Origin of the sequence: Gillisia marina, from assembly GCF_000258765.1 — a bacterium.
In the GTDB taxonomy this organism is placed as follows: domain Bacteria; phylum Bacteroidota; class Bacteroidia; order Flavobacteriales; family Flavobacteriaceae; genus Gillisia; species Gillisia marina.
Genome location: NZ_AJLT01000012.1, coordinates 1 through 57,671 on the forward strand (window position 1 = coordinate 1; position 57,671 = coordinate 57,671).

Sequence of the window (57,671 nt, forward strand, 5' to 3'; positions counted from 1 at the left end):
TTTTTAAATTGGCCGGCAGTTTCTTCAGCTTTCTTTTCTAAAAGTTTTCTCGATGAAATATCTTCTACCTGAGTAATTATTAAATCTTCGATTCCATTTTCACCACGAATAATAGAAGTATTAACGTCACACCAAATAATCTCATTTACCGCATTAAAAAACCGTAGCTGTAGTTTATAACTATTGATCTCACCGCTCAATAATTTTTCTCGATGAATACTGGCAGTCTCCAGATCATCTTTGTGAGTTAGATCTTTAAATGTTAGTTTCGAAATCCTTTCAGCATCTGCTTCCGTAAATCCAAAAATATTATAAGATGCCTCGTTGGCCATTAAAATCTTATTCTCAGAGCTAACGAGAACAATTCCTATAGGAGAATTATAAAAAATCTGCTGAAATCTGTCCTTATTCCGCTGAAATTCAATTTCCCTCTTTTTCTTACTATCTATATCTTGAAATGCGCCATAGACACGCACACATTCATTGTCTCTCATCTCGGGCTTTCCAAAAGCTCTCACCCAAATTTCGTTTCCTTTCGCTGTAACAAGTTGCAATTCTGTATCGAAGGAAGCTCCTTTTTCTACAGCAGTTTGAAAAAGCTCATTAATGCGCTCTCTGCTTTCACCTTCTTTATAAAAATTAATACTAGACTCTAAGGTGGGTGTATAATCTGGAGCAACTTCATGAATATCTTTAGTAACACTTGTCCAAGATAAGGACTGATCTTTTAAATTAATTTCCCATCCACCGGTACGGGTAAGTTTATTTGCTTCTTCAAAAACTTCGTTCAGCTTGTTTAATGATTCATTTTCTTCTAATAACTGATGAAGATGTTCCTCTCCTTTAGTAACATCCGTATAAATAATTAAAATGCGGGGTGTAGAAACCGAAGGTGCATTTATAATTTTTGCTTTCCCCTCAAAAAAAAGCACCTTATTCGATTTACTTTTGAATTTAAAAAAGGCCTCGAAGTTTATCTTAGGATTTGCACTTTCTCTTAAAAGATTAAACTCCGTTAGCCCGTCTGAATCTTCTAAAACATCGCCTAATTGGCTAAAACTGCTTTTTTCTTGATTCGTATAGCCCAGAGATTTCCAAAAAGAATCACTAACCCATAAATTCTCGGGATCATCTATATGCCCGTACCAAATACCATTTACAGTATTTTCACTTATCCATTGAAAGATCTTGGGGTCGGTTTTAAATAATTCGTGAAATTCTTCTTTCAAATTGGTATCAGAAATCGGCATAAATGTACTCGTTAGGGGTTTAATGTGGAATTGATTGAGTTTCAATTTAACACCCCAAAGTAGGCATTAACTTTCAAGTATCAAATAAAAAATTTCCACATGGCAATTTTACCGATAAATTGTGAAAAATTGTATCTATTATCGAATTAATGAAATGTTGCGTAAATTGATTTAAGAGAACTTCCTATGAATACAAGAATACAATATAAAAGTGTTTCATAGAATTTAAATATCTTTGATCCTTACTAAAAAATTAAAAATTCCCTAAAATTTTTATGATCAAAATATCTAAAGCTGTTTCATTATTAACTCTAGGGCTTTTACAGCTATTATTCTTGACAGCCATTTTTTTTTGACCTTCCCAATAACATCGCAAGTGTATCTTTTTATTCTATTACAGGACTTTTAATACCAGTTGGAATCTATACGACTGTGAAATCTATAAATAATAGAACTCACAATAATCTGTTGTTAATTTTATTTACAATTTTTGGTTCTATCGTAACATATGTTTTAGTTACTGAACTTAATACAGGAGCTGTAATTGCTTCAGCGCTTGTAGGCACTTTAGCTTCATTTATACCTACTATTCTTAAATCTAAGAAAGCGTTTACTAAGGAAATTCCCAAGGCAATCTATTGTGTTCATTTGTGGGTATGACCGCTACCTATATTTCACAAGGATATTTATTTATTTTCTTAGCGGGAATTGCTACCGGAATAATTTACATATTGTCCAAAAATATATTTATAGGTGTGGGTGGGAAACTTGGCACGATGGCATTTGGAGGGGTTGTAATTGCTTTTTTCCTGCTAATTTATAGTATCTAAATAATGGACAATTTATTTATAATTTTAACCGGAATCATTGCAGTAATAGCAACATTTTATGTTAGCACAAGACTAAATCAAGGCGCGGTAAGAGCATCTGCTGGCCTATCACTTACAGTTGCCCTATTCACGCTCATTTTTCCTGACTTATTTTCTAACTATTTACTAGTACATATACCTATTGTATTCTTAGGAGCTTCCTTTGTAGGTATGGTTTCCAAAGAATTAATTTCAAATTATTGGGTATTAGGCTTGGCCGGGCTTCTATTTTCTATGTTATATTTAAACACAGGAAGTTATTTTGAAGGTTTCGGAGGTGCTTTAGGAACAACAGCATCAATTTCTGTAGTATTGATTTTAGGATTGAAAACGTTCACAAAACTCACTAGAATTGGCCTTAGTAGCATCCAAAATAAAAACTAAAAAATGAGTGTTCAAAAAGCATATAATTCTTGGGCAGAGAGCTACGACGAAATGCTAAATAAGACCAGGGATTTGGAAGAAAAGGTTATTAGAGAAACCTTAGATGGATATTATAAATCTGTTGTCGAATTAGGCTGCGGAACCGGTAAAAACACGGCATGGCTGCTTCAAAAATGTGAATCTTTAATTGCAATGGATTTTTCTGAAGCAATGTTACTTAAGGCTCAAGAAAAAATTGAATCTAAAAAAGTCAGTTTTAAACAACAGGATCTAAATATAGATTGGGGATTACCTGAAGATTCTGTAGACCTCGTTAGTTGCAGTTTAGTGCTGGAACATATTAAAGATCTCGATGCAGTTTTCGCAAAAGCTTCTAAAATTTTAAAAACCGACGGACAATTCTATATTTCTGAGCTTCATCCTTTTAAACAATATTCGGGTAGTAAGGCCAGATTTGATGATGGTAATGGCATTCAAGAATTGGAAGTATATGTTCATCATATCACCGACTACACTGAGGCTGCCGCTAAAAACGGATTTAAATTGGTACAACTAAAAGAGTGGTTTGATGATGATAACAAAGAAAACATTCCAAGGCTGGTCTCTTTTTTATTTCAGAAGTGAGCTCATTACTCATTGAATTATAAAACAAGATCTTTATTTTGTTAAAATTGCTACATTTGCTTTATAGAATTTCCTAATCAGAATAGCCAATCTGCACTTAATGCCTGAAGCACTTACCGTAATTGTACCTCTTTTCAACGAAGAAGAAAACCTGAATCGAGTAGAAAAAGAACTTTCAGAATATATAAAAGTGGCACATGTTGCTACTCAAGTACTTTTTGTGAATGACGGTTCTAGCGATAATAGCCAACAAATAATTGAAGAAATCTGTGCTTCTAATCCAAATTTCAAATTTATTAGTTTCGAAAAAAACTATGGATTAAGTGCGGCAATTAAAGCAGGGTTCGATCATGTTGTTACTTCCTTAACCGGGTATATAGATTCCGATCTTCAAACAGATCCTATGGATTTTAACCTTTTGCTAGATCATCTTGAGGGATTCGACCTTGTAACGGGCTATCGAAACAATAGAAAAGACTCCTTTGTAAAAAACATGTCATCCACTATCGCCAATGGCATTCGTAGAACTTTTACACATGATGGCATGGATGATACTGGGTGTCCTTTAAAAATTATTAGAACAGATTATGCCAAGCGTATCCCAATGTTTAGAGGCTTACATCGATTTTTACCTGCTATGATTTTGCTTCAACACGGTAAGATTAAACAAGTGCCAATAAAACATTTTCCTAGAATGGCCGGCACCGCCCATTTTGGAGTGTGGAATAGGTTATTTGGCCCCTTAATAGATTGCTTCGCCTATGTTTGGATGAAAAAAAAATATATCAATTATACCGTAGCTAAAAAAGGATGAATTCTTGGCTAATTTATAGTGTCGGCTTTTTAGCGCAGTTACTCTTCTCCGGGCGTTCCGTATTTCAATGGGTGCTATCAGAAAAAAGCAAAAAAGTATTAACCCCTTCCTTGTTTTGGAAAATGAGTTTGGTGGCATCCTTTTTAATGTTCTTGTATGGATATCTAAGAAGCGATTTTGCTATTATGCTGGGGCAAACACTTATCTATTTCATTTATATTCGGAATCTTCAATTACAAGGAGAGTGGTCTAAAATTCATAAAGTCTTACGTGTTTTTTTATGGATATTCCCCTTAATTATTGTGATCCTTGGTTTCAATAATAATATTTACGACGCGGAAAGGTTATTCAGAAATGATGCTATTCCAGCATGGCTTTTAATTTTAGGAATTGTCTCTCAAGTGGTTTTTACACTAAGGTTTATCTATCAATGGATTTATTCTGAAAAACAAAAAGAGTCTTTATTACCTTTAGGATTTTGGCTATTAAGCCTAATAGGTTCTACCTTGATAATTATTTACGGAATATTTAGACTAGATCCCGTTCTCCTAGCAGGGCATTTGTTTGGGGTGGTAATGTATGCAAGGAACATGATAATCTTACGGAAGGAGTTAAGAGTTGATAATTAGAACCACTTTTTATAGTCATTGCAGAATTCTAGATTAAGACAAACTCTAATAAATTTAGAAAGTTTGAATTCTCATTTCAACATATAAATAGAGCCACTATAACGAAAAAAAATCTCCATCAAATAACTCTTCGAGCTATGTAATGGAGACTTTTACCCATAATTCCCAAAAAGAAAATTGGGTTATTTATTATTGAAAGAGGCTATTCGGCGTTTCTTTCTACATATTTTATAATTTGAAGTGCGATATTTTTACCAGTAGCTTTCTCTATTCCTTCTAAACCGGGAGAAGAATTTACCTCAAGAATTAAAGGCCCTCTAGCCGATTGCAGCATATCTACTCCAGCTACTCCAAGCCCCATTACGCGGGCTGCTTTAAGCGCTGCATTTTCTTCTTCATCTGTTAGTTCAATAATTTCAGCGGAACCACCTCTATGTAAATTAGATCTAAATTCTCCTTCTTTTCCCTGTCTCTTCATTGCTCCTACGACTACTCCATCTACAACAAACGCTCTTAAATCGGCACCTTTTGCTTCTTTAATAAATTCCTGAACGATTACTCTTGCTTGTAGGCCATTAAAAGCTTCTAAGATAGATTCAGCAGAATTTCTATTATCTGCTAGCACAACACCTAAACCTTGAGTTCCTTCCAGCAATTTAATCACCAAAGGGGCGCCACCAACCTTATCTATCACACTACTCACATCTTTAGAATAATTACTAAATACTGTTTTAGGCAAACCTAGACTTGCTCTGGAAAGTATTTGTAAACTTCTTAACTTATCACGAGATCTTACCAAAGCCTGAGATTCTGTAGCTGTAAATACTTTCATCATCTCAAATTGTCTTACCACTGCCGTTCCAAAAAACGTAACAGAAGCTCCAATTCTAGGAATTACGCCGTCTATATCTGTAAGTTCTTTTCCTTTATAAATAACGCTAGGTTTTTTCTTTTCAATCACTAAATCACACTTTGTATGATTTACAACGATCATTTCATGTCCTTTCTTTTCCCCTACCTCAACGAGTCTTCTTGTGGAATATAAATTTGGGTTTGAAGACAGAATTACTAATTTCATGTAATAAATTTTTAATTGGTTTGGTTCGTAGGGAAGGGAATTACATTGAAATAAAGCTTCCTGCAGAAAGGATTTTTTTTTAATGACTATAAGGTACAGTGCAAATAAACCAAAACTGAAACTATTAAAGTTAAACTTTCGATAAAAAAAAAAGAGTTGCTTACAATAAAGCAACTCTAATAATTATCTAAAAAAAATCTTATCTAATTTCTTTTTGCAAAAACTTCGGTATAATTACTACTATATCTAATAGAGAATTTCTTAAAATTATCTAGAAAAGTAAGGGTTAAATTCTGATCTGCACTACTTCCGTTAGGCGTTAGCTTAAATTGGTTTTCCCCTAAATTTTCCCATGTCCCATTTACAATAACCGCAACAGAGCAATTTGTAGATCCCTCTCCCGCAAACGTGGTTTTTGTATAGGTTCTAGCATTTGTAAATGCATATGTTATTTGTTCACCACAGGTTACATTCTCTACTAAATCCCCATTTTGTATATAATAATCAAGATCCCAAGTACCAAACAGACTTGTAGTTTCAATTGGCGGCGTAGAATCATCGTCTCCGGAACAAGAGGTGAAAAACAAAATTGGTAGTACAAGAAGTATTAAAAATGCTTTTTTCATAGTAACTATATTTTTAAGTAGTGAATCTTCATAAAATGAAATGGCTAATTTATTCCAATCAAATGAATTAGCAAGACTTATTTTTATAAATTGAAATAATGTTTGCGTGTAATAATAGCTTCTTCAAAAGTCATTCCCTATTCTAATTTACTTTTTTTGGGATAACATTTTTTGATATTTTTGAAATTAATAAAAATTACCACATGTCCCATCAACATTTCAAGATCTATAAACCTTACGGATATCTTAGCCAGTTTGTTTATAATCAGAACACCCGAAAAAACAAAAAATTATTAGGGGAATTGGGAGCGTTTCCGGAGGGCACTATGTCTATAGGTCGATTAGATGAAGATTCTGAAGGTTTATTACTTCTTACCACCGATGGAAAAATGAGTGAAACGGTAAGAAGCTCAAAGGTCGAAAAAGAATATTATGTACAAGTAGATGGTTTAGTAACTCCCGAGGCTATTAAAAGCTTGCAACAAGGTGTCGAAATTGGAATTAATGGTAAAAAATATCTTACGAAGCCTTGTAAAGTTAAAAGTTTAGATCAAATCCCGCAGTTTCCTGAAAGAGCTAAAAAGATTAGAGATGAACGTCACGGGCCAACCAGTTGGGTCTCTGTTACTTTAACCGAAGGTAAATTTAGGCAAGTAAAAAAAATGACCGCTGCCGTAGGATTTCCAACCCTTAGATTAGTACGCTACAGAATTGCTAATGAATTTTTAGCCGAAATGATTCCCGGAGAAACGCATGAAGTTGAAGGTTTTGAGCTTTAAAAGCTATTTGATTTTTTAAAAAAAAAATTTTAATTGTTAACACAAGGCTAAATCTTAAATCTTGATTAATTAAAATGGTTTTAATTAGTATCTTCCCTCTATCTTATTTTTAAGCCTATTAATTGAATAAAAATCATGAAAAAAACATTTTTAAATTATAAAAAATCAATTGGGTTGGTTGCAATTGCAGCCATGGGAATAGCTCCTATGATGCAAATTCAAGCCCAAGAGAATCCAAAAAACAAAATGGAAACTAAAGCAGATAAAAAATCAGAAAATATCCTATTATCCAAATGGACCGGGCCCTACAATGGTGTCCCTGCATTCGATAAAATGGAACTTTCCCAACTGCAACCGGCCATAGAAATGGGTATGGAAATGCATTTAAAGGAAATTCAAAAAATAGCAAATAATACCGAACCCGCCACTTTTGAGAACACCATAGTTGCAATGGAAAGATCTGGTAAAGCCTTAGACAGAGCTTTTACTTATTATGGAATTTGGAGCAGTAATGTTTCTTCACCTGAATTTAGAGAAATCCAACAAAAATTATCTCCAAAAATTTCAGGGTATTCCTCGAAGATTTCGCAGAATAAAAAATTATTCGAGCGCATAAAAACGGTTTATGACAACTCTCAAAAAAATCCTTTAGATGAAGATCAGCAAAGGGTGGTGCAACTAATCTATGAGAATTTTGCCATGGAAGGTGCTAATTTAGATGAAAAATCTAAAAAACGATATGCAGAAATAAATAAGGAGCTATCTAAACTATATACCAATTTCTCTAACAATGTGCTGCACGACGAAGAAAGCTATGTAACCTATTTGGAAAAGAATCAATTAGGAGGATTACCGGATTCTTTTGTAAAGGCTGCTGCTAAAGCTGCTACAGACAGAGGAAAAGAAGGGAAATATGCCATTACCAACACTCGTTCTTCTATGGATCCATTCTTAACCTATTCTGATGAGCGAAAGCTTCGTGAGAAAGTTTGGGAAACGTATTATTCAAGAGGAGATAATAATGATGAATACGATAACAACGAGTTAATTTCTCAAATTTTAAAACTTCGAAATGAGCGTGTCCAATTAATGGGTTATAAAAATTTTGCTGAATGGCGTTTGCAGAATAGAATGGCGAAAAATCCTGAAAATGCGATGCAACTTATGAACGCTGTTTGGCCTGCTGCACTTGCAAGAGTGGAACAAGAAGTGGCAGATATGCAAGCAGTTGCAGAAATGGAAGATCTGGATATCACTATAAAGCCTTGGGATTATAGATATTATGCTGAGAAAGTTAGAAAGCAGAAATACGATCTAGACTCCGATGAGGTTAAACAATACCTGCAATTAGATAATCTTACACAGGCCTTATTTTTTACCGCCGGAGAATTATTCAATTTTAATTTTAAACCGGTGGCAGAAGGTAGTGTTCCGGTTTTCCACGAAGATGTGAAGGTTTGGGATGTAACCGATAAAACTTCTGGTGAGCATATTGGACTTTGGTATTTAGATCCCTACGCAAGGCCGGGAAAAAGATCTGGAGCATGGGCTACTACGTATAGGAGTTACACCACATTCGATGGAAAAGAGACCGTTTTAGCTTCTAACAATTCTAATTTTGTAAAACCAGCACCTGGAGAACCGGCCCTAATATCTTGGGATGATGCTACCACTTTTTTCCATGAGTTTGGACATGCCTTGCACTTCTTATCGGCTAATGTTAAATATCCAACATTAAATGGTGGAGTTCGGGATTATACAGAATTTCAATCCCAGCTACTAGAACGCTGGTTATCTACAGATAAAGTAATCGATCAATTTTTACTACATCACGAAACAGGAGAGCCAATTCCTGCCGAATTGGTGCAAAAAATTAAAAACGCTGCTACTTTTAATCAGGGGTTTGGAACTACAGAATTTTTAGCTTCCGCACTAATGGATATGAAATATCATACCATAGATCCTTCCAATATAAATCCGAAGAATTTTGAAAAGAAAGCTTTAAAGGAATTGAATATGCCTGAGGAAATTGTGATGCGTCACCGTTCTCCACATTTTGGTCATGTTTTTTCCGGGGAAGGTTATGCAACCGGATACTATGGATATTTGTGGGCAGATGTTTTAACAGCAGATGCCGCTGAAGCTTTTGCAGAATCTCCCGGAGGTTTTTACGATAAGGATATGGCTGCCAAATTGGTAAAATATTTATTTGCCCCTAGAAACGCTATGGATCCTGCGGAAGCTTATAGACTATTTAGAGGAAGAGATGCAAAGATAGATGCGCTAATGAGAGACAGAGGTTTTCCTGTACCCGAAACTACTGAAACCAAAGAAGATCTTAACGAAGATAAAATGGAAGATGTAAATGAAGAAATGAAAGAAGATCAAGGGGATGGAAATCAGAATTAAGTAAACTCAATTCTTTAAAAATAAAAAAGCCCAAACTCTTAGAGTTTGGGCTTTTTGTATATTACAAAATAGCTATAATTAGTTTACAGCAGTTTCATTCATCGTTTCTTCCACTTCTACAGTTTCTTCGTTCAAAGTATCTATAGTTTCCTCCATTGGTGTTTCAATAACTTCTACAGGAGTTTCAACTTCTGTTTCGATTACTTGAACTTCTTCAGTTTTTTCAGCTGAATCTTCTTTACAAGAGGTAAAACTTAACACTAATGCGATAGCTGCAATAGTAAAAAATGATTTTTTCATTTTGAAAATTATTAATTGATTTAGTGCGCCAAATGTAATCGATTTTAGAATACAAAAATCAAAATAATAATTATTTAAAAAATATTTTAGAACCTCTCAACTATATGAAATTCAGAATATTACAATAAAAATTTCCTGAAACACAACTTTCATAATAAACCTACCAGATCTAAAAGATGTCATTCTACTTTAAAAAACCTCAATTCAAAAGATGGGTTTCTTTGTGGTGTGCTAAAAGTTGCTTCAAGCTTTCTAAATAATCATATAATACTTCAGAATTTATTTTTGGATGTTCTTTAAAAGGTAGTGTTAGGGTGTCTTCATCTAAAAACTTATAGATCTCGGGATATTTTGTTTCAATTTCCAAGGTGATTAAAGTAATCTCGTCTAATAATCTGTTGAATCTTTCCATAACGTTAAGGTTTAAAAAGTTACATAATGCTCATGTGCCAACGTTTTAAATAAGGTAGTTGTTTAATTACTTCTTGAGCTTCCTCCAACGTGATCTCATTATGCATCTCTGCCATTTCTATAAGTTTCACTTCCAATTTGTGAAGCGATAAGGAATGATCTGTAAATTCCCCATTATCAAAACAGTGTACACAGTATTCATCATTTTTGGTATTATCTCTATTAATTCCCATAAGTTCTTTAGCAAATGGCAATCCGCAACTCTGACAAATTAAAGGCTCCATAACTTGATTTTTTATGATTAGTCATTAATTAAAATTTACAACCTTAAAACTCCTTTAATTTAATGAAATCTTACTTCATATAAAATGAAATCGCTTCTAAATATTCTTAAAATTTCATTTAACACCAAAGTTAAACGATACGACATAATCATTTAATTATCAATTAATTATCAATTAATTATCAATTAATTAAATTAGTGTAGATCTTTTTATTTCCTACGTGTTTTTTAAATTTTCCATCGTATATTTACAACTCAAAACAGAGTTTTTTGCGCATCTTTGAAATTTTAAAAAATTGTCTTCAGGATCTACAAATTTCTTGTTCCAGTGCGATTACTCTTCACCCTATTTATATTATAATTTGAATTTTAATTGTAATTAAAATTCCACCCTTCATCCACTTTTTCAAAACTCAGAAAAAAGATGAAAAACATTCTTGTTATAGATACCGATGTGATACTCTCCAAAAGTTTAAAAACTTTTTTGGAAGCACATTCCTATGAAGTATCTGTAGCTCCAAACTTACAGGCAGTAGATAAGCTTATTTCACAGAAAAAAGTAGATGTAATGATTTATAATAAGTCCAATCCTAAGTTAAATGGATCCGACTCTTTATCGAATCTTAGGTCAAGCCAGTCCGCCAATAATTTTCCTGTCATTTTAATCTCAGATAATGGAAAAAAGAAGGACAATCAATTAAAATATTTTGACCAATTAGAGACACCACTTAATTATCATAGATTATTAAGATCTATCGAACAAAGTTTAAAAAAAAAACCACTAAAAAAATCTGAGGGCACTAATGAAATTGATATCTCATGTTTAAGTGAATTAAAAGAACATATTTTTAAAACTGAAGAAAAATCTTTTGTCTCTAAGGGTGAGACAATCTACAAACAACATAAAAATGCCACTTGCATTTATTTGATAGAAGAGGGATTGATAAAGACCTTTAGAATGGATGAATATGGAAAAGAATTAATTACTGGACTCTACAAAGATCTAGATCTCTTCGGTTTTTATTCTTTTAAAAACATCTCTATGTATCCTGAGACTGCAAAAGCATTGAAAGATTCTACGATTTTTAAATTCCCAATAAAATCGTTTCAAAAGATCCTTGGAAAGAACAATGATATCGCCATGGAGTTTGCCCAAATACTTTCAGACCATGTTAGCAGCCTAAAAATGCATATGTTAGACTTGGCCTATGCTTCGGTTTTAAAAAAAACAACAAATACCCTCCTTCATTTTGCTGAAAACGTTCTAAAAAATCCAACAGATAGTATAAATCTCTCAAGAAGTGATCTTGCAAGCGTTGCCGGAATTTCTACTGAAAGTTTAATTAGAAGCCTAGCCCAACTTAAGCAGAACAATCTAATTGCTGTAAACGGAAGAAATATTAAAGTTTTAGATCTTAAAAAGTTACACTATATAAAATGAAAGATTTCAGAGAAAATTCTAATCTAAACTATGCTGAAAATTCTAAAAATGTTAAAGTTGAGAAAGTTGATATTTATCATTTTTTATAGCAACTACATCCTTTAATTTAGTCTTCAATATTACTAAAGACAATTTAGTAGTAGCTTATTTAAAATTAATTTGGGGTAATTGATTTTATAGCGGTTTAATCAAAGAGAAGATGTCAAAGGCGATATTAGATTGAATACACATATATTACTTCGGTAAGATCACTGGTATTCTTGAAACGTCTAAATAACGCACTTAATATCTTCTAGGAAAGCAGGAAATTTATTTTCCTGCTTTCGTCTTTTTAAGTCCTAAAGCATTTAAAATTAACATATTATAAATTTTTGATTATGATTTTTATCATTTTTTTTGTTGAAATAAAGCAATAATTTCGGTACAGAAAATTTCAATTATTAATTTTTTAAACTTCAAAATTATGTCATTAATTAAAACAAACAAACGCCGACGATTTCCAATGCTTAGCCAATCCCTAATGCCACAGGATCCATTTTTTTCTGAAATGATGAGTCCAAGAAGAAGTCTATTTAATCTTAATAGATTGATAAATGCCGATTTTGATGATGGTTTTGATTTATTCCCTTCTTTAAATGTGCGAAATTTAGAAAATGAATTTGAAGTAGAATTAGCTGCTCCAGGTCTTTCTAAAGAAGATTTTAAAGTAACTATTGATAATGGAATCTTAAATATTTCTGCAGAAATTGAAGATAAGCAGGAAGAAAGAGATGAAACTTATATGCGAAAAGAATTTAGTTATCACTCTTTTTCTCGTTCCCTTACGCTACCGGAAACAGTAGACGAAAATAAGGATGTAAAAGCGCAGTATAAAGACGGTGTACTAAAACTTAAATTACACAAAATAGATGAGGCAAAATCCAAACCAGCCAAAACTATAAAAATTGCCTAAGACTTGTTTATAGCATCTGTGGCAAACGATCCTACAAAAGTAGGATCGTTTTTTTTACTATATCGAATCAAATTTATGTAGTTGATTTCGGTCATAGTTTTCCATTATAAATTCTCATAATTTTAACAATATAAAGCTAAGATCATGAGAAAAATTCTTGTTCCTACAGATTTTTCCAATAGTGCTTTAAACGCATTAAGATTCGCTTTGTCTCTTTTTAAAGATGATGCAACTACATTTTATTTATTAAATGCTTTTCAGCTTTATTATTTTACTACAGAGAGTCTTTTGGTTCCAGAGCCTGGAGAACCTGCCTACGACGAAGCAAAAGATGCCTCAGAAACTGGTCTAGACCATGTAGTAGATCAAATTGCAATTATTTCAGACAGTCGTTGTCACCAATTTCAAACAATTTCTTCTTACAATAATTTAATTAATGCAATTGATGAAACAGTTGAGAATTATAAAATAGAATTAATTGTAATGGGTACAAAAGGGAATAGTGATCCGGCAACAAGTTTATTTGGTAGCAATGCAGTAAGTGTAATAGAAAACATCAAAAAATGTCCATTGCTCATAATTCCGGAGCAAACTCCATATTTAACAAAGGCTTCAAAGGAAATCGTACTGGCTACCAATTATAAAACACCGTATAGATTAAAAGAAATTAGTTATCTAAAGGATATAGCCCAAAAATATGAAGCTGCAATTAGAATTCTTTATATCAAAGAGCACAAGCAAGTTAGCGATGAGCAATTGTCTAATAAGCATATATTGCAGGAATACTTAAAAGATGTGCCACATACCTTTCATACTTTAAATCATATTAAAGTTTTACAAGGAATTCGGTCTTTTATAGAAAGTAGAGAAAGTACCATGTTGGCTTTAGTAGATAAAAAACACAGTTTTCTTTACAATCTCTTCTCTAAATCTATTTTAAAAGAAATAGGTTACAAACCAAAAATTCCAATCCTCGTTTTACACGATTCAGAACTTTAAACTCAAAAGTAATTTGCTTGCTATTTTTTTTTTAAACTTATCTTTATGTAACATCTCATGTTGAACTTTTAAATTTTGCAATATGGCTACCTTAACTAAACAAAGTGGTTCTGCAAACGAAAAAAAATGTAGAGGAGCTTCTTGAGGACACTCGAGAATGGAATAAAAAACTTCAAATAAGTTCTGAAGAAATCAACTTTTTAAGTCAGTTCCTTTCAGCCGATATTTTTCAAAAAGATCTTCCAAATCTTTATGAAAATCTTTTCACTTTTTCTGATAGACTGACAGATTTAAGAACTGAAAAAGTAGAGCTTCGCCAGGCCGTTAGTAATCACAAGAATGACATTAATGGAATGTTGGAATGCGAAGACATTTCGTGTGAATCTTTTTATTACACACAACATGAAAAATTAGAAAAACGAATTGAAACCTTTCTTTCTAATTTCAATGAGTTTCAAACAGAGCTGTTTGTATTCTGCACGAATAAATTACGTATGACCAACTAATTACTTTTTAGTAACTGAAATTTCTTCACCTTTATCTGCCAATATTACCTTTATTGTCATAATGGCGTAAATCATATTTTATTAAATAATTCTCAGTCCCAAAGTGTTTTGAAGAATTTGTATTGAAGAATTATCACTAAACCCCTTAATTTATTAAAAATAAAATCGCTTTTAAAATGATGGGACTCAAGCCCTAATCATTCTTATATTCCTGAAAATCAAGTGTTTAATGTTTTATTTGTTTGTAAAATTTTTCAAATTTCTAAAAGTTACTGATTTACCTACTATTTCATTTGAATTTTCTAAATTCTATAATTCTTAATTTAATAACTTCAATCTATAATATTCTTCTTAATTCGAAGCCTAGTATGGTCTTTGCACCCTTCAATACTGAAAATCGCCCGAATTTAATTTTGGTGAAATCATTTAACAAAATACAAGAAAATGAGAATATTAGTTATTGGAGGAGGAAACATGGGATTAACATATGCTGAGGGTATGTCCACATCCTTTCTTTTGAACAGGCACAAATTGATGATTTACGATAAATCTGAAGAATTAATAGCTTCCTTAAGAGAACATTCCAACTTTAATGTATATGATAAAATTGAAGATTGCCTACCACAAGCAGATGTGGTTTTTATAGCAGTAAAACCTTTTCATTCTGAAGCCTTATTCAGCGAAATAAAACCTCTTATTAATAAAGAGCAAATATTTGTATCTATAATGGCAGGGGTTACTATAGAAACTATTCAAAATAGTTTGGATGTAAAAAAAGTTATTAGAGCGATGCCTAATTTACCTGCCCAAGTTGGGAAAGGAGTAACTTCTTATACAGAAGCTAAAGAAGTTTCCAGAATAGAACTTCTTATGGTTAGAAATTTATTAGATACCACCGGAGAATCTATTAGAGTGTCTAGTGAGAATTTTATAGATGCCTCAACAGGAATTTCGGGAAGTGGACCGGCTTATGTTTTTTATTTCATGCAATCTATGTTGGAAGCAGCATTAAAAATGGGCTTTTCTACCAACGATTCCAAAATCCTTGTTAGTAAAACTTTTGAAGGAGCAGTAGAGTTGTTTAATCAGTCGGACCTTTCTCCAAATACTTGGATGGAACGAGTGGCCTCTAAAGGTGGAACTACCAGAGCCGCATTAGATTCTATGGAAGATAACAATGTAAAAGAACTTATTAAAGATGCCGCATATGCAGCTTTCGACAGAGCTGTGGAGTTAGGTAATGAATAAAAATAATTGAACACGAATAGAAAGATCAATAAAATGAAGAAGAAAAGAATTGTTGTAAAAGTTGGTACGAATGTAATGACCAATAAAGACAACAGAATTTTAGGACCGGTATTGAAAAATCTCGTGGAGCAAATAGCTACCCTTTATGAAGAAGATATTATGGTAGTCTTGGTTTCTTCCGGTTCTGCAATTGCAGGAAAGGAAATTTTAGGAGAAATAAGTATTAAAGACGAATCTAAAAGAAGACAAGTTTATTCTTCTGTAGGACAACCTAGAATGATGCGTCATTATTACAGTATTTTTCACGATTACGGAATGCGTTGTGCACAAGTATTAGCTACAAAAAGGGACTTTAGTCCGGGAATGCATAGAGAGAATATGATTAACTGTTATGAATCGTTACTTTCTGAAGGTATTATACCAATTGCAAATGAAGACGATGCCGTTTCGGTTACGATGTCTATGTTTTCAGATAATGATGAGTTAGCAAGTTTAGTAGCTGAATTGATAAATGCCGATACTTTAATCATCCTTAGTGATACCGATGGCTTGTATGATGGGAACCCTCATGATGAAGATACCGTAAAGTTGAACAATGTACAGGTAGACGAAAATGTCGAGAAATATGTACAGGTATCAGACAAAGGTGAAGGTCAGGGTCGCGGAGGAATGGAATCTAAAATTAAGATTGCGAAAAACACCGCAGCCAAAAACATCCCTACTTACATTGCTAATGGGAAAAGAAAAAATGTGATTTTAGATATTGTAGCCGGTAAACAAATAGGAACCAAGTTTACAGTGTAAATCACTCAAATAGATAGACCAAAAATATAAACGTTTTAAAGAGAGATAATATGAAGTTGATAAAAACAGATATAAAAAATAATGTACTAAAATCTATGATCCGAATTTTGGACGCTAAGAGAGTACATATCATAGAAGCAAATAAAAAAGATCTTGAGGCCTTTGGTGAAAAAGAAGGCGCCATGTATGACCGTCTTATTGTAGATGATAAAAAGGTAGATGGAATGATTCAATCCATCAAAGAAGTGATGGCTCAGGAAGATCCTGTTGGAACTACCATTTCCCACCGAGTATTGGAAAGCGGACTGGATATTACCAATAAAACCGCCCCTTTTGGGAACATCCTTATTATCTATGAATCTAGACCAGACGTGACGATAGAAGCTGCAGTGCTTGCATTCAAAGCCAATAATAAGATTTATTTAAAAGGAGGAAAAGAGGCTATTAATAGTAATAAAATATTGGAAGAATGCTGGCATGAAGCATTAACTGAAAACGGACTGGAAACTAACTGGATCGAGTTATTACATCTAGATAGAAAGGAAACTCAGGAATTCCTAAAGAATCCACCAGTGCAATTAGACCTTATAGTTCCGCGTGGAGGGGAACGCCTGATAGGTTTTGTAAAAGAACATGCCACAGGTGCTGTTTTGGTTAGTGGTAGAGGAAATAATTTTTTATATGTTTCTGAAAATGCCGATTTTGAAACTGCCAAAAAAGTGATCTTAAATGCGAAGACCGATAAAATTTCCGGTTGTAACGCTTTAGATAAGGTATTGGTAGATCAAAATCTACCGGAATATGAATCCAAGTTAAAGGAACTTCAGAAATTATTGAAGGAAAATAATGTAGCGCTTCTTGTTGATAATAAGATTGCAGAAGTATTAAATTCCGAAGAAAAGCTACCAAATGAAGATACTTGGTATGAAGAATTTTTGGCAATGAAAATTGTTGTTGGAAATGCTGAAGGAATGGACATGGCTATAGAAAAGATCAATAAGTACTCGGGAGGACATTCTGCGGTAATTATTACCAAAGATAAAAGTGAAGCTATAGAATTCATGGAACAAGTAGATAGTGCTGCAGTTTACCATAATGCATCTACCCGCTTTACAGATGGCGGACAAATGGGTGTTGGAGCAGAACTTGCCATTAGTACAGACAAACTTCACCATAGAGGCCCACTTGGACTAAAGCAGTTGGTAACTAATAAGTATTATGTGTTAGGTGATGGACATATTAGAGAATAGATTACAAAGTCACTAGTAATAAGACAGGTGTTTAATTTAAAATTTAAACACCTGTCTTATGTTTTTATATAAATTTTCACATTTATTACAACTACAATGTTGTAACAAGCCATTAAGTTTACAGTCTAATAAAACGAAAAAACTTTATAAATGAAAAAAATACTGCTCTCCCTTACCCTATTTGCAGCCCTTGCTAGTTGTAAAACACCGCAAACAATTAATAAAACTTCTATAGATCGAACTGTTGTAAATCTAGATTTATTAAACATTAAAGATGATAAGGTAAAAGTTACCATAGATCCAGATAAATTTAGCACGCAAGATGTTACATTTCATCTTCCTAAAACAGTACCTGGCACCTATTCTATTGATAATTACGGAAGATTTATAGAAAATTTTAAAGCAATAGATTATTTAGGAGCAGAATTATTGGTGGTTAAGACTGATGAAAATTCTTGGAAGATCGAAAATGCAGAAAATCTGGATAAAATCACCTATCTAGTAAATGATACATTTGACATCGATGGTGAAAAAGGGGTTTTCTCTCCTACGGGAACTAACATCGATGTAAATAAAAATATTCTTTTAAACTTACATGGATTTGTTGGTTATTTTGATGGATTAAAGGAAAAACCATATCAGTTAATCGTAAATCGTCCTAACACTTTATTTGGTAGTACTTCTCTGAAACTTGCAGAAAGTGTGGATCTGGAAGAAATACCGAATTCAAAAAAGGATGTTTACCTAGCTCAGCGTTATTTCGATATCGTAGATAATCCTATTATGTATTCTATTCCAGATACAACTTATGTAAATGTAGAAGGTATCAAGGTATTATTATCTGTGTACTCTCCTAATAAAATACATACAGCTAAGAGTATAAAGCCACAAATTGAAACTATGATCGCTGCACAAAAGCGATTTCTAGGTAAAATTGATAATACCTCAAATTATTCGATACTTCTATATTTAGCAGATATTGAAAAATTGGACGCTAAAGGATTTGGAGCTTTAGAGCACCATACTTCTACTGTTGTGGTACTTCCAGAAACAATGCCTTTAGAAACTTTAAATGGTGCTATGACAGATGTAGTGTCACATGAATTCTTTCATATTCTTACTCCATTAAATGTGCATTCAGAAGAGATTCATTATTTCGATTACAGCAATCCAAAAATGTCTCAGCATCTATGGATGTATGAAGGAGTAACAGAATATTTCGCAAACTTATTTCAGGTAAATCAAGGCCTCATAGATAACCAAGATTTTTACAAGAGAATATCCTCACAAATAGAAGCGTCTAAAAACTACAATGATAGCCTCTCCTTTACTCATATGAGTAAAAATATTTTGGACGAGGCTTATAAAGATGAATATTATAATGTATACCAAAAAGGGGCATTAATTGGAATGGCCTTAGACATTAGACTTAGAGAACTAAGCAAAGGTGAAATGGGAATTTTGGACCTCATGAAAAAGTTAAGTGAGAAGTACGGAAAGAATACTCCTTTTAAGGATGAGCAATTAATTCCAACAATAGTATCACTCACCTATCCTGAAATAAAAACTTTTTTTTGACACGTATGTTACTGGAAATACCCCAATTCCTTACGATCAATTTTTAGCAAAAGTCGGGGTTACTTTCTCAATAGAAGAAACTCCAACCTCATTCTTTTTAGATGGAGAAGTGCCATATATCGATGGAAATCCGGAAAATATGGAATTGTTTTTTAGACAAGGAATAACTCTGAATTCATTCTTAACTCAATTAGGAGTGAAAAATGGGGATGTTATTAAAGAAGTAAACGGAACTGCATATACGATCCAAAATGTATACGATTTAGTTATGGGGTCTCAATCATGGAACGAAGGAGATGATATTACGATGCTGATAGAAAGAAATGATGAAGAAATTACACTTTCAGGGAAAATCACAGTACCTACTACTATGAGATCCGCAATAAAAGAGATGGATCTTCCTGCAACCGATGCGCGAGTAAAACTTAGAACTGCCTGGTTGAAAAATTAAAAACTTACTAATAAAATTAAAATCGGTTGTTTAATAAGTAACATTATTAATCAACCGAATTTTTTTTGGATTTTATTCATCGTTAAATATTTATAAAACAACTTCATTCCTTTCAATTTTAGTGTCTTGAAACTTACTCCAATTAAAAAATAAAAGTTTCGCAGACAAAAGGCATGAATTCTATTATTATTGAACTCCTATTTGTAAATTGGTTGCTAATTAAAATTCAATTTTAGCAGCATGGATATACCAATCCTCAAGGACATTGTAATAATTTTAGGCCTTTCAATTTTTATAATTCTTTTGTTTCAGAAAATAAAAGTACCATCGCTACTGGGTTTTCTTCTTGCAGGAATAATAGCGGGGCCTTATGCGTTCAACTTAATAAGCTCCCAACATGAAGTGGAGCTACTTTCTGAAATTGGTATCATATTTCTGCTTTTTATAATTGGGATTGAGCTCTCCTTAAAAGGACTAGCCGCCATAAAAAAAAACAATCATTATTGGAGGAGGAATCCAAGTTGGAGGTACAATTCTATTAACCGCATTTCTGGCAAATATTATAGGGATTCCTTTAAATACTGCGGTTTTCATAGGGTTTCTATTCTCATTAAGTAGTACCGCCATTGTTTTAAAAATATTACAGGAAAAAGGAGAGATTAGTTCTCCTCATGGAAGAATAACCGTTGCTATTTTGATATTTCAAGATATTATTGTAGTGCCTATGATGCTCCTTACCCCGTTATTAACCGGGCAGGATGAAAACATTTGGAACACTTTGGGAATTCTTCTTATTAAAATCATTGGAGTACTTATAATTATATACTTATTAGCAATTTATATTGTACCTAAAATTTTTCAATTGGTAGTGAGCACCAAAAACCAAGAATTATTTATTTTAACCACTATCGTATTTTGTTTTTCGGTGGCTTGGCTAACTTCCGCTATTGGACTCTCACTGGCATTGGGAGCTTTTTTCGCAGGTTTAATTATTTCTGAATCAGATTACAGTCATCAAGCCACAGCCAATGTATTACCGTTTCGAGAAATTTTCATCAGTTTCTTTTTTTATCTCTGTGGGATCTTTATTAGATCTAAATTTTGTTGCTGATAATTTCATCTATGTGATCTTACTTGCTATTGGGGTGATTCTTTTAAAAATGATCATCATTGGTATTACGGCATTAATTTTAAGATATCCTGCTAGAACGATATTCCTTACTGTTTTCTCAATATTTCAGGTGGGTGAATTTTCCCTATTATTATCTACAGTAGGTTTAGATAACGGTTTATTACCTACCAATATCTATCAGTATTTCTTGGCGATTTCAATAATCACAATGGCGCTTACGCCATTTTTAATGAATTATGCTCCAAATATTGCATATTTCCTATTGAAAATTCCAATCCCTAAGAATATTAGAAAACGTTTACATAGTTATCATAACCTTCAGCTTCAAGCACATTCTAATATTGAAGAACTTAAAGATCATTTGGTAATTATTGGTTACGGTATTAATGGAAAAAACATATCAAAAGCCGCGAAAAGCGCTAGCATTCCACATGTGATCGTAGATCTGGAACAAGAAGCATTTCAGGAGGCGAAAAAAAAATAATGAAACTATAGTTTTTGGAGATGCTACCAATCCTGTTATCTTAAAACATCTTCACATCCAAGAAGCGCGAGTGGCTGTAATTGCCATTTCCGATCCCGATGCTACCAAAAAGATCATTAAAGAAATTCGCAATTTATCGCAAACTGCATATATTATTGTAAGAACAAGGTATGTGAAGGAAATTGCCGAAAACATTAGATTAGGTGCAGACGATGTAATTCCGGAGGAATTTGAAACCTCTATTGAAATTTTCAGCAGGGTTTTAAGAAAATACCTGATTCCGCATAATGAGATCATGGAGTTTATAAATAATGTTCGATCTTCAGATTATGAAATGCTTACAACGCTTAAAGCAGGACCTCACACGCCTTCATATCAGCATTTAAATATTCCTAATAAGGAAATAGTTACGGTAAGTGTGCAGCAAGGAGCTAATGCAGTGGTGGAAAAAACTGTGATGGAATCTGGCATTAGCAAGAACTATGGAGTTACCATTTTAGCTATTAAAAGGAACAACCATTATATCACAGATATTACTCCAGACGCTGTTATTAAACAAGGGGATCTCCTTTATCTTTTTGGGGCTCCATCCAATATTAATCATCTCAATAAGGTACTGTCTGCATAATTTTCATATTAGTTTCTTTCTTTATTTAATTCGTATCGAATAACTATTAACGTATGTTGAAGAATTATGAGATGCTATTGCTAGTAAACTATTAAAAAGATATATTTAAAGCTTCAACAAAACTAAAAAAAGGACTATGTCTGTACTTCCCGAAAACCTTCAGCGTTACCAGAAATTTATGGTGTTTATGCTGAAATATTGGAATAGTGATCTCTTCACTAAAACCGCATCTACGGCATTAAATGAGGACGATCAAGATGAGGATCCGTCTGAAGTATATGACCAATCCCCTGAAGAATTGGTGGAAGATCTTAAAAACATGGGTCCTACTTATATCAAGCTGGGGCAGCTTTTATCTACTCGACCAGATCTTTTACCTGATCCTTATTTACAAGCATTGGCGAGTCTTCAAGACGATGTGCCACCTATTGAATATAGTGTAGTGCAAGAAATTGTGGAAGAGGAAATTGGAACCAAAATCTCCAAGGCTTTTAGTTCTTTCGATGAAGAGCCTTTGGCCAGCGCATCTATTGGACAAGTTCATAAAGCTACGTTGCGTTCAGGGAAACCCGTTGCGGTTAAAATTCAGCGGCCGGGAATTAGAAAACAATTCTTGGCAGACTTAGATACGTTGAAAGAAATGGCAGAATTCGCTGTAAAACATACAAAAGTTGCTAAAAAGTATGCTTTCGATAATGTGTTGGCAGAACTAAGACATATTCTTCTGCAGGAATTGGATTATAACCGGGAAGCTCAAAACCTTATTACACTTGGTAAAAATTTAAAAGAATTTAAAAGTCTTACTGTACCTCAGCCTATTTTGGATTATTCCAGTTCCAAAGTACTTACAATGGAATATGTTCAAGGAAAGAAGATTACCTCGATATCTCCCACGAAAAAGTTGGAAAACGACTTGGGGCCATTGGTAGACGAATTGGTGGAAGCATATTTAAAACAAATAATTACCGATGGATTTGTGCACGCCGATCCTCACCCCGGAAATATCCACATCACCAATCAAAATCAGATTGCATTGATAGATCTTGGGATGGTGGCGAAATTCACACCTAATATTCAAGAGAAGTTGCTTCAGCTTTTAATAGCTCTCAGTCAGGAAGACGGAGAAGCAGCTGCAGATGTGCTATTAAACATGAGTGAACTCACAGATCAATCTGAAGTAAAAAAATTCCGAAGAGCCATCAACCAGTTAATTATGGACAGTCAAGTGAATACGGCAAAGGATATGGAGACTGGAAGACTACTTATACAAATGAACCGAATTGCTGCAGATAATGGCATCTTGATTTGCGTGGAAGTAAATATTTTAGGGAAGATCTTTTTAAATATGGATCAGATAATTGCAGTTTTAGATCCGGAATTCGATCTTAAGGAAGCTATTAAAAAGCATGTCCATAAAATGATGCGTTCCAAGATGTACAAGGAATTAAAACCCGAAAACTTATTTTCGGTTGCCTTGGAAACAAAAAAATTAGCAGAGCATCTCCCGGAACGATTAAATAAAATATCTGAAAATCTTGCCAATAATGAATTCAAAATAAAAGTAGATGCTATAGATCAGCAACGCTTTACCGATGGGTTTCAGAAAGTAGCAAACAGAATTACCTTAGGGCTTATAATTGCAGCCATGATCGTAGGTGCGGCAATGTTAATGCGAGTACCATCATCATTTACCATTTTTGGATATCCAGGACTTGCTATTATATTTTTTATGATAGCTGCATTGGGTGGTTTATTCTTAAGCTATATAATTATTTTTAAGGATGAAGGATTTAAATTCAGAAAATAATTATATTCAATCGCTACTAGCGCTAGCACAATTTTAATTAAAACTATTCTATGAGAATTATTACCCTTATTAGTCTTTTTACTTTATCACTTTCCGCATTTTCACAACAAGTTAAATTACCTGTAGATACAATGGTTGTTACTAACCATGCAGTAACTATAAATGGGAAGAATATCAATTATACCGCTCAAACCGGGACACAACCTGTTTGGAATGAAAAAGGAATTCCTGTAGCGAGTTTGTTTTACACGTATTACAAGCGATCTGATATTAAGAACACAGAAAATAGACCTTTGGTGATTTCGTTTAATGGAGGTCCGGGATCTGCTTCTGTTTGGATGCATTTAGCGTACACAGGACCAAGAGTTTTAAAAATCGATAATGAAGGATTTCCTATTCAACCTTATGGAGTAAAGGAAAATCCACATTCTATTCTAGATGTTGCAGATATCGTTTATGTAAATCCGGTAAATACAGGATATTCCAGATTAATTGATGCTGAAGAGAATAAAACAGATAGAAATGATTTCTTCGGAGTTCAAGCAGATATAAAATATCTGGCAGAATGGTTGAACACTTTTGTTACAAGAAAAAACAGATGGTTATCTCCAAAATACCTAATTGGGGAAAGTTATGGAACCACAAGAGTTTCAGGACTTGCGCTAGAGCTTCAAAATAGCCATTGGATGTATTTAAATGGTGTAATTTTAGTTTCACCTACAGAAATTGGGATTGAACGTGATGGCCCGGTTGAGATCGCCAACAGACTTCCATATTTCGCTGCGGCAGCTTGGTATCATAAAAGGTTACCCACTGCGCTTCAGAATAAAGATTTAGATGAAGTATTGCCGGAAGTAGAAAATTATGCGATTAATACACTTTTACCTGTATTAGTAAAGGGCGGATTTATTGAAGAAACGAAGAAGAAGGAAATCGCTGCTAAAATGTCCAGCTATTCCGGAATTCCTGAAAAGGTGTTTTTACAAAATAACCTAGCCGTTCCTTTCCGCTATTTCTGGAAAGAGCTTATGAGAGAAGAAGGCGGATTTACGGTTGGTCGTTTAGATTCCAGATATCTTGGAATGGATAGCAAAGTAGCCGGAGATTCTCCAGATTATAATGCAGAATTAACCTCTTGGCTTCACTCCTTCACTCCTGCAATTAATTATTATTTACAACAGGAATTGAATTTTAAAACCGATATCAAATACAATATGTTTGGTCCTGTGCATCCTTGGGATAGAAGTGGCGATAACAGCGGTGAGAATTTAAGACAAGCGATGGCTCAAAACCCAAATTTAGATGTCCTCTTTCAGTCAGGATATTTTGATGGTGCAACCACCTATTTTAATGCTAAATATTCTATGTGGCAATTAGATCCAAGCGGAAAAATGCAAGACAGATTGAGTTTTAAAGGATATAGAAGTGGGCATATGATGTATTTAAGAAGTGAAGATCTTAAAAACGCCAATAATGATATTAGAGATTTTATTTTGAAATCTCTTCCTAAAAATGGAGAGCCTGCAAAGTATTTGGTGAAATAAGAAAATTCTTATTCAAAGAATTTAAAAAAATCAATAAAAAATGGATTAAGAGCAACCTTTAGTTCTTAATCCATTTTTATGTTATTAATATAATTATTTCACCGGCTTCACTCCAAGTTGTTGTAAAATTCCAAGTTCATTTGTAGCTCCCCATCGTTCTACTAATTTTCCATCTTCAAAACGGCCAATTTGCATTCCACGAACGCTAAATTGTTTCCCTGTGGGTGAGACACCCATAAATTCTCCCTTATGGGTCCCTGATACGGTATATGCGAAGGAAACGTTATTTTCATCTGTTACCATATGATCTACTTCCGCACTAAAATCTGGAAATGCAGTTCTCATCATACTAAAAAAGTCAATAAAACCTTGTGCTCCGGGACCCTGAATATCTGCAGGATCGTGATCCTTTACTTTTTCTGAAACCACATCCCTTATCATTTCTAGTTTTCCGGTATTCACAGCTTCTCCAAATTTTTCCTGTGCTTTTACATTTTTATCTTTACTCATAACAGTTTTAGTTTTATTAATAGAGATCAATTTATAAATCGAGTATTAAAAATTGTCCAAATACAACGTTAAACTTCTCTTACAGTCCGCTTATATAACTGCCGTACAAGTCTTTAAACTGAATCCCTTTAGTAAATCTATATTTATTCAGTTTTTTATACTCTACCAAGCCCCACAAGACAAACTCCTTTAAGAAATAAGAATCCTCCTTAGAAATACCAGATTGATATTTATCTATTAGCTGATTTAGTGGTGGAATAGAATCCAATCGTTCTTTATAATCTTTTTCTGAAAGATCGTCCAGCAGTTCAAATTCGCTTTCTGCAAAGAACCATTCAACAAGATCATTGTATGGATTATCCTCATCTACTTTTTCCAGTTTTTCGATCTTTGGAAAATATTTTGGAAATAGTGTTTTCACAGCATCACTAATTAATTCTTGGGCAACAATAGCACTTCCCTCCTGCTCTCCTTCATAAACCAACTCTACTTTCCCTGTAATCGCGGGAATAACTCCCAAAAAATCGCTAAACCTCAACAAGGTTTTTTCTTCTCCTGTGATTAACGCTCTGCGTTCTGCGGCACTTAATAGATTTTCAAATGCCGAAATACTTAACCTTGCGCTAATTCCACTTCTGGCATCTATAAATTCGTTATCACGCGCTTCAAAACTAATCTGCTCCAAAAGATCTTTAGCTAAATCCGGTACATGCACCAAATTGAGTTGTCTTTCATCTAATTTAGCTTCCTGTTGGGTGATTGTCTTGGCCACTTCTATTGTGTGCGGATAATGCGTTAGAATTTGAGACCCAATTCTATCTTTTAAAGGAGTTACAATGCTTCCCCTATTGGTATAATCTTCAGGATTTGCAGTAAATACAAATTGCATGTCTAGTGGTAATCTTAACTTAAATCCACGTATTTGAATATCTCCTTCTTGAAGAATATTAAACAGCGCCACCTGAATTCTGGCCTGTAGATCTGGAAGTTCATTAATCACAAAAATACTTCGGTTTGCACGTGGAATCATCCCAAAATGAATTACACGATCATCTGCATAACTCAACTTTAAATTAGCAGCTTTTATAGGATCTACATCCCCAATAAGATCGGCAACAGTAACATCTGGAGTGGCTAATTTTTCGAAGAATCGATCCTCTCGTGCAATCCAACTAATTGGAGTATTATCTCCTTTCTCGTTAATTAATTCTTTGGCATATCTAGATATTGGATGAAAAGGATCATCATTAATTTCTGATCCTTCAACTATCGGAATCCATTCATCTAAAAGATTAACCATGAGTCTGGCTAATCGTGTTTTAGCTTGCCCTCTTAAACCTAGAAAATTAATGTTATGCTTTGATAGAATCGCTCTTTCCAACTCCGGTATCACTGTATGTTCATACCCATGAATTCCTTCAAAAGAACTTTTCCCACTTTTTATATTGCTTAATAAATTCTGCCTTAATTCTTCTTTAATGCCTTTGGTCGTATACCCTGATTTCTTTAGTTCGCCAAAAGTTTTTATATTTTCTATTTTCATATTTCTGATTATTTAGTTCGGATAAATTCTCTGAACTCAACGCATTCTTTAGTTATTCTATTTTGAAATTATATTATCCTCTAATTTTCTTCTTCCTATTGTTTTCATAATCCTCAAAGATCATTTCACCCAAACCTTTAAGTCCGGTGAAAAATGCTTTTCCATGATTCGCTTGCGTAAACTCTCTAACAAACCGTTCTAGGTAAGGGTCTTTGGCTATCATAAAAGTTGTGATTGGGATATGTAACTTTCTGGCCTGACTGGCAGCATTGTAACATTTTTCAACTATATAAGGATCAAGACCTACACTATTCTTATAATACGTACCATCACGTTCTCGTATGCAACTCGGTTTCCCATCGGTGATCATGAAAATTTGCTTGTTTGTATTCCTTTTACGCCTTAAAAGATCCATTGCCAATTGTAACCCAGCAACTGTATTGGTATGATATGGACCCACATTTAAATATGGTAAATCTTTTATAGAAATCGCCCAGGCATCATTCCCGAAAACAAGAATATCTAACGTGTCTTTAGGATATCGAGTAGTAATAAGTTCTGCAAGCGCCATTGCTACCTTTTTTGCCGGTGTAATCCTATCTTCACCATACAGAATCATACTATGACTTATATCTATCATGAGCACAGTGCTCATTTGTGATTTATGATGGGTTTCTTCTACAACAAGATCATCTTCCGTCATTTTAAATTCCCCGGCACCATGATTGATCTGAGCATTTTTTAAACTTTCGGTCATTGAAATCTTATCTAAAGAATCGCCATAATGAAATTCCTTAAATTCACCTGTATGCTCATCACCTAAGCCTTGGTATTTTGTAGAATGATTCCCGGAACCGCTTCGCTTAATTTTTCCGAAGATCTGATTTAAGGCTTGCTGCCGGATAGCTCTTTCAGTTTTAGCTGTAATCCCCATTCCTCCTTTGCCATCCGGTTTTATCTCCTCGCGGATATATCCCTTTTTCTTAAGGTCTTCAATAAAGTCGTCTATGGTATATTCACTCGTGGTAAGCTTATATTCTACATCCAATTGTCTAAGCCACTCGATAGCCTCTTCAAAGTCTCCTGAAGTATGTGTAATTAATTCTTTAAATATTTCGAATAACTTATCGAAAGGACTTTTCTCTTCCTCTTCAAATTTTTTGAAAATAAAACCGCTGCGTATGCTTTCAACCTTCTTTTTCATATTTTAAAGTTAACTTATTTTAAGCGTACTATGAAGTTATCCTGATGTGAACAGGAACTAAACTTTTGTTAATTCAAAGTAGATTTTAAAATCTCCAACATCCTGATAGTCGGTAAGAACAACTAAAAATTGATTTTTTGATGTTATACTTTTCTTAAACCTTTCAAAGGTTTGTTCAAGAAATATGAGATTTGAAAAAAATAATGAAAATGATAAAAAATACGTTCCTTCTTATAGTTCTTTGTTTGTTTAGTCTTTCCGGTTTTTCACAAGAAAAAAAGGAATCTCCCTATGAGACCAATTTTGTAAAAGATGGAATCTGGATAACCTCTGCAGTAGGTTTAAATGTGTTAGGAGTAAAAATAATTCAGGATAAAGATGAGCTAAGCTTAAACGATTTAAACAATCTCTCTAAAGATGATATTTGGGGTGTAGATCGTTGGGCTGCGGGATATTATTCTGAACAAGCGAATGATGATAGCTATATTCCATTTTATGCATCATTTGTAATGCCATTTGCCCTCTTATTTAATGAAAATGAACGTGGAAATGCAGGTCAGATTTCCGTGCTTTTTGTAGAAACAATGGCTACTACCGGTGCATTATTTACCATTACTGCCGGTTTAGTTGAAAAAAGTAGGCCTTTAGTATATAATGAGTCTTTAGAAACAGAGCAAAGAATTGATAGCGATGAACAGCGTTCGTTTTTCGCTGGACATACTGCTGCTACTGCTGCTGCCTCATTTTTCGCAGCAAAAGTATTTAACGATTTTAATCCGGATTCACCTTTAAAACCTTTGGTTTGGGGAATTGCTGCAGCGGTACCTGCTTCTGTTGGTTATATGCGAATAAAAGCCGGAAAACACTTCCTTACAGATAACTTAATTGGATATGGCGTTGGTGCTGCAGCAGGAATTTTAATTCCGGAATTACATAAAAAAGGAAATAAGAATCTTCAAATTTATCCAACCACTAGTTTTAACCACGGAGTTTATAATTTTACAACACAAGGATTGGCTTTAAATTATAAGTTTTAAAAGAAAGCTTAAATTGCCACTTATTTAAAGGAAGCCAAGCTTATTTATGGAAGTGCACGAAATTATAGTTGTTGTTTTTGGAATCGTGATGTTGATACCAACATTGGCATCTATAACCAGGTTCGATCATTGGTGGGTTCGTGGTTTTGATTTCCCAAGATTACAAATCAGTTTTTTATTGATTGTAGAAATAACAGCCTTTATCTTAGTTTTTACTTTCGATGATGTTTGGGAAATAATATTCTTATTCCTATTAGCGTTCAGTCTTTTTTATCAACTGATTAGAATTTATCCTTACACCAAATTAGCGAAAAAAACGGTTGAGTCTTTTAGTGGTGATGATACCAAAAACCATATTTCTATCTTGGTAAGTAATGTACTTACTACTAACACCAGCTACGATAAATTGATAGATCTTGTAAACAGCAAGAAGCCAGATATTTTACTCACTCTTGAGACAGATAAAAAGTGGGAAACTGAATTGGAGACCATTGAAGATGAGTATAAATATTCGGTAAAGATCCCTATGGATAATTTATATGGGATGCACTTATATTCCAAACTGGAGTTGAAAAACATCAAAGTAAAATATCTTATAGACGATGAAATTCCTTCTATCCATGGACACGCCATTTTGCCCAATGGACATCCTGTAAAAATACATTGCTTACATCCAAAACCACCAAGTCCTACAGAAGATCTTACTTCTACAAATAGAGATGCAGAATTATTATTTGTTGGTAGAGATGTAAAAAAAGACAAAGAAACAGTATTGGTATTAGGAGATCTTAATGATGTAGCTTGGTCTCGTACTACCAGATTATTTCAAAAAATTAGCGGATTAATGGATCCTCGATTGGGAAGAGGTTTTTATAATACCTTTCACACCGGCTATTTCTTTCTTAGATGGCCCCTAGATCATGTTTTTCATACTTCAGATTTTACCTTAGTAAAGATTGCGCGATTGCAAAGCATTGGCTCCGATCATTTTCCTATGTATATTAAGTTGAATTATGAGCCTAGGGCTGAAGATTTTCAAGATAAGCCTGAAGAAGCAGATTCTGAAGAAGAAGAGTGGGCTGAAGAAAAAATAAACAATGGAAATCCTACCGAAACAGATGTTTAATTAGGATGCGGGAAATAGGGCTTTAAGATAGGTAATTCCTTGAGTTGTGTACAATTTTTAGCGGTTATTGGCTTTTCAATAAAATTTATAACCCTCGGATATTTTTTCGCTTTCTCTTTGTCGTTATAGTCTATAGAAGAGGTTACCATAAAAACAGAAATATTATTCTTAACACTCATTTTCTCGATCTCCTCAAGAAATTGCCATCCATTCATCATTGGCATATTAATGTCTAATAACAATAAATAATGATGCTCTCCGGACGCTGAATTTAAATATTCCACAGCTTCAGATGCCCTCTTAAATTTTAAAGGTTCCTTAGTTACACTACAGTTCTGAAGTAATTTCCCTTGAACTAATGTAACAATATCATCATCATCTATTATAAGTACTTTCAGCATTAGCGGGGGTTTAGAGTAACATCTTCGGTTTTACTTGTAATATTTCGGATGATACTATCCAATTCTTTGGCAGAAGAATTAATATGCTCTAATAATTCAGATTGCTCATCTATATTAGGGTAATTTTGAATAAGGTCTACTAATCCCATAATCCTTGCCAAAGGAGCCCGAACCACATGAGACTGTGTCCAAGCAATATCTTTTAATCTGCTGTTATGGTCTTCTATGGTTTGAATGTAGTTTTGAATCTCTGTAATATCTTGCATAGCACCAATTATACGAATGGTGCTACCGTTTTCATCTGTAATTAGATAACTTCTATCTAAAATATACTTATAGCTCCCATCTGCACATTTAAATCTATATTCAATTTGAATATGTCCAGACCTAAGTTTTTGTACTTGTTTCGAATATCTTCGAACCCGTTCCATATCCTCCGGGTGCAGTTTACTGTTCCACCAATTACCGGTATTAACTATGTCACTTTTAGAATAGCCAAAAACAGTTTCTATCCCTTCATTATAATACATTTTGTCATTTAAAACATCGTAGTCTGTAATGGTATCACTAGTTGCCTTTGCAACAATATCATAGCGCTTTAAGCTATGAATTAATTTTTTCTCTTGCTTGATGAATTCTGTTATATCCCTTGAATTAGCAACCAAGCCATTTACAGACATGTCGTCATTTAAGTTGGTAATTATAGTCTCTATATAACGCCACTTATTAGTTGAAGTCTTAATTCTATAAGAAGGAATCTGAACTCTCCTATTATCTTTTAATTTTAACAAATGTTCCTTTACACTTTCAACATCATTTTCATGGATATAATGGAAAAAATTATTCTGAATCATATCCAGATCGGAGATCCCTGTCATTTGCAAAGAGGAAGGACTTACATATGATAATTCACCATCAAAATTCATAATCATTATTAAATCTGAAGCATCCTGCACTAACGCCCTAAAGCGTTTCTCACTACATTTTAAAGCTTGCTCTGCATCTAACTGAGCAGTGATATCCTTGGCTTGTGTAACGCGTGCTTCCCTACCATCAAATTCTATAGGATTGCTTTTAATTTCCATGTGCACAATTTCACCATTTTTTTTTATGGTGTTTCACAGTTACCCCAAATTTATCATGATAGTTGTTTTGCCATGCGGTTTCAACTTCCTCATATATATCCTTTGTCCAAAGATCACGAACATTCATTGTTAGAAATTCATCTTTAGAATATCCATATAAAGCTACAGCAGCATCGTTTACATTTAAAAACTCTAATGTGTGTTTGTCCAACACCCACATTGGTAATGGGCTAAAATCAAATAGTGCTTTATATTTTCTCTCAGATTCATTTAATTTAAAATCGATGCTTTTACGCTCTATACTATAAAAGATACTTTTTGCTAATTGAGAGGAACTTAAATCATCCTTTAATAAATAATCTGAAATTCCCAAAGACAAAGTTTTTACTCCAAATTGTTTATTAGCAAAACCTGTGAGAACAATTATGGGTGTATTGGGAGCAAGACCTACCATATTTGTAACCAAGGCTTCACTATCCTGCACATCTGGCAGAGATAGATCTAGCAATACAACCTTAAAGTTATGATCTCGGCTTAGATTACCTTTAGCTTCTTTAAAAGTTGATGCTCGAGTTAAGTTAATTTGTAAATGTTCTTCGCTTAAATATTCTTCGATTAAGATATAGTCCCCTATATGATCTTCTACTACAAGTATATCTAGAACTCCTGTATTATAAGTCATATAAGCTTTATTTGAAAACAGGAAGTTGTACTGTAGATAACCAAAACTTCTCTATTGAAGAAATAACCTTGGCAAAATCATCGGCATCCACAGGTTTAACAATATAACAGTTAGCTTGATTTTTGTAACATTCGCTTATATCATTTTTTGAAGAAGAGGTGCTAAGCATTATTACTGGTATGTGTTTAATGTTAGAACTCTGTTTTATTTTCTTTAAAACCTCATGCCCATTCATTTTAGGCAAATTAATATCTAACAAAATGAGATCTGGAGTAATCGCCGAATTGTATTTTTCTTTCTTTTCTAAGAATAACAAGGCCTCCCAACCATCTTTTACAACATGAAGTTCTTTTAATATGTGCCCTTCTAGTAAGGCTTCTGTAGTTAAAAGAATGTCGCCTTCATTATCTTCAATAAGTAGAATATTAATAGGGTTCATATGGTAATTTTTAATGGGGCTGTCTCAAATATACTAATTTTGTTTTTTAATTGTGATATGGAAGGTACTTCCTTTATTTATTTTCGAACTCACCCAAATTTTTCCACCATGATTTTCAATAATCTTTCTGCAAATTGCCAAACCAATACCAGTACCAGAATATTGGTCTTTGCTATGTAACCTTTGAAAAACTACAAATATCTTTTCGAAAAATTGCTCTTCAATACCAATACCATTATCTGCAATATCTATTTGCCAATACTCTAAAAATTCTATTATTTCTATTTTAATTTCAGCTTTATTCTCGGAATTCTGATATTTTAAAGCATTCGTTATTAAATTGGATAATACCCGTTGCAAAGGAATTGGAGCGGCATAAATTTTAGGAAGCTTATCAAATATTATTTCTCCCTGCGCCTCTATGAAAAGATCTCTATGTAAACTTTTTATCTCATTAATCATTACATTTAAATCTATTTCCTCGAGCTGATAATCCATTCTTCCAACACGTGAATATTCCAAAAGATCTAAAAGAATCTGTCGCATTCTAACAGCGCCATCTGTAGCGTAAAAAATATATTGTTGGGCTTTTGGATCTAATTGATCTTTATACTTTTTATTTAACTGAGTTAGAAAACTAGTAACCATCCTTAATGGCTCCTGAAGATCATGAGAAGCTATATAAGCAAATTGTTCTAATTCGGCATTCGAGGTTGCCAATTCATTCGCTCGATGCTTCAATTTAGAATTCAATTGTTCTAGGGCAATCGCATTCTGTTTTAATTGACTAATATCTTGAAGAGATCCTATCATTCTTATAGGAATACCCTCTTCATTTCTTGTAATTAATCCCCGATCTATTACTATAGAAATTTCTTTATCTGCTTTTATCAATCTATATTCATATTCCCATATATCTACGGAATTATCTTCCATGGCACTCTCGAGGCTCGCAACTACTTGCTCTTTGTCATCGGGGTGCAATTGATTCTCCCAATGCTCTAAGCCTTTATCCAAAGGAGGGATTGCATATCCAAAAGAACTAAAATAGGCCTCGCTCCACTCCAAAGTGTCTTGCGGGATATCCCAATCGTATATAGCTTCATGGGTAACTTTTGTAATAAGATCGTAACGTTCTTTGGCTATTCTAATCTCCTCACCTGCCCTCTTTTTCGTTGTAATATCTTTAAAATAAACTGACAGACCCGAAGCACTAGGATATGCATTCACCTCGAACCAAGTATCATAGGGTGCAAAATAATCTTCAAAAGAGACTTTTTTTCTTGTTTTAAATGCTTTTGAATAATTTTTATATGAAATGGATTCTTTAGCCTCTGGAAAGAAGTCCCATAGGTTTTTATTTAAAATAACATCTTTGGGAATCCTAAACAATTTTTCAGCCTCACTATTAAAATAGGTAATTACCCAATCTTTCGTCATGGAGAAAAAACCATCTGTAATGCTTTCCAGAATATTATTAACCTGATCGTTATATTGCTTTAACTCTTTCTCATAATTTTTACGGTGAGAGATATCTGTATGAATTCCATATACAGCAATTAATTCGTTATTTTGATTAAGAATTGGTCCGCCGCTAAATTGATAATCTAAAACTTCTTTAGATTTATTTATCAGCTGAATATCTCCATTCCAAGGCTTTCCGCTTAGAAGTTGATTATAAATTTGCTTTCCTTGGGCTAGATTTTTAAACGTAGATTTAATTTTGGTGATATAACCCATTTCATTTTCACCGTAACCCAATGCTTTCTTAAATGAATCATTAAAGTAAACATCATCTGTTTTTAAGTCCAGTATGCTTACTCCTTCTGAAAAGTTCTCAATTATATTTTTAAATTTCAGCATTTCTAAATTCGCGGTCTTTAATGGAGTTACGTCTAACCCAAAAAGATTAATGACTTCATTATCTGAAATAATCTCCGAAGGGGTCCAAGAAATCCATTTCCAATCTCCGCATTTAGTTCTACATCTGCCTTCAAAAGATCGTGGCTTATAGCCTTGCGTAACTTCATTCAATCTTTCAAAAGAAACTGCTACCTCGTCTGAATGCAGAAATTCATGATAAGGAGTATTTAATAATTCTTCTTCAGAAAAACCAAAGATTTTAGTAAAGGAGGGGCTTACTTTTTTTAGATACCCGTCCATGCCAATAACCGCAATTAAATTTGGAGAATCTTTGAAAAGATTATTAAGTTGAGATTCTGCATTTTTTCGTTGGATATCACTCGAAATCTGTAAGCTTAATCTATTTAAAATTTCCTTGATAATGCCAAGTTCCCTATCCATTTTTCCATAAAAAGTAAGTACCTGAATTACTTTTTTATCAAAAATGATAGGCACTCCAACTAAAACACTATTAGATTCTTTATTTAAAAAGATTTCGGTTTTATGAGATTCTAATACATCCCCAACTAGATTTTGAGGCGAACTTAGATTTCTAATTTCTAAACCAATGCCACTATCTTCTTTCTTTTTATAATTTGCCGTTTCCTTTACATTAGGATTGGTATGACTCACTTCCCAAGCCTGAGCAACGTCAAAATTAAAATACTCAGAGATTGCAGATATCGTTTCAAATAAACCTTGTTGTAAGTTTTCTGACATTCGTAAAGAATCGATTAGCTTTGAAACTAATTTCTGCTCTTGTTCCAACTCGTAGCTTTCAGTAATATTACGAGCTATCCCAACCAATCCTATCACTTCGCCTTCCCCAGTTTTAAATGGCACTTTGGTTAATAGTATCACCTCCTTTTTACCATTGTGATCATAGACAATATCCTTTCTATTGATAACGGGTTTGTCATTTTCCATAACTAACCGATTATCTTTCATTATTTCCAAACCTTCCTCTACCGGTAAATATTCTGTAGGTAGTTGATTTAAAATGTCCTTCTCGCTATCCCTCCCTAGATATTCTGAATAGAACCTCTTATTAGCAAGCATAACTTCATCTTTCTTATTTTTTACAAAAATATAATCCGGGATATTATCTATAATTGCCCTTAAAATATTTCGTTCTTCTTCCAGTTTAGATTTAACAGCATTCATCTCTGATGCATTCTTGGCTATGCAAAAATTTAATTGCTCTTCTTCTACCCATTTAGCAGACCATACCATTGGAACAATAGACCCATCCTTCTTTTTATACCTATTAGAAAAATTAGTCTTATTATTTCCTTCCATAATTTCGGTAGCAACGAGTTCTGTTTTATCCCAATCTTCCTTAATAACAAGATCCATATATTTAGTGCCACTTAATTCCTCAGGGGTATAACCCCACATTTTAATACAGGCTTCGTTTACTTCTACAAAATTCCCATGTTTATCTATCGTACAAATAACATCTAAAGATTGATCCAGAATAGTTTTATAACGATGTTCCAGATCTTTTGTGTGTTTTTTATTCAGTTCAACCTCTGTAATATCTTTAGCAATCCCAAATACGCCGGTTATTTTTCCATCTATTATAATTGGAAAATTCGTGATGTTTATAATTATTTCAGTCCCCTTAAAGCTCCGCATATTCGTATTATAATTCTGAAATTCACCTTTTACAGCATTGAAAAAATGGTTGAGAACCATTGCTTGGTCTTTCTCGGGAATAAGTGGCAGAAAACTATGCTTTAATATTTCTGAAATTGAAATTTCAGCCATTTTACATGCGCTCTCATTTGCACTTATAAAGTTACCTTGCAAATCGAAAGAATACACAGCGTCTGGGTGGTTATTGAATAGTGACGCAAAGACTTGGGAAGTCTTATTTAAAATTTCAACTTTTTTAGATGATTCATTTATATTTGAATTGGTTTCTTCATTATAAAATGAATCTACTGCTAAAATATGAATCTCTATGAATTCAATCTTATCTTTTTGAACAGGAATTAATCTAAAGCGAAAATTCTTATTTACCTCAATACTTTTTATGATTGTACTGGCTTGATAACCCAATAGAGCCTCTTTAAATAGATTTAAAAATTCTTCTAAGTATTCGGTTGAAATTATACCAAATAAACTTTCATTTACTTTTAGAGAACTCTTATAATTAGCTGTAATAAAATCAATTGTTGCAGAATCTATACTTTGTACTTTTCCGTTAAGATCTACTTTAATAATATAGTCAGAATTATTCTTTGTAGATTGAACAATCTGATTATTTAATATTTCAGAGATTAGGGATTCCCTCTTTAATTTTACAGAATTTTGGCTAGACATAAGAATTGGTTAGGGTAAAGTGGGCTTTCAATCCTAAAAGGTAGAAAAGTTTACTTTATAAAGCAAAGAACCTAGAATAAACCAAAAAAGTTATAGATTAAAATCTACAATGTTAATTGAGAGAGCTTCAAAAAAAAATTATTCAGCTCTAGATTTAAAATAATTTTTTGCTTAGTTGAACTCCCGCTCCCAAATTTGGGGATTGGCTATCATTAAAATCTGTACCAACTTGAAGGTTGACATCAAAAGTATCTTGCCACACTCTAAGATCCAAGTAAGTAGATAGTACTGTATTCTTTTTAAAATTACGCGCTCCTTTCGCCCCATAATTTTTTCTATAACTTGTTAAGAATTTATAAGGCATATTTCCTATCACTCCAGAAATTCCAGCATGATGCACAATTATCTTATTATTACTTATCCTAAATCTTTCATCATCCAATGTTATAAATGGCACGCCTAAAATCCTTCTTTCATAGGTCCAACCCGATCTATATAAATTATTATTAAAATAATTATCATTACCATCGGTAGTAATGTCTTCATCACTTTGGTCTCTCGTATAGTAAAACTCGTACATAAAAGAATTAATTAAATTATCTGATTCCGGGCTTTCTACAAAGATTCCATATCTCCCATCGGGAGTATTTCTTAATACTCTACCAGAACCGTCTTCAAATAGGTGATTATATAAAATTTCAACTTTATAGTCATTAACCGAAGTATTTATATAGACCTCGTAGCTTCCAAGATGATTTCCAAGGGCATTTGCTTCCTGTCCACCTACATTGTTATTTCCTTCTTTTCCGATAAAAACATTTGTATAATCTCCAAAACTTCCTGGCAATTTTCCGAAATCGGGTGCATCTCCTGCCCATTGAACAAAATGTTGAAGTCCAACTTTGATTTTGAAATTATTTATTTTATCAAAAATTATATGAAAACTTTTATGATGAATTCTTGTATTTTCAACATGCCTTTCATCATCCGTTATAAATTCTTCTAGAGTACCGTCTATACTTAAACCAGACTTTTTAGATATGGTTATTGGATTTTTAAGCGAAAAACTAATTCCAGGTAAAGGTCTTGCATTTAAAGACCAAAGAATATTCTGATTACTTGCACTTAAGCCATCATATAATTCATCTTTCTGCTTTCTTCCTGCATGAACCTTTAACCAATAATTCTCAAGCATTATATAGGATTCATCTAGTTGTAATTTTTCTGTATAGCCATCATGAAACAATCCTCCAACTCCTACTTCCAATCTCGCGTGTCTTGTAAATTGGTAAGTAGCCTTGCCACTAAAAAATGCTGAGATATTACTTGATTCATCTATCCGCCCCCGCTGATTACTATGAATCCAAAATGGCGATTCTTCTTGGGAATATACAATCCCTGTTAAGGCCCCAAAACCTTCGTACTTTACCTGTTGAGCATTTAATAAGAGAGAACCACTTAAAATAAGCAGAAAGGTTAATGAAAGTTTCATATAAAAATTAAATAAGTGTAAAGATGCTCAGCATCTTATTTTAGTGATAAAAATATGTAATTTTATGCGATATAATTAAACTTTATGATTTCCATTTTCAGAAAAAAAGAATTCCTAGTAGACCATTTGCAAGGAATTACAGATATACACAACCATATTTTACCTGGGATTGATGATGGGGCACAAAATATAGAAGACTCTATTAGTTTACTTGAGAAATTTAGTGATATAGGAATTAGTAAATTTATTGCGACACCACATATAATGAACGACTATTATCCTAACACTCCAAAAACAATAAATAATGCTCTAGCGCTTTTAAATAAGGGAATTAGCGAAAATGAAAAATTAAAAAATACTGAAATACATTTTGCTGCAGAATATATGATGGATCAAAATTTTTTAGATCTAATGAAAACCGAGAAGCTTTTACCATTGAAAGATAATATGGTTCTTGTTGAAATGTCCTATTTCCAGGCCCCTATTAATTTGAATGAGATTTTATTTAAGCTTCAAACCAACGGATATAAACCAGTTTTAGCCCATCCTGAGAGATATGCATTTTATCATGCTAAAGATTTATCTAAATATGAAGATTTGAAAAATAGAGGTTGTTTATTCCAATTAAATACGTTATCACTCACTCCCCATTATGGAAGCAATATGCAAAAATTCGCATATAGACTATTGGAAAACGGTATGATCGACTTTATTGGCAGCGATGCGCATAGAATTCAACATATAGAAAAATTACAAGCCATAAAGTTGGAAAAAAAACATCTAAATAAAATAGATAAAGTACTTACTAAAACGAGAGATGAGTTTTAGCAGTAATTATTTATTTAAAACTTTTTTCTTAATTCTTTTCCATCTAGTCTCCTCATCTGTACCATATCCATATCCATACCCATAATTGTAACCATATTTGGAACCGTAAGAAAATTTTGAATAGTCAACATCATTTAAAATGATTGCTAATCCTTTAAGCTTTCCTTGCTGCTTCAATTCTTTAGGAAATTCTAACAATTTCTTTTCAGTATAACCAGCTCTAGTTATATAAAGTGTCGTATCTGCTAAAGGACTAATAAGTAGCGTATCTGTAACAATCATAGTAGGAGCAGTATCTACGATTACGAAATCATAAATTCTTGACAAATCTTCCAGTAGAATTCCCATACGATCACTCATAAATAATTCAGCAGGGTTTGGAGGAATTGAACCGGATAAGATTAAATCGACTTTAACCTTCTTATCTAAGGAGTCATTAATTATATTATTTGTTACTAAATCGTAATTATATAGGAAATCAGATAGACCTTTGCTCTCCATAGGTAAATCGATATATCTGTGCAATTTGGGATTTCTAATATCTGCCCCTATAATAACCACTTTCTTATTACTAGTAGATAATGTACGAGCTAAATTATAAGAAATAAACGTTTTACCCTCTCCCTTAATAGTTGATGTTACATAAATTATTTCACCTCTATTATCAGCTTTAGGTTTTAACAAGTACGCCAAGTTGGTTCTTAAAATCCTAAAAGATTCTGCAAGAGGCGATCTGTCATTTAATTGTATAATCTCCTCTTGATTCTCGCCGATTTTTGGGATTTCTCCCAGAAAGGGAATGTTCTTAGTTAGTGGTGCAAGATCACCTTTATGATGAACCTTGGTATCTAAAATAAATTTAATTAAAAGGATAATTATCGGTAAAATAAGTCCCACTAAAAAACCTCCAACCAGAATCAATCCTGGAGCTGGGTCTACAGGATCTGATATTGTATACGCAGGATCTATAACTTTTGCAACAGGAGAGGTCACAGCAAATGCTATGGCAGCTTCTTCTCTTCGCTGCAAAAGAAATAAATAAAGTTGTTCTTTAATTTGTTGTTGTCTTTCAATGCCTCGCATTCCTTTTTCCATTCCTGGAAAAGAATTAAACTTACTGTCCGATTGTCTACCTAAAGATTCCAATTCACTTTTCTGAATTTTCAAAGAATTTTGATAGCTACTTATATTTTCAAAAAGACTGGTTCTCAAACCATCAATCTGATCTGTCAAATTTTTAACCACAGGATTTTCTGGAGTAGAAGAAACCAATAATTTATTTCGTTCAAGAATCAGTGTATTAAAAGTGGAAATCAAACCTGAAATCCCACCGTCTTGAATACCCAAATTAATAGGTAATAGCTCATAGTTACTCGTAGAATTAAGCTTGTCCTTTATGGAATTAACAATAAGAAGTTGTGTTTCTATACTAAAAATCTCCTGATCTGCCTGGCTGGATTTCGAAATATATTCCTGAGCACCGGAATATACATCCATAATCTGATTATCACGTTTAAAACTGGCCATTCCTCCTTCTACAGAATCCAATTCACTTGTAATTAATTCTAATCTATTCTGGATAAACTCAGTAGTACTTCCTGCGACTCGACTCTTATCTGCAACCCCATCCCTATTAAATTGAAACATTAGATTATTCAAAAAATCTCTTGATCGGTTGCTTTCTTCTTGGATAACCGATAAAGATAATATGTCTACAGCATTTCCTTTTGGTCCAATCGACAGACTTTGTATATATTTTTCAGCAACATTAACAACTGGTCTAATCTGTATATGAATATTCTTAGTATTTTTAAATTTTATACCACCATAAGAATCTCTGGGAAGAATTGAAAATTTTAAATTTTTATATTCTATTATCTCTCCTAGCGTATACTCTTTAGAAAATAAATCATTGTTAGTTAAAAGTTGAAACTTAGAATCTGATATTGGATTTACGTAAAAATCCTCAGATAGATTATTAATAATAGAATCAGGCGTGACAAATTTTATTACTACAGCACTAGATTTATATGCTTCAGTTGTAATGACATTTCCTTCCACAAAATAAAGAATATTATGGTCCAGTTCATCCACAACTTTCTCTACTAATCTTTTAGATTTAAGAGTTACAATTTGATTATCTAAGGTATTTTGGCCAAAGGTTAAAATCGAACCACCGCCAGAAGGAATGGCACTCGCCATACTATTATCGCTTTCCTTTAGAATCATCATGGAAGCGTCTGAGCGATACTGAGGGATAGTATATCGATTATATAAGTATGCAATTAAGCCGCCTATTAAAAATCCAAACAATAACCATTTCCAATAGCCCAGGTATTTAAATAGCTCAGCTTTTAAATCAAAATTGGATTCTTTGTCTTCGGATAAATATTCTAATTCTTCCATTTGTTCTATCTAGTAAAAAGAATAACTAAGCTAACGGCTGTTGTAAATAAAGAAATTAGGCCTGTGTAACTCGTTATGAATCCGGCTGTTTTAATTTGTCTATAAGTTGGTTCCACATAAACAATATCATTTTGCTTTAAATAGTAAAAAGGGTTTTTAAAAACTTCAGAACTTGTAATATCCACTCTACCAACTGATATTACACCATCAATTTCTCTAATTACCACTATATTTTCTCTTTTCCCGGTATATTTAATATCACCCACAGTTGCTATTAGTTCAGGAAAACTAATTTGTTCATTCGCAACTTGCACTACTCCAGGGCTTCCCACTTCTCCAAGTACGGTAATTCTAAAGTTTAAGAGTCTAACAGAAACAACAGCATCTTTAACATATACTTTTATTTTTTTTGTAAGAAAAGATTCTAATTCAGATCTGGATTTATTGATAACGTTAATTTGGCCTAATACCGGAAATTGAATATCTCCATTAACATCCACAAGATAACCTCTTAGAGCTGCATTCTGTTGACCACCAACACTACCTTGCTGATTACTTTGCACTTTGTTAAAAGGAGCTGCTACTAATTCATCTAAGGACGTTACATCGATTTGTAAGATATCATTTACCTCTATCACAGGCTCAAATTTCATAAGGCTTTGGAGATTTTCTATATCTTCAGGTTCCTGAAAATAAACAATTTCTTTTTTGGTGGAGCAGCTTGCAAGCACAAACAAGGATACTAAAATTAAAAACTTATTTTTCATTAAAATTGGGTCAGGATGCAAATATAAAAGGTTAAGCTTAAAAAATGAGAAGAACTATCAAAATTAAGTTGTTTTATTGATTAACTCTGCACTCTTCTTTTCTATAGACAACTTATCGAGGCTTTGGTATGAGGAATTATTACTTATAAATTCTGGAATTAATTCTTTCAATTTTGCAACAACTTTGTCGTTTTTCAGCTTGGCCGCAGATTTTATAATTTTTTTCTACCTTGTCATTGATAGATACATAATCTTGAACTTTATCTATTCCTATCATTATTTTTTTTATGATGGGTTGGCAGCGTCTTACATTCATCATTTAATAGTTCTTCATAAAGCTTTTCACCAGGACGAAGTCCGGTAATTTTCACCTTAATATTTTTATTCGGGGTATACCCAGCTAGTTTAATCATTTTAATAGCGAGATCCATAATTTTTACAGGTTCGCCCATATCAAAAATAAAAATCTCTCCACCTTTCCCCATCGTTCCAGCTTCCAATACCAATTGGCAAGCTTCAGGAATTGTCATGAAATAGCGGATAATATCTGGATGGGTAATTGTTACAGGTCCACCTTTTTCTATCTGTTTTCTAAATAACGGAACCACAGAACCATTAGAACCTAAAACATTCCCAAATCTGGTAGTTATAAACTTAGTTTCCTTTTTATCAAATTTAGCCTGATTATGATAAAGCGATTGGACATACATTTCTGCCGCCCTTTTTGAAGCTCCCATCACATTACTTGGATTCACAGCTTTGTCTGTAGAAACCATTACAAAATGGCCCACGTCATATTTGACTGCTAAGTCTGCTAGATTTTTTGTTCCGCGAATATTTACTGAAATGGCCTCATGAGGATTTGCCTCCATCAAAGGAACATGCTTATAGGCTGCAGCATGATAAACCACATCTATACTATGGTTTTGAAACATCAACTCTAATCTTTTTTGATTTCCTACATCACAAATTATAAATCTACATTTTAATTCAGGATATTTAGCTTCTACTTCTAATTGAAGATTATGTAAAGGTGTTTCTGCCTGATCTAAAATAATTAACTTCTTAGGACTATATTGTGCAACTTGTCTTACAATTTCACTTCCTATAGACCCGGCACCACCAGTTACTAATATTGTTTTTCCGGTGAGCTGTGCAGTTTTGTTTTCTCTATCTAATACGATTGGTTCTCTATCTAACAGGTCCTCGATTTGCAAAGTCTTAACTTTCTGAGATATCGGTTTATCATCATCTTCCCAACTAGAAACGAGAGGTGCATTAAAAACTTGAATGTCATTCTCCAAACAATCCTCTACAATTGCAAATTTTTCTTCAGATGTGAAATTTTGCTCAGTAAGAATAACAGCCGATGCATTTAAATTTTTAAGTTGATTATGAATAGTTGTTCTATATTTTACAACAGGTTTATCAAGAATTCTAATACTATTATTATGTTTAGTTTTTGTAAGAAAACCAACGATTTTAAATCTCCTTGGATGCTCAATATTTAAAGCTCCTGCAATAGAAATTGCATTTTCATCTGCCCCCAAAATAACTGCCCTTTTTATGGTATCTCCTCTAAGAACAATCTTATAAAACTCATAAACTTGTTTAACACCTAAACGAAATAAAAAGAGTAAAGAAAATGAGATCCATAAATTGATCAATAACCCACCTATTAAAAAAATCTTTTCTCCAATTACAAAAAATGTAATGTAATTAATTACCATTAAGGTCAAAAAGGAGGAAGCTGTTGCCAATATTAGCTTTAAGGCATCGATATTAGAAGAATACCTAATAATCCCAGCATACGTTTTGAAAACAAAGAAGAAAAAGATATTTGTTAGGACAACAATTATCGCTTTTAGAGGGAAATCTAAAAGCGTATAGTAGTTTGGTGTAAGATCTACAATTATTAAAATTGTAAGCAATGATGATATTGAAACTAGAAATATATCAATAAGAAATACTGCCCATCTAGGGAGATACTTTAAGTTTCTTAAATTTAAAGCACTATCTGTAGAGGCTAAACTTAATTTTAATGCTGAAAGTAACCGTTCACCCATTTATAAAATATTTTAATCTATGCTTTAAAAAATTCGTTTATACCAAGCTCTAATCTCTTTCTGTCCTCTTCGGTTAAATTAGATCCTGAAGGTAAACACAAACCAGTTTCAAATAATTCTTCTGCTATTCCATTTCCATAATAAGGCATTTTTTCAAAAACTGGTTGTAAATGCATTGGTTTCCAAAGTGGTCTACACTCTATATTAAGACCCTCCATAAATAATCTAAAGTCTTCTCTGTTTTTACCTGTAATTTTTTCATTTACAGATATTATTGTTAACCAATTATTACAAAAGTAGTCACTATTTGGTTCCGAAAAGACAGTCACTCCATCTATTGTTGAAAATGTATCCTGATAAAACTCATTCATTTTTCGTCTTAATCCAACATGCTCATCTAAAACTTGCATTTGGCCTCTCCCTATACCTGCTGAAATATTACTTAATCTATAATTATATCCAATTTCAGTATGCTGATAATGTGGCGCATCATCTCTTGCTTGAGTTGCTAAAAATATAGCTTTTTGTTTAATTGACTTCTTATTAGCAATTAATGCACCTCCACCTGAGGTAGTTATAATCTTATTTCCATTAAAAGAGAGTATCCCAATTTCCCCAAAAGTACCACATTTTTTTCCTTTGTAGGAACTTCCCAATGCCTCTGCACTATCTTCTATGATTGGAATTTCAAATTTATCGGCAACTTGTTTTACTTCATCAATCTTATAAGGCATCCCGTACAAATGGACAGCAATTATAGCTTTCGGCTTTTTACCATTAGCCATTCTATCTACAATTGCATTTTCCAACTGAACCGGACATAAATTCAGAGTATCTCTTTCACTATCAATAAATACCGGGGTAGCGCCCAAGTACATGATAGGGTTTGCCGAAGCAGCGAATGTCATACTTTGACATATAACTTCATCGCCCTGCTCTACACCCAACAAAATCAAAGCTAAATGTAGTGCTGCCGTACCTGAACTTAATGCCGCAACATGAATTGAGGATTCTTCATCTTTTCCATTGGTTAAATAACTTTCTATATCCAACTCAAATCCTGTAACGTTGGGACCTAATGGTGCTATCCAATTAGCTTCAAAGGCTTCATTCACAAATTTTTGTTCAGTCCCACCCATATGTGGTGAGGAGAGCCATATTTTGCCCTGTTCCATATATTTTAATTTAAATACTTTATTATTTTCCCTGGATTTCCTACTACTACCGCAAAATCTGGAATATCACGTATTATTACAGCCCCAGCTCCAACCGTTACCCATTTACCAATTTTTATACCAGGAATAATCACTGCTCCAATTCCAATGTGAGTTCCTTCATTAATTTTTACATTTCCTGCAATAGCTGCATTTGGAGAGATATGAACATAATTCCCTAGTATACAGTCATGATCTATTGTAGAAGCAGTATTAATTATACAATGCTCACCTATTTCGGCAGAAGCATTCACACAGGCATTAGGCATGACACAGTGCCTTTTTTTTATTGTCGCATTTGGTGATATTATAGCCGACTTGTGGATTATTGCATTCGAGATATTACCCGTAAATGACTCCGCAACTTTCTTTCGAATCTTATTATTTCCAATAGCAATAATAGTGTCAGAATCTAATAAGCAGCTATTTAATGTATGAACTACAGACCTATCATTTAATGATTCAATATTTTTATTATCATCAAAAATTTGATCAATTGAAATATTTATTGATTCAGCAATATCAATAATAACTTTTCCATGACCACTGGCTCCGTAAATATTCATAATTAATTATGTCCGTTAAAGGGTTCTGTAGTAGCCATATTTTCTGCGTTAATTCCTTCAGAAACTAAAACCTTTTGAACCGTCTTAAAAAGAATTTCCATATCTAATAAAAAGGATACGTTTTGAACGTACCAAACATCATATTCAAATTTCTGAGTCCAACTAATAGCATTTCTACCATTTACTTGCGCCCAACCCGTTATGCCGGGTTTTAATTCATGCCTTTTATATTGATGTGGTGTATATATAGGCAAATATTGTGGCAAAAGAGGTCTGGGGCCAATAATGCTCATATCGCCAATTAGAACATTCCATAATTGCGGAATCTCATCTAAAGATGTTTTTCTAATAAATTTGCCGATGCTTGTCAATCTTTGTGAATCTGGAAGTAAATTACCAATAGAATCCTTTTCATCTGTCATCGTTTTAAATTTCACGATATTGAAAATTTTACCCTTTTTACCAGGTCTTTTCTGAACAAAAAAAGGATTTCCTTTATTCGCCAAAAGTAAGAGAATCGAAGCTATTAATAATAACGGACTTAAAATTAGAAGTGCCACTAATGAAATAATAAAATCAAAAAAAGGCTTGATAAATACTATATAAATCTTCAATAAGTCTGTTTTAAATTATAAGTTTATGCACCTTATGCTTTCAAAATTTCAGGTGATAATTACGGGCAAAAGTACAAAATTCTTTAAAGCAAAAATTTTATTTTTATTTGCTTTATGTATGCAAGTTCTCCAGATTTTTATATTCAGCTAAAAGGAGATTCCAAAAATGCTCTCTTTCATAACTAGCAGCAATTTGGTATCTCGCATTACTTTTTAGCTCCTCTAAAAAGATACGATCTTTATAAAATAGGCTCATCGCATTATACAAACTTACACTATCCTTCACCGGGATAATAATACCATTTTCCTTATGCTTAATTATTTCGTTACAACCATTAATATTAGTTACTATTGAAGGTAAATTCATTGCGCCAGCCTGCATTACTACATTAGGAAAACCTTCTCTATAACTAGGAAATGTAAGCACATCTGAAATTGCCAAATATGGACGTACATCTTCTTGGTATCCAACTGATATGATATTGTTGTGCGATTTTATAATCTCCAAATTTGAATCGTCTATTGGATCCAGATCATTTTCAAACGGACCAACTAGCAATAATTTCACATCGGAATTAACTTCATGTAACTTTTTAAATGCTGTAATTAATTCATTAATTCCTTTTTCTGAAACAATCCTTCCAATAAAAATAAAAACAAGGTCATTCTTATTTATATTAAGTTTTTTTCTAAGTAAGTCTTTATCAGTTTCCAAATACAACTTAGGATCGAAATAATTAGTATCAATTCCATTTGAGCTTCCTTTTCCCAAAATCCTAAGCCTTTTATCTTTTGCGAATTTTTGATCAAGAATGATCTTTTTTAATTCAAAAGAATTAGGGTAGATCTTCGTAGCTAAGCTATAAGTCATCTTTTCCACAAAATTTAAAATTTTCCTTTTAAATCCTGAAGTTTCAAGCAGAGGCAATCCAGCAACGGTATGAAGCCTAATAGGAATACCTGCAAGTTTTGCCGCAAACATACCCACAATTCCTGCTTTGGGCGTGTGGGTGTGGACAATTAGAGGTTTTTCATTTTTAAAATACTTATAAAGTTTATATACCGCTTTTAAATCTTCAACGGGCGTAATTTTTCGCGTCATCTCAACCCAAAAGGTTTTTACATTATTTTCTCTTCCATATTTATCAAGACGCTCCTTTTCAGCAGCGATTGCAGTTACTTCGTAATGAGAGTTCATAAAAGAAAGTTGCCCTTCTAGAAGTTTTTCTAATGAAAGAGGAATCGTTGTAATGCGTATGAGTTTTTTCAAATGAAATGAGATTAATTATAAAAATTAACAGCGAGATGACAAATATATATTAACCACTTAAAATCAATTCGATTATTAACATTAAATATGCATGCTTCGATTGCTTTAAGATTCTTATAAGTTAATTGAAATTCCTTTTAATAATTACTGCTATCTCTAAGCTACATTCAGTAATTTCTTAGAATCCATACCGATTATCTTACCAGATTTTAATTGCTTTTCATGAGCTAGATAATAATAGATTACAAAAAAAAATAAAATACATAATCATTGATTTCTGGCGAATAATAATCCCAAGATTAGACATTACAAAAGTCATTGCGAAAGAAGTAATCAGAAATAAAGCTAAACTCATTTTCACGTTCATTGGAGCAAGTTTGATGAATTTAAAAAAGTCCAATTTCACGATTTTAAGAAATAATAGTATGTAAATTAGATTTTCCATAGAAACTATAACGCCTAAGATTCCGGGAGCATCAAAGAATAATGGTCTAAACCAGAAACTAAAGATTTTTTCTGGTAAAGAATAACCTGCCATATTCAATCCTGAGCCAGATTCACTAAGAGCATCTGCCCTATTTGAGGTAAACTTAAGAAAATCAAAGATTAGATCATTAGAATTTTCTAAATTCACTACAGAAAGTATTGAGTTTTGAAGTAAAAACAAGCTTAATAGAAATATCCCTAATGCAATACCTTTATGTTTCCATGTAAACCTCCCTAAACCGGTCAAGAAGCCCAGGAGAAATCCTATTGATAAAATTAGAAAAATATGAGGACGAATATAAAAAACCAAGAGTGAACCAACTAATAAGGTAATAACTCTCTCTTTGGGTTTTGAAATTGCATAACCAAATAGCATTAATCCCAAGAAAATTAGCGCCCCTTTTCCCAAAGAAGCAGTCCAGAAATGCATATTAGGAAGAAAGAGAATAAGTGTGAGTAAATCCACTTTTTTAAAAACCTTTACATCCAAGGGAATGTTTTCCTTAAAAAATAAGTAGGCATAAACAAAACCCATAAATCCTACCCAGGTATAGAGAAGCATCATCATCTCGTAACTAAAACCAAAATAATTAATAAAAGGATAAGATACGAAATCTATAAAAGTGGTTTCGGTCCCTAAATAGTCGAGCCAGCCTTTGTTTCTATTTTGAGGAACACTATAATATCTTATCGAATCTGATGGATTAAAAAGTGCATAAATATAATAGATCACACCAAAGACCAAATGATAAAGTGATAGTAGATTCATTAATTTTTTCTTAAAGAAAAAATGTCTTAATTGTAATTTGGAAAAGATGTGCTGATTAACAAAAAACAAAATCAACAGGAGTAAGATAACCTTTGATATATTGATAAAATGCAACGTAAGTACTTCCATGCTTATGATATTGTATAAGCATCTCACCATACAATTATAAGACCGATTGGATATAAATTTCTACAACACTTAAGGAATGCTGATAACAAACTATTCACCAGCATCTTGGGTTGTTTTCTATTTAAAATTACTTAACACACCTCATGGAACTTGATTAAAAAACCACAAAAAAAGTGTAGAAATATTACATAATAAGCAGCTAAGGATTGCTGCAATATTTTAAACTAAAGAGTTAAGTTCACTCATGGTTAAAGAGCCAAAATCATATTTATTTTGGCATTTTTTATAATGCTCAAGTAATTTCCTTAAATCGGATATATTTTCTTCAGGATTATTTCCAAAATTATGTGGATGCCACCATAAATGATAAATTTCATTATTTTTAGCGGCATGTGTCATTTCAGATATAATCCTATTTAATTTTAAATTATTAAGAATCTTATGCTTGGAATAAGGTCGCAACAACCTACTTGCTTTTTGAGACAGCGGTATTCCATCTATTTTATTTAATTCCTTAACCCTATAAGATTTGTTGTTGGAGCCAAAGTATGCATCACCAGTACGAAAAAGTCTATTCTTAAGCGAAGTGCTTTGCGTATCCTTCCAATACCAGTCTGTCGGATTGGAGCGTACATTCTTTATACCAAATTCATAACAAACTTTTAAATAAGATTCATTGAATTGGTTTCTGGGAAAAACAAGGGATTTAAGTTCAATACCCATAGCTTTTGCCATTGATATTGATTTCTCCAAGTCAGCTTTAAATGATGCCAGAGTTTGTCCGTCCTCTAAGCAATAATAATGTGAATACGTATGAGTACCTATTTCTTGGTTGGCAGTATTATTAATTTGCGAAATAAGATCTTTTGCAAAACATGATTGAGCGGACAACTCAGGTTTTAATGAATCCCCGTATTTATATGCTGAAAGAGAAGAATTAACATAGTCGGGAACTCGACTAGGCTTATTTGCTTCCCATTCCTCAAAGTCCCTATTAAACAACATCCCTACAGTTGCCCATGTACAATGGATATTGTATTCAAGAAATAGCTTTAAAATTTCAGGAATTATCTTTCTTGTATTTTCAAAATAAGTTTTCTTATCGTTATGATCAACCTTATCAAACACACCCCAAATCAATTCAAAATCCAATGATATTACTAAAAAACCATTATTGTTTATTTGTTGATTTGCTGTTTTGTTCATGGTTTGATTCGATAATTCAAGATTCATTGATTTGTTAACTTGTTGACTTGCTAATTCGAGATTTTCACTCTTCACACTTACCTTTTAATTTTTCCCTGCTTCAAATCGCCACAACATTTTCTTTCATCAATTCAATTTCCCCTGTGCGTTTCAACTTCCTAAATCTCATAATCTTATCATATTTTTTCTGAGCTAGATAATAATAGATCACAAAAAAACGCAAAATACATCACCATTGATTTTTGCCTCATAATGATTCCAAGGTTGGACATAATAAAAGTCATCGCAAAGGAAGACAGCAGAAAAACTACCAGACTCATTTTAACAACTACTTCACTTTTAAATAAAAATTTTATGAAATTTATATTTAAAATTTTAAAAAACAGAAAAAGGTATAATAAATTTTCAAACGATATAATTAAACTCAAAAATCCGCCAGAATCAAAAAATAAGGGCCTAAACCAGAAGGTAAAAAGTTTTAACGGAAGGGGATAAGATGAAATGTCTACCCCGGAACCTGATTCGCTTAACCCCTCAGCACGCGTTTCGCTAAAATTTTCGAAATCGCCAATAACATTATCTGAATCCTCTAGGCCTACTACATTTAAGATTTGATCTTGTGCAATCAACAATCCACCGACGAGAATTATATAAACCATTAATTTTTTCCAAAAAGCAATTTTTTCCTTTCCGCTCATATATCCTAATACAATTCCTACAGCAACAAATAAAAAGACATGAGGCCGCACAAAATATATTATCAATAGTGCAAAGATTAATTTATACATTCTTTCTTTAGGCTTATTAATCGCATAAGCAAATAACATCAATCCAAAGAAGATAATAGATCCTTTACCTAAGGATGCAGTCCAAAAATGCATATTTGGTAAAAATAGAATTAAATACAAAAAATCAAAAAACTTAAAAACTTTTATTTTAACAGTGATATTCTCCCTAAAAAAAAGATAGGCATAAATGAATCCCAAAAATCCAAACCAGCCAAACAAAACCATCATCATTTCATAGTTAAAACCTAGAAACCTGACAAAGGGATATGTAATAAACTCTATAAAAGTTGTACCGGCGCCAAAAGATTCAGACCAAACAAAATCACTTTTTAAGGGTCTAAAATAATAACCTTTTGAATCGGAAGGGTTAAAAGATATATATATATAGTATATGATACCAAAAACTACATGGTAAAAAAATAAAATATTAATTATTTTAATATCAAAGAAATTATGTTGCTTTTTAAGTTTACGACAAATTATTTGTGTTACGCCGAAAAGAAATAATAATAAAAAAAAGTAATTCTATTATCATTTTAAAATAATTCTAAATCACCTAAATGATAATTCCATTGATTTAAATTTTTGGGATTCAAACCTTCCATTTTTTCAATCAATGTCTTAATTACCAAAATTGGTCCAAGTTTTAAACTAAACTTGAATTTGAAAATATCTAATCTTGGGCTAAAAGTAATAATATTGGCTCCTTTGCTCTTGGCGAATGATATAATAATTTCTTCTATCTCCCTACGCGCATTCCGTTCAAAAAAGATGCATTCTGAAATTCTTAATTCATTGAAATTAGAATGTTTTTTTTCATAAAAAGCGATAAAATAATCCTCAGAAAAATAGCATTGATAATCCTGAAGTGGATTTTGAATATATCTCCACAGTAAATATTCAGGGGATTTAGGAATGAAAATTCTATTTCTTCTACTATTAATTTTGTTGCTTTCGTTCGTTAAGTTACTTACAATACTTAAATCTTTAGCTTTTGGTAAATTAAAATGTGGTTTCCTTTTAAACTGTGGTATTAATGGCTTGAAGCTAACATTTATGTTATCAACTTTTTTCCATCCTAATTTTAGGTTGCCAGGCAAACTTTTTTCATTAGGAGTATTAAAAATAAAAAAAAAACCTCTTTCGCTTGCATTATCTACTGCCATTTTATTCATCTTATTGAATACTCCTACACCCTGATAATCAGGTAGAACCCCAGTATCTACAGCTCTAAAAGTTTTGAATTCCTTAGAATGATTTAATCTCCAATCAAATCGCATTAACGCACGAACTCCAATAATTTTACCTTCTTCTTTAGCTACGATAATTAGAGATTCTCCAAAAGGATTTAAAAAGTGCTTATATTTCCAAATTTCGGCAGACTTAGGTAGTTTGCCCGCTCCTAAACTTTTTTTAAGAACCGTAACTATTTCCTCTGTATCTTCTAATTTTCCTATAAGAAATTCCATATATTTAAAGCTGAACTATATCCGTATACAGTAATTCTAATTCAGAAACCATTCTGGTCATACTAAACTTATCCAAAACTCGATTTCTTGAGTTAGCTTTTAAAATATTTAATTTTGACTTATTTTTTAACAATGTTCCTACCATATCTGGTAATTCCTGCCAATTATCTACATCACAAATTAAACCATCTTGATGGTTTCGAATCACCTCCTTAATTCCACCCGCGTTTGTAGCAACAACTGCACACTCCATACTCATTGCTTCTAACATAGCGACAGGAAGCCCTTCAAAAGAAGACGTCATCATAAAAACATCCATTGCAGATAAGTAAGGCTTTACATCTATTTGTAATCCAGGAAGAAAGATCTTATTTTCAAGATTTAAATCAATGAGCTTTTCTTTTATTTCTTTTTCTAGCGGTCCGAAGCCTACCAAAATACCATATACATTATCAGAATTCGAAATAATTTCGCTCATACATATAAGCCACTCAGATAGTCTTTTTTGAAATCTAAAAACAGCTATATTTCCTATTATAATGCTATCTTCAGGGATTCCTAGGCTTTGTTTCAATCCTAAACCAAGATCCGCGTTTCTTTTAAAGTACTGAGTATTAACACCATTTGGAATTGTAACAACTTCAATTTTTGGATTAATATTTATCTTAATTGATTGAGTAACATCATCTGAAACCCCAATAGCCTTTGACTGCCAGTTATAGGTATATTGGTTAAGATATTTCGTTATAGAGTGATACCTTTCTTGAAGATTATGTTCTGTATAAATTACAGGAACATTTGTGAATTTATGAATTATTCGTCCTGCAAATCCAGCCCAAGGAAGATGACAATGAATCAATTTGATGTTATTGTTTTTTACATAATTGATGAGCTCCGGAATTTTCCTTATAATATGAATATTATTAGTAGCTTCGACACAACTAATAATCCCACCATTTTTTTCTATAGCGGTGACCATTTGATCTTTCCATGGTAAAAAATAAATATAGTGGAAAGAAAATTTCTCCTTATTATGAATTTTTAAAGTTTCAGGCAACAGCATTTCTGCTCCACCTCTACCCAATGATTTGATTAAGTGTAAAATTTTAATTTTCTCCAATTCCTATTATTCTAAACATTTAAAATATATTTCCTCGAATCTCTTTGCGATTTTTATATTTAAAAAGCGACTCGAAACCATTTCCTTGGCATTTTTTTTAAATAGATTTACTTTTTCTGGCTTTTCAATTGATTCAAAAATGCATCGTAAAAATTCTTTCTCATTATTTTTAGTTACCAACCAACCTGTTTCGTTGTTAATTACTACCTCCTCAACACCACCTACTCTATAGGCCACCACCGGGACTTCTGCATACATAGCTTCTAAAATAACGGCAGGTAAACCTTCAATTAGACTAGGTAGTAAAAAGCCATCACAATTATACAAAATTTCTAAAACATCAGTTCTATACTCTAAAAAATGAACATTATTGTTTATTTTTTTTTCTTTCACCAAATGCTTTATCTCTTGCATTAAATATCCCTTACCAATTAAAAGTAATTGAGTTTTCGGATACTTTTCAAGAACTTTTTCAAAAACACGAATTAATCCTGAATGATTTTTCTCCGGCACAAAACTTCCTATGTGGCAGAACACATTGCTATTTTTATCTATAGCATCAAAAAGTAAAGGAGTTTTCTTAATTATCTGATCTTCGACACCTATCTCAACGGTGGTAATTTTATTTTCGGGATACCTAAAAATTTGCACAAAATCCTTTTCACACTCTTTACTTACAGAGATTACAAAATCCAGTTTAGATATATAAAAATAGTTTAATGTTTTTATATATCTCGATTTTATAAAATCACCCATTTTATTTGCATTTCGATAAATCAATGGAACTTTAATGTTGAACATAAGTTTTGTGCTTACCACAAATTTCAAAGTATCTGCTGCGTTTGCCTGAATGACTGAAGGCTGAAATTCAGTTATTATCTTATAAAAAAAATTTCCACGCAACTACATCATAAAATCTATTCGAAATATCTCTGTTCAATTTTATAATCTCTCCATTAAAAGGTAGTTCTGCATCTCCAGAGAAAATACTGATAATAATCACCTCATGTCCCAAGTCCATTAAGTGATTTGATAATTGACAGGCAAATATTTCAGCTCCTCTTAATTGAGGTTTTTGTACAACTTGAATAATTTTCAAAATAATTTTTTATTTTTCTATTCCTAGAATTTCACATACCCTATTTAATTCATGAACCCAAGATCCCTCAGCATGAAACCAATGAAGGGCATTGTGCTCAAGTGTTTGTTTTAATAATTCGTTAGAAATTAAGAGTAACATCTTATTGGCTAAATCATTAACTTCACCTGGTTTATACATTAACACATCTTTTCCATCACCGAAATTAGATGATAAATCTCCTGCATTTGGTACAATTACGGCCTTTCCTAAGGCTAAGTACTCTCTTAATTTTAGCGGTGAATAGTGAAATCCTTCAGCAGATTTAGCACTTACTAGACATATATCAAAATTTGAGACGTAGTCTGGCACCTTCACAAACTTTTTCCTACCAACAAAAATGACATTTTCTTCCAAATTTAATTCCGTTACAAGATGTTTAATTTTATCAAATTCTTGACCATCTCCTACCAAAATTAGAATAGCGTTTGGAGTTTTATCTTTTACTAATTTAAATGCTTTTACCACGCTATCTAAGCCATGAAAATTTCGGAAACTTCCTGTCCAACCGAACACAATCTTCCCTTTTAAGTTGTATTTTTCAGAAATTCTACTATTTTTTACTTCAGGATTAAATAATAAAGAGTCAACTCTATTGGGCGTTACTAGAACTTTATCTTCATTAATACCCATTGAAATTACTTTATATTTTATTTCCTGGCTAACGCAGCATATTAAATCAGCATTTTCTAAGGATTTAGCTTCAATATTTTTTTCTAACCAATTACCCCATAGAGGGCGTTTTACTCCCCACTTCTTAGCTTCCCAAACAGCTAGTGCCTCTACAGAAATAATAAAGGGAACATTTAATTTTTCAGCAATTTTATGACCAGGACCAGGGAATAAATCATGCCTTTCCCAGACAAATTTTACATTTTTGTTCTTAAGAAATTTGTTCTCTTCAACCGGCCATACTCTAGGTTTAGAATTTTTTAATTTAAAATCCTTGTAAGCTGTTATTAAAAATTCTGGGATAAATTTTCTTATTTTTTTTGGTTTTTTTGAAGTTGTAGCATCTTTGTTTCCTTTTGGGAATTCAATTGATTCTTTTGGACTAAATATCCCGTCTGTGGTTGCCACATAACTAGTTCCGAAAATTTCTCCTGCTGCACCTGCCCATCCGGAAGCAGTGATCCATCCTGCTTCATTCCCTTTCCATTCATCACTACCTCTTGGCACAATAAATAAAGCTGTATTTTCCATACTAAATATTGATTGGTAAATATCTCATAAACAAAAAATAAATTAAAATAAATTAAAAATCATTTATCAAAAATTTCCATAGCGCTTGACGATATCCTCTAAATCTGGATCCATCTCTATAGGAATACGATTCTTGTTCTTATTGAATTGTCTTAAAAATTCTGCAAGTTCCAGATCAGGATTATGCAAACCTTGTTTTTCTATAAACTTGAAATTTTTTTCTACATCTTTCAAATTATCCCTGTAATCATCCGCATATGGAGTTTTGAAGAAAGTAAAACCACTAATATAAAGTTTCGAACAATTAGAATTAAGAACTGTGTACAACGCTGAAAAACCAACGGTTGGAATGAACGAATTTAAATTCTTTGTAATAGACTTATATAATATATAAGGTAAATAATAGGTGACTATTTCAGTTAAATTTCTCTTGTAATAGTTCCATTGAATTCTAAGACCTCTTATATTCGAGTTAGGGTTAACTAAAAATTTGTTATTTTGAGCTTGAAGAATTTCCAAATCTATTGGTCCCCCACCACTTTCCGAAAATTCAAAAAATGAATGAAATAAGATATCTGTTCTAGTCCCCACAAAACGTTTTTT

55 protein-coding genes and 1 pseudogene (1 of these 56 running past the window's edge) are annotated in these 57,671 nt (G+C 32.8%); 24 read left to right on the forward strand and 32 right to left on the reverse strand.

What is annotated here, in order from left to right:
- A partial coding sequence (locus tag ON07_RS03465) for a PAS domain S-box protein (protein ID WP_010228234.1) occupies positions 1-1,250 on the reverse strand: 1,250 nt, incomplete at its 3' end.
- Between the two features lie 455 nt (positions 1,251-1,705).
- Complete coding sequence (locus ON07_RS16950; RefSeq protein WP_155807125.1) at positions 1,706-1,879, reverse strand: hypothetical protein; 174 nt, start codon at positions 1,877-1,879, stop codon at positions 1,706-1,708.
- Between the two features lie 27 nt (positions 1,880-1,906).
- Here ON07_RS16950 and ON07_RS16440 point away from each other — a divergent pair, with 27 nt between their 5' ends.
- The 5 genes from ON07_RS16440 (at position 1,907) to ON07_RS03490 (ending at position 4,570) form a co-directional block, all read left to right on the forward strand.
- On the forward strand, positions 1,907-2,080 hold the full coding sequence (locus tag ON07_RS16440) for a hypothetical protein (protein WP_155807126.1): 174 nt from the start codon (positions 1,907-1,909) through the stop codon (positions 2,078-2,080).
- Between the two features lie 3 nt (positions 2,081-2,083).
- A complete protein-coding gene (locus ON07_RS03475; RefSeq protein WP_010228235.1) occupies positions 2,084-2,503 on the forward strand; it encodes a hypothetical protein in 420 nt (139 codons plus the stop codon).
- 3 nt (positions 2,504-2,506) lie between these two features.
- Entirely contained in the window at positions 2,507-3,127 is a 621-nt protein-coding gene (locus tag ON07_RS03480) for a class I SAM-dependent DNA methyltransferase (protein WP_010228236.1), read from the forward strand.
- Between the two features lie 100 nt (positions 3,128-3,227).
- The gene (locus tag ON07_RS03485; RefSeq protein WP_010228237.1) at positions 3,228-3,941 is read left to right on the forward strand and encodes a glycosyltransferase family 2 protein; all 714 of its coding nucleotides are present in this window, start codon (positions 3,228-3,230) and stop codon (positions 3,939-3,941) included.
- On the forward strand, positions 3,938-4,570 hold the full coding sequence (locus tag ON07_RS03490) for a lipid-A-disaccharide synthase N-terminal domain-containing protein (protein WP_010228238.1): 633 nt from the start codon (positions 3,938-3,940) through the stop codon (positions 4,568-4,570). The genes ON07_RS03485 and ON07_RS03490 overlap by 4 nt, the downstream gene beginning before the upstream one ends.
- Before the next feature lie 202 nt (positions 4,571-4,772).
- On the opposite strand, the gene rimK is transcribed toward ON07_RS03490, so the two are convergent.
- Together rimK and ON07_RS03500 are read right to left on the reverse strand one after the other, a co-directional pair.
- Complete coding sequence (rimK, locus tag ON07_RS03495; protein WP_010228240.1) at positions 4,773-5,648, reverse strand: 30S ribosomal protein S6--L-glutamate ligase; 876 nt, start codon at positions 5,646-5,648, stop codon at positions 4,773-4,775.
- Positions 5,649-5,851: 203 nt separating this feature from the next.
- Positions 5,852-6,274 carry a lipocalin family protein gene (locus tag ON07_RS03500; RefSeq protein ID WP_010228242.1) on the reverse strand — a complete coding sequence of 141 codons (423 nt, stop codon included), beginning with the start codon at positions 6,272-6,274 and terminating at the stop codon, positions 5,852-5,854.
- 203 nt (positions 6,275-6,477) lie between these two features.
- On the opposite strand from ON07_RS03500, the gene ON07_RS03505 reads away from it, so the two are divergent.
- Both ON07_RS03505 and ON07_RS03510 read left to right on the forward strand, forming a co-directional pair.
- The gene (locus tag ON07_RS03505) at positions 6,478-7,053 is read left to right on the forward strand and encodes a pseudouridine synthase (protein ID WP_010228244.1); all 576 of its coding nucleotides are present in this window, start codon (positions 6,478-6,480) and stop codon (positions 7,051-7,053) included.
- Positions 7,054-7,188: 135 nt separating this feature from the next.
- The gene (locus ON07_RS03510) at positions 7,189-9,462 is read left to right on the forward strand and encodes a M3 family metallopeptidase (RefSeq protein ID WP_010228247.1); all 2,274 of its coding nucleotides are present in this window, start codon (positions 7,189-7,191) and stop codon (positions 9,460-9,462) included.
- A 78-nt stretch (positions 9,463-9,540) separates the two neighbouring features.
- Here ON07_RS03510 and ON07_RS03515 read toward each other — a convergent pair whose 3' ends face one another.
- The 3 genes from ON07_RS03515 to ON07_RS03525 all read right to left on the reverse strand — a co-directional run bounded on the left by ON07_RS03515 (position 9,541) and on the right by ON07_RS03525 (position 10,457).
- Positions 9,541-9,762: a hypothetical protein gene (locus ON07_RS03515; protein WP_010228248.1), complete on the reverse strand. Its 222-nt coding sequence runs from the start codon at positions 9,760-9,762 to the stop codon at positions 9,541-9,543.
- Positions 9,763-9,961: 199 nt separating this feature from the next.
- Complete coding sequence (locus ON07_RS03520; RefSeq protein WP_010228249.1) at positions 9,962-10,174, reverse strand: hypothetical protein; 213 nt, start codon at positions 10,172-10,174, stop codon at positions 9,962-9,964.
- A 19-nt stretch (positions 10,175-10,193) separates the two neighbouring features.
- Positions 10,194-10,457, reverse strand: a complete 264-nt coding sequence (locus tag ON07_RS03525; RefSeq protein WP_010228251.1) for a zinc ribbon domain-containing protein — start codon at positions 10,455-10,457, stop codon at positions 10,194-10,196.
- 423 nt (positions 10,458-10,880) lie between these two features.
- Between ON07_RS03525 and ON07_RS03530 the strand changes: the two genes are divergently transcribed.
- From ON07_RS03530 to ON07_RS03580, 14 genes and pseudogenes are all read left to right on the forward strand, one after another.
- Complete coding sequence (locus ON07_RS03530) at positions 10,881-11,897, forward strand: cyclic nucleotide-binding domain-containing protein (RefSeq protein ID WP_010228253.1); 1,017 nt, start codon at positions 10,881-10,883, stop codon at positions 11,895-11,897.
- Between the two features lie 463 nt (positions 11,898-12,360).
- Positions 12,361-12,849 carry an Hsp20/alpha crystallin family protein gene (locus ON07_RS03535; protein ID WP_029331408.1) on the forward strand — a complete coding sequence of 163 codons (489 nt, stop codon included), beginning with the start codon at positions 12,361-12,363 and terminating at the stop codon, positions 12,847-12,849.
- Between the two features lie 144 nt (positions 12,850-12,993).
- The gene (locus tag ON07_RS03540; RefSeq protein WP_010228256.1) at positions 12,994-13,848 is read left to right on the forward strand and encodes a universal stress protein; all 855 of its coding nucleotides are present in this window, start codon (positions 12,994-12,996) and stop codon (positions 13,846-13,848) included.
- A gap of 104 nt (positions 13,849-13,952) precedes the next feature.
- Positions 13,953-14,354, forward strand: coding sequence for a hypothetical protein (locus tag ON07_RS03545; protein WP_010228258.1), 402 nt, complete (start codon positions 13,953-13,955; stop codon positions 14,352-14,354).
- 444 nt (positions 14,355-14,798) lie between these two features.
- Positions 14,799-15,602: a pyrroline-5-carboxylate reductase gene (gene proC, locus ON07_RS03550; protein WP_010228260.1), complete on the forward strand. Its 804-nt coding sequence runs from the start codon at positions 14,799-14,801 to the stop codon at positions 15,600-15,602.
- A 33-nt stretch (positions 15,603-15,635) separates the two neighbouring features.
- Entirely contained in the window at positions 15,636-16,406 is a 771-nt protein-coding gene (gene proB / locus ON07_RS03555) for a glutamate 5-kinase (protein WP_010228261.1), read from the forward strand.
- A 50-nt stretch (positions 16,407-16,456) separates the two neighbouring features.
- Positions 16,457-17,656 carry a glutamate-5-semialdehyde dehydrogenase gene (locus tag ON07_RS03560; protein WP_010228269.1) on the forward strand — a complete coding sequence of 400 codons (1,200 nt, stop codon included), beginning with the start codon at positions 16,457-16,459 and terminating at the stop codon, positions 17,654-17,656.
- A 150-nt stretch (positions 17,657-17,806) separates the two neighbouring features.
- Positions 17,807-19,685: pseudogene (locus ON07_RS14410) on the forward strand (M61 family metallopeptidase).
- 240 nt (positions 19,686-19,925) lie between these two features.
- Positions 19,926-20,303, forward strand: coding sequence for a cation:proton antiporter domain-containing protein (locus tag ON07_RS16955; protein WP_237708849.1), 378 nt, complete (start codon positions 19,926-19,928; stop codon positions 20,301-20,303).
- The gene (locus tag ON07_RS17375; RefSeq protein ID WP_262486212.1) at positions 20,236-20,796 is read left to right on the forward strand and encodes a cation:proton antiporter; all 561 of its coding nucleotides are present in this window, start codon (positions 20,236-20,238) and stop codon (positions 20,794-20,796) included. The genes ON07_RS16955 and ON07_RS17375 overlap by 68 nt, the downstream gene beginning before the upstream one ends.
- Positions 20,714-21,301 (forward strand): cation:proton antiporter domain-containing protein, encoded by a 588-nt coding sequence (locus ON07_RS16960; protein WP_237708850.1) that lies wholly within the window; start codon positions 20,714-20,716, stop codon positions 21,299-21,301. Before ON07_RS17375 ends, ON07_RS16960 begins: the two co-directional genes overlap by 83 nt.
- Before the next feature lie 7 nt (positions 21,302-21,308).
- The gene (locus tag ON07_RS16965) at positions 21,309-21,929 is read left to right on the forward strand and encodes an NAD-binding protein (RefSeq protein WP_237708853.1); all 621 of its coding nucleotides are present in this window, start codon (positions 21,309-21,311) and stop codon (positions 21,927-21,929) included.
- A 136-nt stretch (positions 21,930-22,065) separates the two neighbouring features.
- Positions 22,066-23,736, forward strand: coding sequence for an ABC1 kinase family protein (locus tag ON07_RS03575; protein ID WP_010228271.1), 1,671 nt, complete (start codon positions 22,066-22,068; stop codon positions 23,734-23,736).
- A gap of 50 nt (positions 23,737-23,786) precedes the next feature.
- A complete protein-coding gene (locus tag ON07_RS03580) occupies positions 23,787-25,280 on the forward strand; it encodes a S10 family peptidase (protein WP_010228273.1) in 1,494 nt (497 codons plus the stop codon).
- A 93-nt stretch (positions 25,281-25,373) separates the two neighbouring features.
- On the opposite strand, the gene ON07_RS03585 is transcribed toward ON07_RS03580, so the two are convergent.
- The 3 genes from ON07_RS03585 to ON07_RS03595 form a co-directional block, all read right to left on the reverse strand.
- Positions 25,374-25,790, reverse strand: a complete 417-nt coding sequence (locus tag ON07_RS03585; protein WP_010228274.1) for an ester cyclase — start codon at positions 25,788-25,790, stop codon at positions 25,374-25,376.
- 79 nt (positions 25,791-25,869) lie between these two features.
- Positions 25,870-27,333, reverse strand: a complete 1,464-nt coding sequence (locus ON07_RS03590; RefSeq protein WP_010228275.1) for a MoxR family ATPase — start codon at positions 27,331-27,333, stop codon at positions 25,870-25,872.
- A 73-nt stretch (positions 27,334-27,406) separates the two neighbouring features.
- Entirely contained in the window at positions 27,407-28,537 is a 1,131-nt protein-coding gene (locus ON07_RS03595) for a vWA domain-containing protein (RefSeq protein ID WP_010228276.1), read from the reverse strand.
- A 209-nt stretch (positions 28,538-28,746) separates the two neighbouring features.
- On the opposite strand from ON07_RS03595, the gene ON07_RS03600 reads away from it, so the two are divergent.
- On the forward strand, positions 28,747-29,574 hold the full coding sequence (locus tag ON07_RS03600) for a phosphatase PAP2 family protein (protein WP_155807127.1): 828 nt from the start codon (positions 28,747-28,749) through the stop codon (positions 29,572-29,574).
- 46 nt (positions 29,575-29,620) lie between these two features.
- The gene (locus ON07_RS03605; protein WP_010228278.1) at positions 29,621-30,700 is read left to right on the forward strand and encodes an endonuclease/exonuclease/phosphatase family protein; all 1,080 of its coding nucleotides are present in this window, start codon (positions 29,621-29,623) and stop codon (positions 30,698-30,700) included.
- Here ON07_RS03605 and ON07_RS03610 read toward each other — a convergent pair.
- The 6 genes from ON07_RS03610 to ON07_RS03630 form a co-directional block, all read right to left on the reverse strand.
- On the reverse strand, positions 30,697-31,101 hold the full coding sequence (locus ON07_RS03610; RefSeq protein ID WP_010228279.1) for a response regulator: 405 nt from the start codon (positions 31,099-31,101) through the stop codon (positions 30,697-30,699). The genes ON07_RS03605 and ON07_RS03610 overlap by 4 nt on opposite strands.
- Positions 31,101-32,186, reverse strand: coding sequence for a PAS domain S-box protein (locus tag ON07_RS15840; RefSeq protein WP_010228280.1), 1,086 nt, complete (start codon positions 32,184-32,186; stop codon positions 31,101-31,103). Before ON07_RS15840 ends, ON07_RS03610 begins: the two co-directional genes overlap by 1 nt.
- Before the next feature lie 10 nt (positions 32,187-32,196).
- A complete protein-coding gene (locus ON07_RS14420) occupies positions 32,197-32,868 on the reverse strand; it encodes a response regulator (protein ID WP_010228281.1) in 672 nt (223 codons plus the stop codon).
- Positions 32,869-32,875: 7 nt separating this feature from the next.
- Positions 32,876-33,307, reverse strand: coding sequence for a response regulator (locus ON07_RS03620; protein WP_010228288.1), 432 nt, complete (start codon positions 33,305-33,307; stop codon positions 32,876-32,878).
- 33 nt (positions 33,308-33,340) lie between these two features.
- Positions 33,341-37,537, reverse strand: a complete 4,197-nt coding sequence (locus ON07_RS03625; protein WP_010228289.1) for a PAS domain S-box protein — start codon at positions 37,535-37,537, stop codon at positions 33,341-33,343.
- 154 nt (positions 37,538-37,691) lie between these two features.
- Positions 37,692-39,029, reverse strand: coding sequence for a capsule assembly Wzi family protein (locus ON07_RS03630; RefSeq protein ID WP_010228290.1), 1,338 nt, complete (start codon positions 39,027-39,029; stop codon positions 37,692-37,694).
- An 84-nt stretch (positions 39,030-39,113) separates the two neighbouring features.
- Here ON07_RS03630 and ON07_RS03635 point away from each other — a divergent pair, with 84 nt between their 5' ends.
- Entirely contained in the window at positions 39,114-39,857 is a 744-nt protein-coding gene (locus ON07_RS03635; RefSeq protein ID WP_010228291.1) for a tyrosine-protein phosphatase, read from the forward strand.
- 6 nt (positions 39,858-39,863) lie between these two features.
- On the opposite strand, the gene ON07_RS03640 is transcribed toward ON07_RS03635, so the two are convergent.
- From ON07_RS03640 to ON07_RS03710, 16 genes are all read right to left on the reverse strand, one after another.
- Positions 39,864-42,263, reverse strand: a complete 2,400-nt coding sequence (locus ON07_RS03640) for a GumC family protein (RefSeq protein WP_010228292.1) — start codon at positions 42,261-42,263, stop codon at positions 39,864-39,866.
- Positions 42,264-42,268: 5 nt separating this feature from the next.
- Positions 42,269-43,030, reverse strand: a complete 762-nt coding sequence (locus ON07_RS03645) for a polysaccharide biosynthesis/export family protein (protein WP_010228293.1) — start codon at positions 43,028-43,030, stop codon at positions 42,269-42,271.
- 260 nt (positions 43,031-43,290) lie between these two features.
- Positions 43,291-45,096 (reverse strand): polysaccharide biosynthesis protein, encoded by a 1,806-nt coding sequence (locus ON07_RS03650; protein WP_010228294.1) that lies wholly within the window; start codon positions 45,094-45,096, stop codon positions 43,291-43,293.
- A 17-nt stretch (positions 45,097-45,113) separates the two neighbouring features.
- Complete coding sequence (locus ON07_RS03655) at positions 45,114-46,271, reverse strand: DegT/DnrJ/EryC1/StrS family aminotransferase (protein WP_029331421.1); 1,158 nt, start codon at positions 46,269-46,271, stop codon at positions 45,114-45,116.
- A gap of 5 nt (positions 46,272-46,276) precedes the next feature.
- Positions 46,277-46,876, reverse strand: coding sequence for an acetyltransferase (locus ON07_RS03660; protein WP_010228296.1), 600 nt, complete (start codon positions 46,874-46,876; stop codon positions 46,277-46,279).
- A gap of 2 nt (positions 46,877-46,878) precedes the next feature.
- On the reverse strand, positions 46,879-47,484 hold the full coding sequence (locus tag ON07_RS03665) for a sugar transferase (protein WP_029331423.1): 606 nt from the start codon (positions 47,482-47,484) through the stop codon (positions 46,879-46,881).
- Between the two features lie 118 nt (positions 47,485-47,602).
- Positions 47,603-48,760, reverse strand: coding sequence for a glycosyltransferase family 4 protein (locus tag ON07_RS03670; protein WP_010228298.1), 1,158 nt, complete (start codon positions 48,758-48,760; stop codon positions 47,603-47,605).
- 220 nt (positions 48,761-48,980) lie between these two features.
- Positions 48,981-50,015, reverse strand: a complete 1,035-nt coding sequence (locus ON07_RS03675; protein WP_010228299.1) for a hypothetical protein — start codon at positions 50,013-50,015, stop codon at positions 48,981-48,983.
- A 348-nt stretch (positions 50,016-50,363) separates the two neighbouring features.
- The gene (locus ON07_RS03680) at positions 50,364-51,425 is read right to left on the reverse strand and encodes a polysaccharide deacetylase family protein (protein ID WP_010228301.1); all 1,062 of its coding nucleotides are present in this window, start codon (positions 51,423-51,425) and stop codon (positions 50,364-50,366) included.
- A gap of 101 nt (positions 51,426-51,526) precedes the next feature.
- Complete coding sequence (locus ON07_RS03685; protein WP_010228302.1) at positions 51,527-52,366, reverse strand: hypothetical protein; 840 nt, start codon at positions 52,364-52,366, stop codon at positions 51,527-51,529.
- Between the two features lie 308 nt (positions 52,367-52,674).
- A complete protein-coding gene (locus ON07_RS03690) occupies positions 52,675-53,607 on the reverse strand; it encodes a GNAT family N-acetyltransferase (RefSeq protein ID WP_010228303.1) in 933 nt (310 codons plus the stop codon).
- A gap of 4 nt (positions 53,608-53,611) precedes the next feature.
- Positions 53,612-54,727 (reverse strand): glycosyltransferase, encoded by a 1,116-nt coding sequence (locus ON07_RS03695; RefSeq protein WP_033445020.1) that lies wholly within the window; start codon positions 54,725-54,727, stop codon positions 53,612-53,614.
- Between the two features lie 6 nt (positions 54,728-54,733).
- Positions 54,734-55,483 carry a glycosyltransferase family 4 protein gene (locus tag ON07_RS03700; RefSeq protein ID WP_162097757.1) on the reverse strand — a complete coding sequence of 250 codons (750 nt, stop codon included), beginning with the start codon at positions 55,481-55,483 and terminating at the stop codon, positions 54,734-54,736.
- Positions 55,484-55,607: 124 nt separating this feature from the next.
- Positions 55,608-55,826, reverse strand: coding sequence for a hypothetical protein (locus ON07_RS16445; RefSeq protein ID WP_155807129.1), 219 nt, complete (start codon positions 55,824-55,826; stop codon positions 55,608-55,610).
- Positions 55,827-55,835: 9 nt separating this feature from the next.
- Entirely contained in the window at positions 55,836-57,068 is a 1,233-nt protein-coding gene (locus ON07_RS03705) for a glycosyltransferase family 4 protein (protein ID WP_010228305.1), read from the reverse strand.
- A 66-nt stretch (positions 57,069-57,134) separates the two neighbouring features.
- Positions 57,135-57,671, reverse strand: partial view of a glycosyltransferase family 29 protein gene (locus ON07_RS03710; RefSeq protein ID WP_010228306.1) — the 3' portion only. It continues 204 nt past the right edge of the window; only the last 537 of its 741 coding nucleotides appear in the window; its start codon lies off the right edge, out of view; its stop codon occupies positions 57,135-57,137.

What these genes read in the sequence shown, in the direction of transcription:
- ON07_RS15840 (WP_010228280.1), bottom strand. Translation starts at nt 32,186, where the DNA reads ATGGAAATTAAAAGCAATCCTATAGAATTTGATGGTAGGGAAGCACGC.
- ON07_RS03475 (WP_010228235.1), top strand. Translation starts at nt 2,084, where the DNA reads ATGGACAATTTATTTATAATTTTAACCGGAATCATTGCAGTAATAGCA.
- ON07_RS03635 (WP_010228291.1), top strand. Translation starts at nt 39,114, where the DNA reads ATGATTTCCATTTTCAGAAAAAAAGAATTCCTAGTAGACCATTTGCAA.
- ON07_RS03645 (WP_010228293.1), bottom strand. Translation starts at nt 43,030, where the DNA reads ATGAAAAATAAGTTTTTAATTTTAGTATCCTTGTTTGTGCTTGCAAGC.
- ON07_RS03610 (WP_010228279.1), bottom strand. Translation starts at nt 31,101, where the DNA reads ATGCTGAAAGTACTTATAATAGATGATGATGATATTGTTACATTAGTT.
- ON07_RS03605 (WP_010228278.1), top strand. Translation starts at nt 29,621, where the DNA reads ATGGAAGTGCACGAAATTATAGTTGTTGTTTTTGGAATCGTGATGTTG.
- proC (WP_010228260.1), top strand. Translation starts at nt 14,799, where the DNA reads ATGAGAATATTAGTTATTGGAGGAGGAAACATGGGATTAACATATGCT.
- ON07_RS03655 (WP_029331421.1), bottom strand. Translation starts at nt 46,271, where the DNA reads ATGGAACAGGGCAAAATATGGCTCTCCTCACCACATATGGGTGGGACT.
- ON07_RS03650 (WP_010228294.1), bottom strand. Translation starts at nt 45,096, where the DNA reads ATGGGTGAACGGTTACTTTCAGCATTAAAATTAAGTTTAGCCTCTACA.
- ON07_RS03685 (WP_010228302.1), bottom strand. Translation starts at nt 52,366, where the DNA reads ATGATGGTTTTGTTTGGCTGGTTTGGATTTTTGGGATTCATTTATGCC.
- ON07_RS03485 (WP_010228237.1), top strand. Translation starts at nt 3,228, where the DNA reads ATGCCTGAAGCACTTACCGTAATTGTACCTCTTTTCAACGAAGAAGAA.
- ON07_RS03675 (WP_010228299.1), bottom strand. Translation starts at nt 50,015, where the DNA reads ATGAATCTACTATCACTTTATCATTTGGTCTTTGGTGTGATCTATTAT.
- ON07_RS16960 (WP_237708850.1), top strand. Translation starts at nt 20,714, where the DNA reads ATGTATTACCGTTTCGAGAAATTTTCATCAGTTTCTTTTTTTATCTCT.
- ON07_RS03510 (WP_010228247.1), top strand. Translation starts at nt 7,189, where the DNA reads ATGAAAAAAACATTTTTAAATTATAAAAAATCAATTGGGTTGGTTGCA.
- ON07_RS03660 (WP_010228296.1), bottom strand. Translation starts at nt 46,876, where the DNA reads ATGAATATTTACGGAGCCAGTGGTCATGGAAAAGTTATTATTGATATT.
- ON07_RS03525 (WP_010228251.1), bottom strand. Translation starts at nt 10,457, where the DNA reads ATGGAGCCTTTAATTTGTCAGAGTTGCGGATTGCCATTTGCTAAAGAA.
- ON07_RS14420 (WP_010228281.1), bottom strand. Translation starts at nt 32,868, where the DNA reads ATGACTTATAATACAGGAGTTCTAGATATACTTGTAGTAGAAGATCAT.
- ON07_RS03595 (WP_010228276.1), bottom strand. Translation starts at nt 28,537, where the DNA reads ATGAAAAAGAAGGTTGAAAGCATACGCAGCGGTTTTATTTTCAAAAAA.
- rimK (WP_010228240.1), bottom strand. Translation starts at nt 5,648, where the DNA reads ATGAAATTAGTAATTCTGTCTTCAAACCCAAATTTATATTCCACAAGA.
- ON07_RS03575 (WP_010228271.1), top strand. Translation starts at nt 22,066, where the DNA reads ATGTCTGTACTTCCCGAAAACCTTCAGCGTTACCAGAAATTTATGGTG.
- ON07_RS03535 (WP_029331408.1), top strand. Translation starts at nt 12,361, where the DNA reads ATGTCATTAATTAAAACAAACAAACGCCGACGATTTCCAATGCTTAGC.
- ON07_RS03640 (WP_010228292.1), bottom strand. Translation starts at nt 42,263, where the DNA reads ATGGAAGAATTAGAATATTTATCCGAAGACAAAGAATCCAATTTTGAT.
- ON07_RS03505 (WP_010228244.1), top strand. Translation starts at nt 6,478, where the DNA reads ATGTCCCATCAACATTTCAAGATCTATAAACCTTACGGATATCTTAGC.
- ON07_RS16440 (WP_155807126.1), top strand. Translation starts at nt 1,907, where the DNA reads ATGACCGCTACCTATATTTCACAAGGATATTTATTTATTTTCTTAGCG.
- ON07_RS03585 (WP_010228274.1), bottom strand. Translation starts at nt 25,790, where the DNA reads ATGAGTAAAGATAAAAATGTAAAAGCACAGGAAAAATTTGGAGAAGCT.
- ON07_RS03560 (WP_010228269.1), top strand. Translation starts at nt 16,457, where the DNA reads ATGAAGTTGATAAAAACAGATATAAAAAATAATGTACTAAAATCTATG.
- ON07_RS03600 (WP_155807127.1), top strand. Translation starts at nt 28,747, where the DNA reads ATGATAAAAAATACGTTCCTTCTTATAGTTCTTTGTTTGTTTAGTCTT.
- ON07_RS03520 (WP_010228249.1), bottom strand. Translation starts at nt 10,174, where the DNA reads ATGGAAAGATTCAACAGATTATTAGACGAGATTACTTTAATCACCTTG.
- ON07_RS03625 (WP_010228289.1), bottom strand. Translation starts at nt 37,537, where the DNA reads ATGTCTAGCCAAAATTCTGTAAAATTAAAGAGGGAATCCCTAATCTCT.
- proB (WP_010228261.1), top strand. Translation starts at nt 15,636, where the DNA reads ATGAAGAAGAAAAGAATTGTTGTAAAAGTTGGTACGAATGTAATGACC.
- ON07_RS03630 (WP_010228290.1), bottom strand. Translation starts at nt 39,029, where the DNA reads ATGAAACTTTCATTAACCTTTCTGCTTATTTTAAGTGGTTCTCTCTTA.
- ON07_RS03700 (WP_162097757.1), bottom strand. Translation starts at nt 55,483, where the DNA reads ATGGGTGATTTTATAAAATCGAGATATATAAAAACATTAAACTATTTT.
- ON07_RS03690 (WP_010228303.1), bottom strand. Translation starts at nt 53,607, where the DNA reads ATGGAATTTCTTATAGGAAAATTAGAAGATACAGAGGAAATAGTTACG.
- ON07_RS16955 (WP_237708849.1), top strand. Translation starts at nt 19,926, where the DNA reads ATGGATATACCAATCCTCAAGGACATTGTAATAATTTTAGGCCTTTCA.
- ON07_RS03580 (WP_010228273.1), top strand. Translation starts at nt 23,787, where the DNA reads ATGAGAATTATTACCCTTATTAGTCTTTTTACTTTATCACTTTCCGCA.
- ON07_RS03590 (WP_010228275.1), bottom strand. Translation starts at nt 27,333, where the DNA reads ATGAAAATAGAAAATATAAAAACTTTTGGCGAACTAAAGAAATCAGGG.
- ON07_RS03705 (WP_010228305.1), bottom strand. Translation starts at nt 57,068, where the DNA reads ATGGAAAATACAGCTTTATTTATTGTGCCAAGAGGTAGTGATGAATGG.
- ON07_RS03480 (WP_010228236.1), top strand. Translation starts at nt 2,507, where the DNA reads ATGAGTGTTCAAAAAGCATATAATTCTTGGGCAGAGAGCTACGACGAA.
- ON07_RS03500 (WP_010228242.1), bottom strand. Translation starts at nt 6,274, where the DNA reads ATGAAAAAAGCATTTTTAATACTTCTTGTACTACCAATTTTGTTTTTC.
- ON07_RS03490 (WP_010228238.1), top strand. Translation starts at nt 3,938, where the DNA reads ATGAATTCTTGGCTAATTTATAGTGTCGGCTTTTTAGCGCAGTTACTC.
- ON07_RS03515 (WP_010228248.1), bottom strand. Translation starts at nt 9,762, where the DNA reads ATGAAAAAATCATTTTTTACTATTGCAGCTATCGCATTAGTGTTAAGT.
- ON07_RS03620 (WP_010228288.1), bottom strand. Translation starts at nt 33,307, where the DNA reads ATGAACCCTATTAATATTCTACTTATTGAAGATAATGAAGGCGACATT.
- ON07_RS03530 (WP_010228253.1), top strand. Translation starts at nt 10,881, where the DNA reads ATGAAAAACATTCTTGTTATAGATACCGATGTGATACTCTCCAAAAGT.
- ON07_RS03540 (WP_010228256.1), top strand. Translation starts at nt 12,994, where the DNA reads ATGAGAAAAATTCTTGTTCCTACAGATTTTTCCAATAGTGCTTTAAAC.